Origin of the sequence: Stenotrophomonas sp. 704A1, assembly GCF_030549525.1 — a bacterium.
Classification (GTDB): domain Bacteria; phylum Pseudomonadota; class Gammaproteobacteria; order Xanthomonadales; family Xanthomonadaceae; genus Stenotrophomonas; species Stenotrophomonas tuberculopleuritidis.
This window is the reverse complement of record NZ_CP130831.1, coordinates 4,277,841-4,332,019: the sequence shown is the minus strand read 5'-3', so window position 1 is coordinate 4,332,019 and position 54,179 is coordinate 4,277,841. Positions and strand designations below refer to the sequence as shown.

Genomic DNA, 54,179 nt, shown 5'->3' with positions numbered 1-54,179 from the left:
CACCGACGGGTCGTGCTCCAGCTCCCAGGCCAATGCCTGGGTGATGGCTTCGATGAGGGTGATCGGGGTGGCGGTCATGTTCTGTTCTCCGCGCGCGACGGCAGCGCTGTCGGCGGCGTTGGTGTGCGCGCCGGGCGCGCCGTTCTTGATCTCATCCATGGCGCTGCTCCAGGGCGATCGCCTGGGCACGCTGGGCCAGCAGGTCCTGCGGCGGGTCGGCATAGAGGAAATCGAACATCGCCTCGACCGGCTGCACCGGTGTGTTGAGGTACAGGTTCACTTCCTCGTCCACGCGCTTGCCACATTCGGCGGTCCAGGCGGCTTCCTCTTCCTCGCTCCACACCCCGGCGTTGGTCAGGTACTTGCGCAGGCGCAGCATCGGCTCGCGCAGCCAGGCATCCTTCACTTCGGCGTCGTCGCGGTAGCGGCGCGCGTCATCGGCGGTGGTGTGGTCGGACAGGCGGTAGGTCATCAGTTCCAGCACGGTGCCGCCGTCGCCGGCCAGCGCGCGTTCGCGGGCCTGCAGCATGGCCGCCATCACCGCGATCAGGTCGTTGCCGTCCACCTGCAGGCAGTGCAGGCCGCCGGCCAGGCCCTTCTGTGCCAGCGTCTCGGCACCGGTCTGGGCCGAACGCGGAACCGAGATGGCCCAACCGTTGTTGACGATGCACAGGATCAGCGGCAGCTTGTAGGCGCCGGCCGAATTCAGTGCCGCGTAGAAGTCGGTCTTGGAGCTGCCGCCATCGCCGCACACGGCCACCGCGATCTGCGGCTCCTTGTTGAGCTTGAACTTCAGCGCGGCGCCCGCGGCATGCAGGCACTGGGTGGAAATCGGCACGCAGAACGGGAAGTCCTTGGCCGCATTGCCGCCGTAGTCGTTGCCGCGCTCGTCGCCGCCCCAGTACATCAGCACGTCGTGCGGGCGCACGCCGCGCATGAACATCGCGCCGTATTCGCGGTAGGACGGTGCGAACACGTCGTCCTTCTGCATCGCAGCGCCGATGCCCACGTGCGCGGCTTCATGGCCGAGGCAGGCAGCATAGGTACCCAGCTTGCCGGTGCGCTGCAACGCGATCGACTTGCCGTCGAACACGCGCACGAACAGCATCTGCTTGAACATCGGCAGCAGCGCGCGCGGATCGCGCAGGGCATCGGGCAGGTCATCGCGGACGAGCGTGCCGTCCGTGTCCAGGTACTGCAGGTATTCGATCTTGAACTCAGCGGCAACCGTCATTGCGTACTGCACCTTCGACAGAGAAGTTACAAATGATATGAATCGCCATGTTAAGGAATGCGTACGGGAAAGCCGTCCTGCGGCGCAGCACGGCCAGCCCCCCTTGTACCCCGTTTCCCGTGCCGGGCGCCAATAACTTCAACGTATTCAGCGGTTGCTGCAAAGCATCACAAAGGCCCCGGTCCTGAGCGCCAGTGCAACGGCGCAGACGGTTCCACGCGCAAGCCACGTTCCACAAGGGGTTCCGCACGCCCCGGTACGGTCGCTGCGGCTGCCAGCGGGGCGGCAACGCGCTACCCTTGCCGCCCCCGATCTGGTCCCGCCCATGTCCGTCGACAACAACCAACGCGATCTCGAAGCCGGCATCCACACCGATCTGCAGGGGCGGCTGACCTACGGCGGCTACCTGCGGCTGGACCAGCTGCTCAGCGCGCAGCAGCCGCTGTCCAACCCGCCGCACCACGATGAGATGCTCTTCATCATCCAGCACCAGACCTCGGAGCTGTGGCTGAAGCTGCTGGGCCACGAACTGGGCGCGGCGATCGGTTTCCTGCAGCGCGACGAAGTCTGGCAGTGCCGCAAGGTGCTGGCGCGCAGCAAGCAGGTGCTGCGCCAGTTGACCGAGCAGTGGTCGGTGCTGGAAACGCTGACCCCGTCCGAGTACATGGGCTTCCGCGACGTGCTGGGCCCGTCCTCCGGCTTCCAGTCGCTGCAGTACCGCTACATCGAGTTCCTGCTGGGCAACAAGAACGCGCAGATGCTGCAGGTGTTCGAGCACGACCCGGCCGGCCAGGCGCAGCTGCGCGTGGTGCTGGAGGCGCCCAGCCTGTACGAGGAGTTCCTGAAGTACCTGGCCCGTTTCGGCCACGCCGTGCCGGCGGTGTACGAGGCCCACGACTGGACCCAGCCGCATGTGGCCGACGACGCACTGCAGCCGGTGTTCGAGCGCATCTACCAGGACACTGACCGCTACTGGCGCGAGTACGCGCTGTGCGAAGACCTGGTGGACCTGGAGACCGCCTTCCAGCTGTGGCGCTTCCGCCACATGCGCACGGTGATGCGGGTGATCGGCTTCAAACGCGGCACCGGTGGCTCGTCCGGCGTCGGCTTCCTGGCCAAGGCGCTGGAACTGACCTTCTTCCCCGAACTGTTCCAGGTACGCACCAGCCTGCAGGCCGCCCCCCCGGCAGATCAGGCCTGACTCCCATTCAGCTTGGCCGCCGACGGCCGTCTGGATCGTTTCAGATGCAAGTTCAGCGAGCAGGCCGGCACCTGCCTCAGACGGCGTGTATTTGACGTGAACGCCACAAGTCGGTGATCCTCGCGCGTTGCTTCAACTGCACATCGGACGTGCTCGTCATCCACCGAACCAGGAAACCCGCATGAGCGTAAACGCCACTGCGAACACCCCGGAGCCGGCGCTGCCGGACTTCAAGACCACGCTGGGCCACCCGCGCCCGCTGTGGATGCTGTTCATGACCGAGTTCTGGGAGCGCTTTGCGTTCTACGGCATCCGTTGGGCGCTGGTGCTGTACATCGTTGCCCAGTTCTACAACGGCAGCGCGGCCGGTGAAGGCGACGCCAGCCGCATCTACGGTGCCTATCTGGCCCTGGTCTACGCCGCGGCGATCTTCGGCGGCTACGTGGCCGACCGCGTGCTGGGCTACCAGCGCTCGATCCTGACCGGCGCGATCATCATGGCCGCCGGCCTGTTCATGATCTCGCTGCCGCAGGAGCACATCTTCAAGCTCGGCCTGGCCACGATCATCGTCGGCAACGGCCTGTTCAAGCCCAACATCTCGACCATGGTCGGCAAGCTGTACGGCCTGAAGGATGAGCGCCGCGACTCGGGCTTCACCATCTTCTACATGGGCATCAACATCGGCGCGATGATCGCCCCGGTGCTGACCGAGTACCTGGCCCGCAAGGTCTTCGGGACCCCGGAGATGCCGTCGTACAAGGTCGTGTTCATCGCCTCCGGCGTGGGCATGCTGATCTCGCTGGTGTGGTTCTACATCGGCCGTGCCGGCCTGAAGGGCATCGGTGCACCGCCGGCCGGCGCTGAAGGTTTCGGCCGCATCATCATGGTGCTGGTCGGTGCCGTGGTCGCCATCCCGGTGGCCTACTTCCTGCTGGCCACCGGCGCCACCGCGCTGGCCTGGATCCTGGGGGCGATGTTCACCGCCCTGGCCATCCTGCTGCTGGTCGAAGGCATCCGCGAGGGCAAGGTGCAGCGCGACCGCGTGATCGCGATGCTGATCATCTTCGCCTTCAACGTGATGTTCTGGATGTTCTTCGAACAGGCCGGCAGCTCGTTCACCTTCCTGGCCGAGAACATCGTCAACCGCCAGTTCGGTGACTGGACCTTCCCGACCGCGTGGTTCCAGTCGGTCAACTCGGTGGCCATCATCACCCTGGCACCGATCATCGCCTGGATCTGGGTGGCCATGGGCCGCGCCAATCCGTCCATCCCGCGCAAGTTCGGCCTGGGCCTGCTGTTCAACGGCGCCGCCTTCGCGCTGTTGATGTTCGCCCTGTCGCAGATGGTCGTGGACGGCAAGATTCCGTTCTGGACCCTGTTCATGGTCTACGTCATCCAGTCGGTGGGTGAGCTGTGCCTGTCGCCGATCGGCCTGTCGATGGTGACCAAGCTGGCTCCGGTGCGCCTGGTCGGCTTCGGCATGGGCGGCTGGTTCCTGTCCACCGGCATCGGCAACAACCTGTCGGGCATCTTCGCCGGCGTGGTCAGTGGTGAAGGCGGCATGACGGTCGAGTCGGCCCTGAAGGGGTATACCTTCGGGTTCTGGGCCCTGATCGGCTCCGGCGTGGTGCTGTTCCTGATCGCCCCGCTGATCAACAAGCTGATGCACGGCGTCAAATGATGAAGAGAGGGTAGCTGGCATGCGCAACAAGCTCGGTGGTGCAGTGGTGGTGGTCTGTGCGGCGCTGATCGGCGCCTGTTCCCAACCGCAACCGCCTGCCGCGGCCGAGCCGACGCAGCCTCTGGATACCCGACCCACCGAGCCACCGGTCGCTGACCCCAGCGAACCGGTGGCCTCGGGCAACACCCCGGTGGCGGCGGACATCGCCGCCATCGCCGGCCTCGGCGCACAGTTCGACCCGGCCCGCGATGCCGCTGCCGACCTGGAAACCGCCAAGGTCGAAGCCCAGCGCGGCAAGAAGCGCATCCTGCTGGAGGTGGGCCACGCCGCCTGCGAGCCCTGCCATGCGCTGGACGAGACCGTCGAAGGCGACGGTGACCTGCGCCGCTTCCGCGATGCGCACTACGTCTGGGTGAAGGTCAACGCCAGCCCCGACAATCCCAACGCCGCCTTCCTTGGCCAGTTCCCGCCGCTTGCCGGCGAGCCCCCGCACCTGCTGGTGCTGGATGCCGATGGCACCCTGCTGGCCCCACAGGCCGGCGCGGACCTGCGCAAGGGCACCACCGTGCAGCGCACGCGCGTGCTCGCCTTCCTCAAGCAGTGGGCACCGGACAAGCCGGAATAGGGTGCTGCCAGGCGCTGGCCGGCACTGATCACAGGTGGCATCCACGTGTGGCGCGGATCTACTGCGCGGACCGTCACATTCTCTGCATCTGCGTCTCAACTTCAGCGTGGGCGCGCCGCTACCGGCAAGGACCTGAGTCGACGCCTCGTCGATGCAACCTACCGGAACGCCCATGCACAGCGACCATGCCGAACGATTGCCTGAACCTGCCAGCGACCTGGCCGAGGGCGGGGCAGGCGATGGCGTGACCCTGCCGCCGCAGGAGGCCCTGCTGGATGACGCCGGCACCGGCGAGGACACGGTTGAACTGGCACCGCCGCGCCACCGCCTGCCGCAGATCGCACTGCCGGACAACGTCGTGCTGAAGGGCGCGGTGCAGAAGCTGGTGGAGCAGAAGGCGAGGCTGGACCACCTCGCCGCCGAGGGCCAGCTGAGCGGCCTGCTGCCGCCGGAGTGGCAAGGCAACGGCGTGCGCGCGATCGATCTGCCTGCTTTCGTCCAGGGCGTGCTGCCGTTCCTGCAGCCGGGCGAGCGCGGCGAAACCGCACCGGCGCGGCTGCCGGTGCGCCACGTGCTGGGCGATGACAGCCGTTGGGGCGCCAAGGACGTGGGCGAGCCCAAATCACTGGCGTGGTACCTGGCCAGCGATGACCGTGCCAGCGCGGGCAGCAAGGATGTCGCCGAGGCCTACCTGGTCGGAGCACTGGGCCTGGCCTGGATGCAGGAAGGGCGCAGCCGCCCCGGCTTCCTGCGCGCGATGGCGCAGGACAGTCTGGCCGCCCGGGTCACCATGCTGGGGTATCCGCCAGCGGCGGAACTGGCGCTGTACAGCGTCACTGCGCATGGCCAGCCGCAGATCTGGTGCGTGCACGGCCGCCGCAGGCTGCGCCCGCTGGTGGCGCCGTGGCTGAGCGTGCCGCTGCTGACCGCCTATGGCGTCCCCGCGCCGGTGGCGTGGCCGGGCGGTTTCCCGCCGGTGGAGGCGGTGGCCGAGGCGATCGCCGCCGCGCGGCCGGGCAGGCTGTTGCCGGAAGTGGACCTGGGCAAGGTCGTGGCGAAGATCGCCGAAGAGGCGTCGTCCGAAGTCTGGCAGCCGGTCAGCCTGCTGCAGCTCAACACCTGGTCGCCGCGCTGGACGTTCTTCCTTGGCACCTTTGTCGGCCTGCCGTCGCTGCTGCTGGTGACCGCGGCGCTGGCACTGCCGGGCGCGGTCGAAGCCGCCACCGTTGCCGCCTCGCTCGGCTTCGCCGGCGGAGCCATCGCCGCGCTGGCGGTGCCGTGGATCCATGCACGGCGAAAGCACCTGAGTTGACGCCGGAGCGCCATCCACGCCACGCGTGGATAACCCCTCACACCCCTTCGCCCATCCGTTCCAGACCATCGCCGGCCAGGCGCAGGATCAGCTTCTCCAGCACCTGCTCCTCTTCCTCGCTCAGCACCGACATCAGCTTGCGGGTGATCTCGATCACCATCGGCGCGATGGTCTCGTAGACCTCGAAGCCGGCCGCCGACAGCGCCAGCACCGAGCGACGGCGGTCGTCGCCATGGGTCTCGCGCTTGATGAAGCCCCGCTCCAGCAGGCGGGCCACGGCGCGGCTGACCGCCACCTTGTCCATCGCCGTGCGGTCGGACACCTCGCTGGCCGATGAGCCCGGGTACAGCGCCAGGATGGTGATCACCCGCCATTCCGGAATGGCCAGGCCATAGCGGTCGCCGTACAGCTTGGCGATGTTGCCGCTGACCCGGTTGGACAGCACGCTCAGCCGGTACGGCAGGAACTGTTCCAGGTCGAGCAGGACGTGCGAGGCACGCAGGCGGGTGGAAACGGGATCGGCGGGGCTCATGTTGCGGTGCACCTTGCTGGTGGTTTCAAGTGTAACTATAAGTATGGGGGCCGGACCCCGCATTCTCGCGTGGTCCCTTACCGCCCGCACCTGGTTCGTGCCGATGCGGCACCGATTCGGAGCCATGCCATGAATACCGCAGTCCCGTCCGCCGCGCATCCCAACCCCGGCATGCAGGTCACCACCTTTGAGAACCCGATGGGCATCGACGGCTTCGAGTTCGTCGAATTCGCTGCCCCGGCCGGCCGTGGCCAGGAGCTGCACGAGTACTTCCGCAAGATGGGCTTCAGCGCGGTGCTCAGGCACAAGCAGCGTCCGATTACCGTCTATCGCCAGGGCGACGTCAACTTCCTGGTCAATGAAGACCCCGATTCGTTCGCCGCCGACTTCGCCGAGAAGCACGGCCCGTGTGCCTGCGGCTTCGCCATCCGCTTCCAGAAGCCGGGCCAGGAGGTCTTCCAGACCGCGCTGGGCAACGGTGCCGAAGCCATCGCCTTCAAGCCGGACAGCAAGGCCGTGGACGCCCCGGTCATCAAGGGCATCGGCGACTGCATGCTGTACCTGGTCGATCGCTACGGCGCCTCGGGCAGCATCTACGACGGCGACTACGAACTGATCGCCGGCGCCGAGCGCCACCCGAAGGGCTTCGGCCTGACCTTCATCGACCACCTGACCCACAACCTGTACTTCGGCAACATGCAGCAGTGGTCGGATTACTACGAGCGCCTGTTCAACTTCCGCGAGATCCGCTACTTCGACATCAAGGGCCTGAAGACCGGCCTGGTGTCCAAGGCGATGACCGCGCCGGACGGCATCGTGCGCATCCCGCTGAACGAATCGTCGGACCCGAAGAGCCAGATCAACGAGTACCTGGATGCGTACAAGGGCGAGGGCATCCAGCACATCGCCTGCTTCACCGAGAACATCTACGAGACCGTCGAAGCCATGCGGGCGCAGGGCGTGGATTTCCTCGATACGCCGGACACCTATTTCGACGTGATCGACCAGCGCGTGCCGAACCACGGCGAGGACGTGCCGCGCCTGGCGAAGAACAAGATCCTGATCGACGCCGACCCGGAAACCCACCAGCGCAAGCTGCTGCAGATCTTCACCCAGAACTGCATCGGCCCGATCTTCTTCGAGATCATCCAGCGCAAGGGCAACGAAGGCTTCGGCGAGGGCAACTTCACTGCACTGTTCGAAAGCATCGAGCGCGACCAGATCCGCCGCGGCGTGCTGTAAGGTCACCACACGCACCACCTTCGGTAGCGCCGGGCCATGCCCGGCGGCTTTCCGTTCCGGCATCGCTGTTCTCTGGAGCTCCCCATGTCCACCGCCATCACCGCCCGCGGCTACCAGTCCGGCTTCGGCAACGAATTCGCCACCGAGGCCGTCGCCGGCGCGCTGCCGGTCGGGCAGAACTCGCCACAGAAGGTGGCCCATGGCCTCTACGCCGAACAGCTGACCGGCACCGCGTTCACCGCGCCGCGTGGCAGCAACCGCCGCAGCTGGCTGTACCGGATCCGTCCGGCGGTGACCCATGGCGAATTCACCCCGTTCGCGCAGTCCCGGCTGCAGTGCGATTTCGGCGCACAGCCGGCTTCGCCCAACCAGCTGCGCTGGAGCCCGCTGCCGCTGCCCGAACTGCCGACCGACTTCGTCGAAGGTCTGTACACGATGGGCGGCAACGGCTCGCCCGATGCGCATGCCGGCGTTGGCATCCATCTGTACGCGGCCAACCGGGACATGACCGGCCGCTACTTCTACAACGCCGATGGCGAACTGCTGATCGTGCCGCAGCTGGGCGCGCTGCGCCTGCTGACCGAACTGGGCGTGATCGAGATCGAGCCGCAGCAGATCGCGGTGATTCCGCGCGGCGTGCGCTTCCGCGTCGAGCTGCCCGACGGCCCGAGCCGCGGTTACCTCTGCGAAAACTACGGCGCGCTGCTGAAGCTGCCCGACCTGGGCCCGATCGGCTCCAACGGCCTGGCCAATCCGCGCGACTTCGAGACCCCGCATGCCGCCTTCGAGGACATCGACGGTGACTTCGAACTGATCGCCAAGTTCGAGGGCCGCCTGTGGCGCGCGCCGATCGACCATTCGCCGCTGGACGTGGTGGCCTGGCATGGCAACTACGCGCCGTACCGTTACGACCTGCGCCGCTTCAACACCATCGGCTCGATCAGCTACGACCACCCGGACCCGTCGATCTTCCTCGTGCTGCATTCGCCCAGCGACACACCGGGCACCAGCAACATGGATTTCGCGATCTTCCCGCCGCGCTGGCTGGTGGCGCAGAACACCTTCCGCCCGCCGTGGTTCCACCGCAACATCGCCAGCGAGTTCATGGGCCTGGTGCACGGTGCCTACGATGCCAAGGCCGAAGGCTTCGTGCCGGGCGGGGCGTCGCTGCACAACTGCATGAGCGGCCACGGCCCGGACGCGCCGACCTTCGACAAGGCTTCCAGTGCCGATCTGTCCAGGGCCGATGTGATCAAGGACACCATGGCCTTCATGTTCGAGACCCGCGCGGTGATCCGCCCGAGCGCGCAGGCGTTGGCCGCCGGCCATCGGCAGGGCGACTACCAGCAGTGCTGGAACGGCCTGCGCAACAACTTCCGTTGATCGTCCGCAGCGGTTGGCGCGGTTACGCCACTTCGGCGAACGCCTCGCAATGCTCCACCGGCAGCGCCTCCACCAGCCGCTGCCGTACGCGCTGGCAGTAACCCTCCGAGGTCAGGCCCGGCAGCGCCTGCAGCGCGCGCTGCATCACCTGCAGCACATCGGCGTCGGCACGTGCCTGCTGCAGGTCGCGGAACAGCGCCGCAGCCGTGGGATGCCGCTGCATCTCCAGGATGCCCAGCACATAGATACGCGCGGCCACCAGTGAGCGTCGGCGTTCGACCGGCGCGCCACTGGCCGCCGGGGGCGCCGCCGGCAGTGCGGCCGCGGCGGGGGCCGGCGCCGCCGCAGGCGCCGGGGCGGCGTCCTGTGCGGTGGTCACCAGGTAACCGGCCTGGATCAGCTGGATCACCATGGGCGCCGCCTCCTGCCCCAGCAGGCCGATCAGGTCAGTGACGCTGCGCTGGCCATCGCACAGGATCAACAGCCGCCGCTGCCGCATGTCCAGCGGCGCGCGGTGGGCCTGCAGCGCGGTTCGGGCGAGATCGGTCTTGCGCGGTTGCATGGGTAGGACAGCCAGGTCGGTGCTCGCCGAGCCTGAACGAGTGCGATGAAACCGCGATGACAATGCAGCGCCTGCACGCGCGCTGCGCTAGCGTGCAGCCACCCCGAGCCAAGGATCCGCGCCCATGAAATCACTCCCGATGGCTGGCCTGCTGCTGTTGTCGCTGGCCGCCTGCAACCGTAGTGCCGACGCCGATGCACCCGACGCAGCGCCCGCCGCTACGGCACCGGCCAAGGACGCGTCGGTACCCGCCGACGCCGATCTGTCGACCGCGTCGCCGGTGGACCCGCGCCGCGACAGCCCGGCGCGCCTGGACGGCTTCGGCGGCGTGGCGCTGGGTGCGGGCATCGCCGAGGTCCGCAGTGGCTTCGGTGCACCGCTGCAGGGCCTGGGAACCGACGCCTCCGGCAAGCCGCTGCCAGCCGATGACAGCAATGACGGCTGCTACTTCCTGCGGCCGCAGGACGCCGAGGACCCCCGGCTGATGATCGAGGGCCGCAAGCTGGTGCGCTACGACGTGCGCAGCCCGGCGATCGTCGCGCCCGGAGGGGGCCGGGTCGGCATGACCCTGGGGGAACTGCAGGTGCTGTATCCCGAGCGCGGCGATGTCGGCCCGGACAAGTACGACGACAAGGCCCAGCATCTGCGCGTGCGCCCGGCACAGGAAGGCGCGGCGATCGTGGATTTCACCCTCGGCGCTGACGGCAAGGTCAGTACCTGGCGGGTCGGCCGGACCCCGCAGGTGGACTACGCCGAAGGCTGCGGCTGATCGCCCCGGGCCCGGCCCCCCACAACGGGTGGCCGGGCGTAGAATCGCGCCACGACCGCTGGGGAGTGCTCGATGATCGCTATTGCCATTGCCTGGTTCCTGCTTGGCCTGCTGCTGCTGGCGCTGGGCGGGGACTCCATCGTCAAGGCCGTCGCCGGCCTTGCCCAGCGCTTCGGCGCCAGTGCCTTCACGGCCGGCCTGCTGCTGCTCGGCATCACCACGTCGCTGCCGGAACTGGCGGTCAACGCCCGCGCCCTGTGGGTCGGCCAGCCCGAGCTGGCCCTGGGCAACGCGATCGGCAGCAGCGTGGTCAACCTGGGTCTGACCCTGGCCATGGCCGCAGTGGTGACGCCACTGCTGCTGCGTGCCCGCCTGCAGCGGGTGCTGTGGTGGGCGCTGCTGGGCGCCGGCCTGCTGCTGATCGTGTTCGGCCTCGACGGCCGGTTGCTGCGCTGGGAAGCCGGCGTGCTGGTGGTGGGGTTCGTCGTGGTGCAGTGCGTACTGCTGCGGCGCGGGCGCCACGAGAACACCGAGGTACAGGCGCAGATCGCCGAGTCGGCGTTGAGCCGCACCAGCCTGCCGCTGAACGTGTTGCGCGTGCTCATCGCCGCGCTGGCCCTGTACTGGGGCGCGCGCCTGGTGGTGGGCGCGGCAGCGGATTTCGGCGCCGCGCTGGGCTGGACCCCGTTGCTGGTCGGCCTGCTGCCGGTGGCGATCGGCACCGCGCTGCCGGAAGTGGCCGCCGCGGTTGCCGCCGCGCGTCGCGGTCACGGCGATATGGTGCTCGGCCATGTCCTGGGCTCCAGCGTGGTCAACCTGATGCTGGTGATCGGCGCAATGGGCCTGCTGCAACCGCTGGCGCTGCCGGCGTCGTTCGTGCGGCTGGAACTGCCGGCCCTGCTGGCCTTCGCGCTGGTGCTCTACCCGATGCTGCGCGGCGACCTGCGCATCAGCCGTGGCGAAGGCGCGATCCTGCTGGTCGCGTTCGTGGCCTGGCTGGGGCTGGAGCTCGCGCTGCTGGTGTAGGGCCGGCCACGGGTCGGCACCCGGTTTCAACGCGCGGTGGTGTCCTCTTCCCGCTCCGGTTCCGGCGGCGGCAGCTGCTCGTCTTCGGCCCGCTCGTTGCCCGGCAGGCTGGGGCGGGTTTCCATCAGCAGCGACAGTGCCGCCTTGGCCATCAGGTGCGCACTGATCGGCGCGGTGATGAACAGGAACACCGTGATCAGCAGCTCGCGTGGCTGCGGGTCCTGGCCCAGGAAGATGTGGTAGCAGACCGAGCACACCAGCACGCAGCCGACCCCCAGGGTGCTGGCCTTGGTGGGCGCATGCAGGCGCTTGAAGAAGGTCGACAGCTTCACCAGCCCCAGTGCACCGACCAGGATGAAGAAGCAGCCGAACAGCAGCAGCAGCGACAGGCCGATCTGGAGGGCGGTGATCATTCGACGATATCCCGGCGCAGCACGAACTTGCTGAGCACCACCGTGCTGCCGAAGCCCAGCATGGCGATGACCAGCGCCGCCTCGAAGTAGATCGCCGAATTGAGGTACATGCCGAACAGCATCAGCTCGGCGATCGCGGTTACCGACAGCGTATCCAGTGCCAGGATGCGGTCGGGCACGGTCGGTCCGCGCAGCAGGCGCCAGGTGGCCAGCAGCATGGCCAGGCCGACCACGTGCATGCATACCACCAGGGTGGTCTGGATGATCTGGAATCCAGTCATGGGAAGATCTCCATCAACGGGGCTTCATAACGTCGCTTGATCGTATCGATCAGCGCCTGCGGATCCTCCAGGTGCAGCACATGCACCAGCAGGAACCTGCGGTCGTCGCTGAGCGCGGCCGAGACCGTGCCCGGGGTCAGCGTGATCATGCTGGTCAGTGCCGCGATGCCGTGGATGTTGGCGATGTCCAGCGGCAGCCAGATGAAACCGGGGTGGATGTTCTTCTCCGGGCCGAGCACCTGGATGGCCACGCGGATGTTGGAGACCAGGATGTCCCACAGGGTCACCAGCACCAGCTTGGGCAGCGGGCGCAGCGTGCCGATGCGGGCGAACTCGCGGTCCAGGCGCGCGGCGAACAGCGGAATCACCAGGCCCAGCAGCAGGCCCAGCAGGAACTGGCCGACGCTGAAGCTGTCGGACATCAGCAGCCAGAACGCCAGCACCATCAGGCTCAGCGCGGGCGAGGGAATCAGGCGGCGGAACGCAGAACGCTTGGCGGTCATGGCTGACGGATCTCCGGCGTGGTCGCACGCAGCTGCTGCACGTACTCGCCCGGCTGCAGCAGCTGGGCAGCGATGCCATCGGTGTGGCGCATCAGCGGCGCGGCGGCAAGGGTCATGCCGATGCCGTAGGCAAGCAGGATGCAGGCCGCAAACAGCTCCACCCGGCGCAGCTTGGCCTTGCGCGGGGGCGGAGCGTCCGCGTCCACCGGCGGCACGCGCCAGAACAGGCGGATGCCGCCGCGGGTCAGGCCCATGATCACCAGCAGGCTGCTGACCAGGACTGCGGTCCACACCGCGCCGGTGTACTGCGCCGGCATGCCGGCCAGCAGCGCCGCCTTGGCCAGGAAGCCGGACAACGGCGGCAGGCCGGCCACCGAGACCGCCGCGATCAGGAACAGCAGCGCAGGCGTTTCCTTGCCCGGCATCGGCGCGATCACTTCCTTGCGGTCGCTGGCACCGCCACGGCGGCGGCGGATCAGGTCGGCCACCAGGAACAGCGCGGCCGCGACGAAACTGCTGTGTGGCAGGTAGTACAGGCCCGCGGACAGCACCGCCGGCGTGCCCACCGCGAAAGCGATGAACAGCGTGGCGGCCGAGACGATCACCAGGTAGGAGATCAGCACGCGCAGGCGCGCGGCAGCCAGCGCGCCCAGGCCGCCCAGCACCAGCGTGGCCACACCGGCCCACAGCAGCCAGTCGCGGCCGTAACCGGCCATCGCGCCGGCGTCATCACCGAACCACAGCATCTGGATGCGCAGCACCGCGTACAGGCCGACCTTGGTCATGATCGCGAACAGCGCGGCCACCGCCGCTGGGGCGCGCGCATACGATTCGGGCAGCCACAGGTACAGCGGCATCAGCGCGGCCTTGGCGCAGAACACCAGCAGCAGCAGGCCCATCGTGGCCTTTACCAGGGTCAGCTGCGCCGGCGGCACCTCGGCCACGCGCTGCGACAGCTCGGCCATGTTCAACGACCCCAGCGAGGCGTACAGCAGGCCCAGGGCGATCAGGAACAGGGTCGAGGCGGTGACGTTGAACACCACGTAGTGCAGGCCGATGCGCATGCGCAGGCCGCGGCCGCCGCTGAGCAGCAGGCCGTAGGAGGCGATCAGCATCACCTCGAAGAACACGAACAGGTTGAAGATGTCGCCGGTCAGGAAGGCGCCGTTGAGCCCCACCAGCTGGAACTGGAACAGCGCATGGAAGTGCGGTGCGCGCCGGTCCCAGCCCGAGCAGGCATGCAGCAGGCACGGAATGGCCAGCAGCAGGGTGGTCAGCAGCATCCACGCCGACAACCGGTCGGCCACCAGTGCGATGCCCAGCCGTGACGGCCAGTCGCCCAGCAGGTAGACGCGGACGTCACCGCCGGCGGTATCGGCGAACAGCAGGCCGACCACCACCGCCAACGCCCCCAGCGCGGTCCAGGCGACCGCGCGCTGCACCTTCGGGCCATAGCGACGATGCTCGACGAACAGCGACAGCGCGGCGCCAAGCAGCGGAACCAGGATCGGCAGGATCACCAGATGGTTCATGCCTGGTCCTCGCCACGGCGCGGCGCTGCATCGTCATCCAGCTCGTGCGCGTCCACATGGTCGCTGTGGTTGTCGCTGCGGCTGCGTATGGCCAGCACGATGCTGACCGCAGTCATCGCAAAGGCAATGACGATGGCGGTCAGCACCAGCGCCTGCGGCAGCGGATCGGTGTAGTTGCCGAGGTTGCTGTCCACGCCCTCCTGCAGCACCGGTGCCTTGCCCAGCACCACGCGGCCACCGGCGAAGATCAGCAGGTTGGTGGCATAGGACAGGAAAGTCATGCCCAGGATCACATCGAAGCTGCGTGCGCGCAGCAGCAGGTAGATACCGATGGCGGTCAGCACGCCGATCGCAGAGGCCAGGGCCAGTTCCATCAGTGCATCTCCCCGGTGCGTGCCGAGCGGCGTTGCAGGTCGATCTCGCCCTTGCGCGCGGTGCGGGTGCGAGAGGGTTTCACGGTCGCCATCATCGACAGCATCAGCATCGCGCCACCGAACACCACCAGGTACACGCCGATGTCAAAACCAATCGCGCTGGCCAGCGGCACCTCGCCGATCAACGGCAGGTGCAGGTCCAGGTGGCCGCTGGTCAGGAACGGCACGCCGAACAGCATCGAGGCGCTGCCGCTGAGGATGGCGATCAGCAGGCCCGCACCGATGCAGCGGATGTAGTCGAAGCCGAAGCGGGATTCCACCGAGGCCGTGCCCTGGATGACGTACTGGATCAGCAGCGGCACCGCCAGCACCAGGCCGGCAATGAAGCCGCCACCGGGCGCGTTGTGGCCGCGCAGGAACAGGAAGATCGACACGGTCAGGGTCAGCGGGAACATGATCTGGGCCAGATCGGCCGGCACCGGCAGCTTGATCGGCGGGCCGGGCATGATCTGTTCCGGCGCCATCCGCGTGCGCCGCAGCAGCGCGTGCACCACCAGCGCGGCGATGCCGAACACGGTGATCTCGCCGAAGGTATCGAAGCCGCGGAAGTCGACCAGGATCACGTTGACCACGTTCTGACCGTACGCTTCGGGCAGGGCACGGGCGAGCAGTTCGCCGGCCATGGTGTTGGGCGGCAGGGTCATCGCGCTGTATGCCAGCGCGCCGAGCCCGGCGCCGGCAATGATCGCGATCAGCGCGTCACGGCGCTTGCGCCAGCGCGGGCGCTCCGGTCCGGACTGGGCGGGCAGGTAGTTCATGCCCAGCAGCATCAGCACCAGGGTGACCATCTCCACCAGCAGCTGGGTCAGCGCCAGGTCGGGCGCGGACAGGAACACGAAGGTCAGCGCCACCATCAGGCCGACACCACCGACCAGCAGCACCGCCAGCAGGCGCTGCTTGTACATGCGCAGCGTGGCCACCGCACAGGCCATCATCACCAGCCACAGCGCCCAGCCCAGCAGCGGGATCGGCTGCGGTGCGGTCCAGTTCGGCGAGGCCGGGTTGGCCACGAACGGCGCGGCGGCCACCACGATCGCCACCAGCACCAGGCCCAGCAGCATCCGCTGCAGGCTGCCGTTGGCGATCGCCGCAGTCAGGCGCTGCGCCGCCGCCGACAGCAGATCCAGCTGGCGGTGGAAGGCGTTGCGGCCCGGGCTGGTGTTGGTCACCCCGTGCAGATTGATCAGCTTGCGCAGGCCGAAATACAGCGCCACGCCACCGACCACGCCGATCGCACTCATCGCCAGCGGCAGGTTGAAGCCATGCCACACCGACAGGCTGTACTCGGGCATCGCGCTGCCCAGGATCGAGGCGGCTGCCGCGTGCAGCACCGGCGCCACGGTCAGTGCCGGCGCAATGCCGACGGCCACGCAGATCACCACCAGGATTTCCACCGGCACCTTCATCCAGCGCGGCGGCTCATGCGGTACCCGGTCCAGGTCGTGCGGGCCGGGTCCGAAGAAGGTGTCGTGCACGAAGCGCAGGCTGTAGGCCACGCCGAACACACCGGCCAGCAGGGCGGCGATCGATACCGCCGTGCGCATGGTGTCGGGGCCGCCGGCACTGAGTGCCTCGGCGAACAGCATTTCCTTGGACAGGAAGCCATTGAGCAGCGGGATGCCGGCCATCGCCAGCGACGCGATGATCGCCAGCGCGCTGGTGAACGGCATCAGCCGGCGCAGCCCCCCCAGCTTGCGCATGTCGCGGGTGCCGGTCTCGTGGTCGATGATGCCCGCGGCCATGAACAGCGAGGCCTTGAAGGTGGCGTGATTGAGGATGTGGAACACGCCGGCGACCACCGCCATCGGCGTGGACAGGCCGAACAGCAGGGTGATCAGGCCCAGGTGCGAGATCGTCGAATAGGCCAGCAGGCCCTTCAGGTCGTGCTGGAAGATCGCGTTCCAGGCACCGATCAGCAGGGTGATCGCGCCGATGCCGCTGACCGTATAGAAGAACAGGTCGCTGCCGGCCAGTGCCGGGTGCAGGCGCGCCAGCAGGAACACGCCGGCCTTCACCATGGTGGCCGAGTGCAGGTAGGCCGACACCGGGGTCGGCGCGGCCATTGCGTGCGGCAGCCAGAAATGGAACGGGAACTGCGCGCTCTTGGTGAAGATGCCGGCCAGCACCAGGAACAGGGCGTACGGGTACAGCGTGCTGGCACGGATCTGTTCGCCCGCGGCCAGCACCACGTCCAGATCGAAGCTGCCGACGATGCGGCCGATCAGCAGCACGCCGCCGAGCAGCGCCAGGCCGCCACCGCCGGTGATCACCAGCGCCATCCGCGCGCCCTCCCGGGCATCCTGGCGATGCGACCAGAAACCGATCAGCAGGAACGAGCTGATGCTGGTCATTTCCCAGAAGATCATCAGCAGCAACAGGTTGCCGGACAGCACCATGCCCAGCATGGCGCCCATGAACAGCAGCAGGTAGGTGTAGAAGCGGTGCGCGTTGTCCTGGCCGCTCAGGTAGTAGCGGGCATACAGCACCACCAGCGCGCCGATGCCCAGCACCAGCCCGGCGAACATCCAGGCAAGCCCGTCCAGGCGCAGGGTGAAGTCCAGCCCGATCTGCGGCAGCCACGGAACCAGCGTCCGTACGACCTGGCCATCGAGTACCGCCGGTGTCAGCCAGGCGAGGATCGCCAGCCCGCCCAACGGCGCCAGTGCCGCCAGCCAGGCAGCAGTCGAGCGCGAACTACGGGGGAAGGCCGCAACAGCCACTGCCATCAGGAACGGCAGGGCCAGCAGCAGGGGCAGGCTGGGGAGCATGCAGGGAATCCATGATTCACGAGCAGGTCAGGGAGGATAACAGGCCGTCAAATGTCGCCGAAACCCATCGAACAGCGATCAATTGCATGTAACGTTCGCTGATTCATTTTTTCTGCGGCGCACCATCCGGTTCCTGCGATCTCTCTCCGGCTGCCCTGGGGATCACCCTACGCCCACGCAGGGAGACCGCAGGCCCTGTCGCACAGGGGCTGCCGTCAACGGGGGACGATGGGGGACGGGTCACGGGCGCAGGCTGGCAGGGCCACCGTGGACTACGGGTGACGGAATCTGCCCGTTCAGGAAACAACGGCCCGGGACAGACCGCGCGGGGTCAGTAGCGCCAATCGAGCTTGCGGTAGGCCTTGGCCATCACCCAGGCCGGCCCGATCAGCAGATAGGTCAGGTCGGTCAGGAAGCTGGGCTTGCGGCCCTCGTACTTGTGGCCGATGAACTGTGCGATCCAGGCCACCACGAACACGCCGACCGCCAGCCAGAACAGGTTGTGCAGGCCGATTTCGGCTTCCAGCAGCCGGCACAGGCAGCCGAACACGAAAAACTGGATGAGCATGCCGATGCCCAGCGGGCGCGACAGCTTGTTGTAGAAGCACCAGGCGCTGAACATCGCGAAGGCCGACCAGATGCCGTACTGGAACCAGGTGATCAGCGGCGGTACGCACCACAGCAGGGCCACCACCGACCACAGGATCGCCGGCACCGCCACCACGTGGATGCGCTGGTTGATCACGTTGCGGTGGTCGTCGGAATAGCTGGCGAAATAGCGGTCGATCGGCCGCGCAAGCTGGGTCGTGGTCTGCATGCGGCCAGCATACTCCGGCAAGGGCCGTCAGGAGAGCCAGGCCAGTGCCTGGCTGCGGGTTCGCCGGGACGGCCGGCCAACGGCCGGCACGACCCCTCCACAACGCCCCCGGCCAAGCCGGGGGCGCAGGGAATCAGTCGACGCTGATCCCGGCCAGGCGCTGCAGGGCCTCGGCGTACTTGGCACGGGTGCGCTCGATGATCTCCGCCGGAATGCTCGGGCCCGGGGCGGTCTTGCCCCAGTCCAGCGTCTCCAGGTAGTCGCGGACGAACTGCTTGTCGTAGCTCGGCGGGCTGGTGCCCACTTCGTACTGGTCGGCCGGCCAGTAGCGCGAGGAATCCGGGGTCAGCATCTCGTCCATGATGTACAGACGGCCATCGGCATCGGTGCCGAACTCGAACTTGGTGTCGGCCAGGATGATGCCGCGCTCGCGCGCGTAGTCGGCGGCGAACTTGTAGATGCGCAGCGTGGCGTCGCGCACGCGCTCGGCCATCTCGGCGCCAACGGCCTTCACCATCGCATCGAAATCGATGTTTTCGTCATGGTCGCCGACGGCGGCCTTGGTCGAAGGGGTGAAGATCGGCTCGGGCAGCTGCTCGGCCTGGCGCAGGCCATCGGGCAGGTCGATGCCGCTGACCTTGCCGGTGCGCTGGTAGTCCTTCCAGCCGCTGCCGATCAGGTAGCCACGGGCGATCGCTTCCACCGGTACCGGCTTCAGCTTGCGGGTGACCACCGCGCGCCTGGCGTACAGGGCCGGGTCCACGCCCTCGGGCAGCACGCTGGCCACGTCGATGCCGGTCAGGTGGTTGGGCATCAGGTGCGCGGTCTTGGCGAACCAGAAGTTGGACACCTGGCACAGCATCTCGCCCTTGCCCGGGATCGGGTCGGGCAGGACCACATCGAACGCCGACAGGCGGTCGGTGGCGACCATCAACAGGTAATCGCCCGGCGGGGTCCCTGCAGGCAGCCGCTCGCGCGGGATATCGAACACATCACGCACCTTGCCGCGATGGCGCAAGGGCAGGCCGGGGAGATCGGATTGCAACAGCGTGGTTGGCACGGGCACTCCTGGGGCGTTGTCGATACGGCTGCCCAACGGACCCGGCGGGCCCGCTGACCAGCGGGCGGCCTAGTGTAAAGCCGTCCGGGCCCGCTGTGACGTAAAATGAGCGTCCATTTCGTCGGTCGACCCCGGAGCGCCATGCGCTGGTACGGAAAACTGCTCGGATTCATCGCCGGCGCCCTGCTGTTCCGGCCCAATCCGCTGTTCGGTGCGGTGGTCGGCCTGCTGCTGGGCCATGCCTTCGACAGCGACTGGTTCCGCCTGAACAAGGAAAACCCCTACCGCGAGCTGGGGCTGACCTCCGAGGCCACCGATGCCGAGATCGAGCGCGCCTACCGCCGGCTGATCTCCCAGTACCACCCCGACAAGCTGGGCGGCGCTGCCCCCGAGCTGCAGCAGCAGGCCGAGCAGAAGTCGCGGCGGATCAACGCCGCCTACGACCGCATCAAGACCCTGCGCAAGCGCTGACCCCGCGTCCCGCCTGCGGGCGGGAGACCCCTTTCCCCGTTCCCAAGGCCCCGGCCATGTCCAACTGCCTCATCGCTCCCTCCATCCTCTCGGCCAACTTCGCCCGCCTGGGCGAGGAAGTCGACAACGTCCTCGCCGCGGGTGCCGACTGGGTCCATTTCGACGTGATGGACAACCACTACGTGCCCAACCTGACCATCGGCCCGATGGTCTGCCAGGCGCTGCGCAAGCACGGCGTCACCGCGCCGATCGACGTGCACCTGATGGTGGAGCCGGTGGACCGCATCATTCCGGACTTCGCCGAGGCCGGTGCCACCTACATCAGCTTCCACCCGGAGGCGAGCCGCCACGTGCACCGCACCATCCAGCTGATCCGCTCGCTGGGCTGCAAGCCGGGCCTCGTGCTCAACCCGGCCACGCCGGTCGACATCCTCGACTGGGTGCTGGATGACCTGGACCTGGTGCTGCTGATGTCGGTCAATCCGGGGTTCGGTGGCCAGGCCTTCATTCCCTCGGCATTGGACAAGCTGCGCGTGGTGCGCCAGAAGATCGATGCCAGCGGTCGTGACATCCGGCTGGAAATCGATGGCGGAGTGAAGGCCGACAACATCGGCGAGATCGCTGCCGCAGGCGCCGACACCTTCGTCGCCGGTTCGGCCATCTTCAACGCCAAGAGCAGCTACCAGGACGTGATCGCGCAGATGCGCGCCAACGTCGCTGCGGCGCGGGGCTGAGCCATGAGCACGGTGGCCGTTCTCACCATCCGCCCGGCCACCGTCGCCGATGCCGGCCTGATCCTGCGCTTCATCCGCGAACTGGCGATCTACGAGAAGGCCGAGCATTCGGTGCAGACCGATGAGATCGGCATTGCCGAGAGTCTGTTCGGCGCCGATGCCACCGCCCGCGCGCTGATCTGCGAGGCCAATGGCGATGCGATCGGCTATGCGGTGTATTTCTACAACTACTCCACCTGGCTGGGCCGCAAGGGCATCTACCTGGAAGACCTGTACGTGAGCCCGCACAAGCGCGGCGCCGGCGCAGGCAAGGCGCTGTTGAAGTACATCGCGCGGCAGGCGGTGGCCGAAGGTTGCGGCCGTTTCGAATGGTCGGTGCTGGACTGGAACACCCCGGCCATCGCGTTCTACACCGCTGCCGGTGCCAAGCCGCAGGACGAGTGGACCGTGTACCGGCTGGAAGGCCAGGCGCTGCACGATTTCGCCAACGGCTGAGGCAAAAAAAAAGGCCACGCCAAACACCGGCGCGGCCCTGCTGCATGCGTGGGAGGCTGATCCTGCCTCCATCCATCGTCCCTGCTATGGCCTTCCATTCTCCGGCAGCTGAATGACACCTGCGTGACATTCACCGCTGGCAAACAGCGTGTTGCTAGCCTGAGCGCCCTTTCACCGGAAGCTCTGCATGACCACCCCGCGCTGGCGCCTGATCCTCAACGGAAAATCCGCAGGCAACGAGGAGCTGCGCGACGCCGTCGGTCACTGGCGCGAGCGGGGCGTGCAGTTGGAAGTGCGGGTGACCTGGGAGGACGGCGACGCCGAGCGCTATGTCGCCGAAGCCATCGACCACGGTATCGATGTGATCGTGGCTGCCGGGGGCGATGGCACGCTCAGTGCAGTGGCCGAAACCCTGGCCCATCGCGATGAGCCGGCCGACGCGCTGCCCTCGCTGGCGCTGGTGCCGATGGGCACCGCCAACGACTTCGCCACCTCGGCCGGCATTCCCGCCGAGCCGGGCGCGGCGTTCGGACTGATCGGGCAGGTGCCGACACGGCCCATCGACCTGCTGCGCGTAGAGGCCGATGGCACGCCCTGGTGGTGCGCCAACCTGGCCAGTGGTGGCTTCGGTACCCAGGTGACCGTGGAAACCGATGCTGGCCTGAAGAAGATGCTCGGGGGGCTGGCCTATGTCATCACCGGCATCGCCAAGCTCGGTCGCATCGAACCGATCATCGCGCGCCTGAGCGGGCCCGACTTCCAGTGGGAAGGTGGCTTCATCGCGTTGGGCATCGGCAACGGCCGCCAGGCCGGTGGCGGCCAGCAGCTGTGCCCGCAGGCGCTGATTGATGACGGCCTGCTGGATGTCACCGTGGTGCCGGAACTGGAAGGCGAGGTGGCCGCCACGCTCGGCCAGATGCTGACCGGCGGCAAGGAGGCGGCCCTGGAACGCGTCGCCACCCGCGCGCAGCTGCCATGGCTGCAGATCGACGCACCGCAGGCGCTGACGTTGAACCTGGACGGCGAGCCGGTGCAGGCGCGCACCTTCCGCATCGCCTGCGTGGCAGGCAGGGTGCGCATGCATCTGCCGGTCGGCTGCCCACTGCTGGCGGGGCAGGGGTAGCGTCCACGGGGTAGAGTCGACTGTTAGTCGACTTGCGCGCGCAGCGCGGGGGTTTCAGCGGTCCCGCCAACAGCAGTCGACTAACAGTCGACTCTACCGGCGATGCCCCAGGCCCCCGAGCCATCCCGAACTCCTCAGCCCCCCACGGCCGGTTCAGTTTCTCAGGGTTTCCCTCCCGCCCCGGCTGCGTTACAGTCATCGGGTGTCCAGCCTGACGACCCCGCATACCCTTTCTTCCGCACGCCGTTGGTGGCGATGGTGGCCCGTTGCCGTCGTCCGCCCCCATAACGCTGTGTCCCGGAAGGAAAGTCGTCTTGAACTCGCACGCCCAGTTTCTGCAGCAGGCCGCTGAAGGCCACACCCATATCCCCGTTGTCCGCGAAGTGCTGTCCGACCTGGACACGCCGCTTTCGGTCTATCTGAAGCTCGCCGACGGCCCCAATACCTACCTGTTTGAATCCGTCGAAGGCGGCGAGCGCTTTGGTCGATACTCGATCATCGGCCTGCCGGCACGTCGCGTGTACGCCTTCCACGGCCACACCCTGACCGTGCGCGAGGATGGGCAGGTGGTGGACACCCGCGAGGTGGCCGATCCCTTCGCCGAGGTCGAGGCGCTGCGCAGCGCGCATTCGGTGCCCAAGCTGGATGGCCTGCCGGGCTTCACCGGTGGCCTGGTCGGCTGGTTCGGCTTTGAATGCATCGGCTACATCGAACCGCGCCTGGCTCCGCCGGCCGGCCGTGATGAGCTGGGCACGCCGGACATCCTGCTGCTGCATTCGGACGAGCTGGCGGTGTTCGACAACCTGAAGGGCCGGTTGTACCTGATCGTGCACGCTGACCCGCGCGCGGCTGGCGCCTTCGAACAGGCGCAGGCGCGCCTGGACGCGCTGACCGCCAAGCTGCGGGCGCCCGGCGCGGGGTACCCGGCAGCGCTGACCAGCGATGTGCTGGACGAATCCGATTTCATCTCCGGCTTCACCCGCGAAGGCTTCGTCGATGCGGTCCAGCGCAGCAAGGAGTACATCCGTGCCGGCGATATCTTCCAGGTGGTGCTCAGCCAGCGCCTGAGCGTGCCGTTCAAGGCACGCCCGGTGGATGTGTACCGCGCGCTGCGTGCATTGAACCCGTCGCCGTACATGTATTTCCTGGATGTCGGCGACCTGCAGGTGGTCGGCTCCTCACCGGAGATCCTGGTGCGCCTTCAACATACTGATGACGGCGTGGGCGAAGTCACCGTGCGTCCGATCGCCGGCACCCGTCCGCGCGGGGCCACCGTCGAGCAGGATCTGGCGCTGGAAGCCGAGCTGCTGGCCGATCCGAAGGAGCGCGCCGAGCACCTGATGCTGATCGACCTCGGCCGCAACGACGCCGGCCGCGTCTCGCAGCCCGGCACCGTGGAAGTGGGCGAGCAGTTCGTGATCGAACGCTACAGCCACGTCATGCACATCGTCAGCGAAGTGACCGGGCAGCTGCAGCCTGGCCTGAGTTACGCCGACGTGCTGCGCGCCACGTTCCCGGCCGGTACGGTCAGCGGCGCGCCGAAGATCCGTGCGCTGGAAGTGATCCGCGAGCTGGAGCCGATCAAGCGCAATGTCTACGCCGGCAGCATCGGCTACATCGGCTGGCACGGCGATGCCGATACCGCGATCGCGATCCGCACTGCGGTCATCAAGGATGGCCGCCTGTACGTGCAGGCCGGCGCCGGCATCGTCTACGACTCGGACCCGGACAAGGAATGGGACGAGACGATGAACAAGGGCCGCGCGTTGTTCCGTGCCGTCGCCCAGGCTGCCAAGGGCCTGTAAGCCTTCCCGTGCCGTGGCCCGCGCCGCGGCACCTTCCGCTGTTCCCACTGAAGACAAGGAGTACCGCATGAAGCTGCTGAGCGCATTGCTGTGGTCGTCACTGCTGGCCACGATGGCCCCGTCTGCGTGGGCGCAGGCCAATACCATTCCCTCGCAGCCGCACCTGCTGGTGAAGGGCGAGGCGCGGCGCATGGTGATGCCGGACCGGTTCGGCCTGCAGTTGAACATCGAAGAGACCGACATGGACGCAGATGCGGCACGCCGCCGCGTGCAGGACAACGTCGCCCGCGTGCTGGCGCTGTTCAAGCAGCACAAGGCGGTGGAGGGCAGCGTGCGTGCGGACAACCTGCGGATCGGCCCGGCAACCCGCTATGAGCAGAACCGGCAGGTTTTCATCGGCACCCGCGTGTCGCGCCAGCTGCGCGCCAGCTTCGCCAGCGTGAAGGCGATGCAGGACGTGCTGGGCGCGCTGAAGGCCAACGAGAACGTACAGGTCAGCAGCATGGCCCCGACCTACTCGGGCGAAGTCGCGCTGCGCCGTGAACTCAAGGGCGAGGCGGCGGCCAAGACCCGCGAGTCCGCACAGGGCCTGGCCAAGGCCTATGGAACCCGCGTGCGCGGCCTGTACAGCATCTCCGATGTGGCGCCGGACTTCGCCTATGGCATCCAGGCCGGGCAATGGCCGCAGCCGGGCGAAGATGGCGAGCATCTCGATCGTGTCTTGGTGACCGGAAGTTACGCACCGGCCTCGCCACCGGCGCCCGCTGCACCGGAGTCCATCGAAGCCGGCCCCATCACCTACACCGAAAACGTGTACGCCATTTTCCTGATAAGCGACGGAACCTGACCATGTTGTGGATGATCGACAACTACGACAGCTTCACCTACAACCTCGTGCAGTACCTGCAGACGCTGGGCGCCGAGGTGAAGGTGGTGCGCAACGATGCGATGAGCGTGGACGAGATCGCCGCGCAGAAACCCGAGCGCATCGTCATCTCGCCCGGCCCGTGCACGCCCAACGAAGCAGGCGTGTCGCTGGAACTGATCCAGCGCCTTGGCCCGACCACGCCCATCCTCGGCGTGTGCCTGGGCCACCAGGGCATCGGCCAGGTCTACGGCGGCACGGTGATCCGTGCCGGCAACATCATGCACGGCAAGACCTCGCCGATCCGGCATGAAGGCAAGGGCGTGTTCGCCGGCCTGCCGGACCGTTACCAGGCCACCCGCTACCACTCGCTGGTGGTGGACAAGCACAGCCTGCCCGACGCGCTGGAAGTGACCGCCTGGACCGAGAACGAGGATGGCTCGATCGAAGAGATCATGGGCCTGCGCCACCGCCAGTTCCCGGTGGAGGGCGTGCAGTTCCACCCCGAATCCATCCTCACCGAACACGGCCACGCCCTGCTGCGCAATTTCCTGCAGCGCCCGGCGGCCTGATCCAAGGAGCATTCCGATGAGCTTCTCCCCCCAGGAAGCCCTGCAACGCACCATCGAGCACCGCGAAATCTTCTTCGACGAAATGGTCGACCTGATGCGGCAGATCATGCGCGGCGACGTCTCGCCGATGATGACCGCGGCCATCCTCACCGGCCTGCGCGTAAAGAAGGAGACCGTGGACGAGATCGCCGCGGCGGCCACCGTGATGCGTGAATTCGCCCGGCCGGTGCCGGTGGCCGATACCTCGAACCTGGTCGATATCGTCGGCACGGGTGGCGATGGCTCGCACACCTTCAACATCTCCACCTGTGCGATGTTCGTTGCCGCCGCCGCCGGCGCGCGCGTGGCCAAGCACGGCAACCGCAGCGTGTCGTCCAAGTCCGGCAGCGCCGATGCGCTGGAAGCGCTGGGCGCGGTGATCGAACTGCAGCCGGACCAGGTCGCGCAGGCCATCGAGCAGACCGGCATCGGGTTCATGTTCGCGCCGATCCATCACCCGTCGATGAAAGTGGTGGCGCCGGTGCGCCGCGAGATGGGCGTGCGCACCATCTTCAACATCCTCGGGCCGCTGACCAACCCGGCCAGCGCGCCGTCGGTGCTGATGGGCGTATTCCATCCCGACCTGGTGGGCATCCAGGCACGCGTGCTGCGCGAGCTGGGCACCGAGCGTGCGATGGTGGTCTGGGGCCGCGACAACATGGACGAGATCTCGCTCGGCGCCGGCACCCTGGTCGGCGAGCTGCGCGATGGCAAGGTGCGCGAGTACGAGATCCATCCGGAAGACTTCGGAATCGCCATGTCGGCCAGCCGCAACCTGCGCGTGGAGGGCCCGGAGCAGTCCATCCAGATGCTGCGCGCGGTGCTGGACAGCGCGCCCGGCCCGGCGCTGGAGATCGTCGCCCTGAACGCCGGCGCGGCCCTGTACGTGGCCGGGGTGGCCAGCGACATCGGCGATGGCCTGGCCCGTGCCCGCGCCGCCATCGCCGACGGCAGCGCCCGTGCCCGGCTGCAGCAGTACGTCGACATCACCCGCGTGCTGGCTGCCTGAGCACGCGGTTCAGCCTGACCCATCCGATGGCCGATAATGGCCCTCCTCACCGCCCCAGCACCGAACCGACGACGATGAGTGACATCCTGCAGACGATCCTGGCCCGCAAGGCCGAAGAAGTGGCCCAGCGCCGCGCCCAGCGCCCGCTCGAGGCGCTGCAGGCCGCACTGGCCAGCGCCCCCCCGGTCCGTGGCTTCGTGCGTGCGCTGCAGGCGGCGATCGCCAATGGCGATCCGGCGGTGATCGCCGAGGTGAAGAAGGCCAGTCCGTCCAAGGGCGTGATCCGCCCCGACTTCCGCCCGGCCGACATCGCCGTGAGCTACGAGTTCGGTGGTGCCAGCTGCCTGTCGGTGCTGACCGATGTCGATTTCTTCCAGGGGGCCGACGCCTACCTGCAGCAGGCCCGCGACGCCTGCACGCTGCCGGTGCTGCGCAAGGACTTCGTGATCGACCCCTATCAGGTGGTCGAGGCGCGCGTGCTGGGCGCCGACTGCATCCTGCTGATCGTCGCCGCGCTGGATGACACCCAGCTGGCCACCCTGTCCGAACTGGCGATGTCGCTGGGCATGGACGTGCTGGTGGAAGTGCACGACATCGACGAGCTGGAGCGCGCGCTGCAGGTGCCGGCGCCGATGATCGGCATCAACAACCGCAACCTGCGCACCTTCGAAGTCTCGCTGCAGACCACGCTGGACATGCGCAACGCCGTGCCACGCGACCGCCTGCTGGTCACCGAGAGCGGCATCCTCGGCCCGCAGGACGTGGCCCTGATGCGCGATGCCGGCATCCACGGGTTCCTGGTCGGCGAGGCCTTCATGCGCGTGGAAGAGCCGGGCGAGGGCCTGCGTCAGCTATTCTTCGCGGCATGAAAACGCACTATCCAACGCCGCGCGAGGATGCGCCGCTGGTGGTCTTCGACTTCGACCACACGCTGTACGACGGCGATTCGGGCACCCATCTGTTTGCCTCGCTGATCAAGCGCAACCCGCTGCGGATGCTGGCGGCGCTGCTGGTCACCCCGATCGCCGGACCGATGGTGGCGATGCTGCCCACCCGCCGCGCCGGCATTTCGATCTATGTGTGGATCGGCAGTTTCGGCCTGCACCGGGCGCGGGAGTTCAACCGGGTGATCGATGCCTACGTGATCCGGCATGAGGCGCAGATGCGGGCCAAGCTGCTGCCGCAGGCGCTGGAGGTCTTTGCCGCGCACCGGGCCAGGGGCGATCGCGTGGTGGTGGCCACCGGCGCGCCGCCGGAACTGGCGCGCGCGATCCTGGCGTTCGTCGCCCACCAGGACGTGCCGGTGATCGGCACCGAAGTCGGCCCGCGCCTGGGCGGCGTCGGCCCGACCCGGCACTGCCACAACGAGGAAAAGATGCGCATGCTGCGCGAGCGCGGCTACGGCGACATCGATATCGCCTACTCCGACAGCACGGCCGATCTGCCCCTGCTGCTGGCGGCCAAGGCCCCGGTGGTGGTCAATCCGAAGCCGGCCAAGGTGGCCTTCTTCCGCAGCGTGCTGCCGGCCGGAACCCGCATCCTCAACTGGGGCTGCGTCGACCGCGGCGGCGAGAAGGCGTAGACGGATCCCCCGGCGTTACCGGAAGCGGCGGGGGTAGCGCCGGGCCATGCCCGGCGGACGGTCAGCGGTACAGGTGGCCGTACACCGCATGGCCGATCTGGAACAGGCTGATGCCCAGCACCAGCACACCCACGGCGACCAGCACCCAGCGCTCCTTCACCCGTTTGACCAGCATCGCCGCCACCGGTGCGGCCATCATGCCGCCGACCAGCAGGCCGGCGACGATCTGCAGGTGCTGCAGGCCCATCGACAGCAGGAACGTGGCGGAAATGGTCACGGTGACCACGAATTCAGCGGCATTGACCGTGCCGATGGTGGTCCGCGCCTGGCCGCCACGGGCGAGCAGGGTGGAGGTGGCCACCGGGCCCCAGCCGCCACCGCCGCTGGCATCCAGCAGGCCGGCGAAGAAGCCCAGCACCGGCACCCGGCGGATCTCGCCCTTGGGCATCCAGCGGCCGGCGGCGCGGGCCAGGATGATGATGGCCAGCACCAGCAGATACAGATAGATCAGCGGCCGGATCAGGTCGCCGGGGATCTGGGTCAGGACGTACGCACCCAGCGCGCCGCCCACTGCGCCGGGCACAGCCAGACGCAGGAACAGGCGTTTGTCGACATTGCCGGCCACCAGATGCGACACACCGGAGGCGCCGGTGGTGAACACTTCGGCCGTGTGGATGCTGGCGCTGACCTGCGCCGGGGGCAGCCCCATGCTCAGCAGCACCGACGAGGACACCAGCCCGAATGCCATGCCCAGCGCGCCATCCACCAGCTGCGCGCCGAGGCCGATCAGGATGAACCACCAGAATTCGCTGCCAAGCTCCATGACCCCAGCCTAGCGGATGTGGGTGTGCGGGACATGCGATGGTGGGTCGCATGTGCCTGGATCGGCCGGGCATGGCCCGGCGCTACCGTGATGGAGACGGCGGGGTGGCGCCGGGCGGTGCCCGGCGGACAACAGGTTGCTCAACGCGTGCCGTACAGCACCACGGTCTTGCCGCGGGCGTGCAGCAGGCCATCGGTCTGGAGCTTCTTCAGGACCCGGCCGGCCATTTCACGCGAGCAGCCGACCAGTCGGGCCAGCTCCTGGCGCGAAACGCGCAGCTGGCTGCCCTGTGGGTGGCTCATCGACTCCGGTTCCTGGGCCAGATCGTGCAGGGTGCGCACGATGCGGTCGGTGACATCCAGGAACGCCAGGCGGCTGGCCTTGCGGCTGGTGTCGAGCAGGCGCTTGGAGATCTGCTGGCCCAGCGCATACAGCAGGCGCGGGGCATCGGCCGACAGCGGGCCGAGGAACAGCTGATGCAGGCGCTCGTAGCTGATTTCGGCCAGCTCGCAGGCGGTCCGGGTGCGCAGGATCACCTCGCGGCGGTCCGACTCCACGAACAGGCCCATCTCGCCGACGAACTCGCCAGCGCCGAAATAGCCCAGCACCAGCTCACGGTCGTCATCTTCCTCGGCCATGATCGAGACCGAGCCGCTGATGACGTAATACAGGGTGCCCGCCGGGTCGCCGGGTCGGAAGACGTCGGTCCGGGTGGGGTAGCGCCGCCGATGGCTATGCGCCAGGAAGCGATCGATAGTTGCGATGTCCAAGGCCAATGGGCTGCTAGCTAGGCGCACGGTTGACACGATAGGGGCGCTCCCTCTGCGCATGAACGGATTCACGGGGTCGATAGCGGAGCTTAACCAGCGCAATTGTTAAGGGCAAACAGTGTGCCAGAACCTGGGCGTCTTCACGTTCCCCCCGGGGGCAGTTTGCCTCATAATTCCTCCTTTCCCTTCTTACACAGGAATCGACCGCCGTGGTCAAGCCGTTGCCTCGCCTGAGGCTGCAGGGTTTCAACAACCTCACCAAGGCGCTGAGCTTCAACATCTATGACGTGTGTTACGCGCGCACCGAAGAGGAGCGTCAGCGTTACATTGAATACATCGATGAAGAGTACAACGCCGACAGGCTGACTCAGATCTTGACCGATGTCGCTGAGATCATCGGCGCCAACATCCTCAACGTGGCCCGCCAGGACTATGATCCGCAGGGCGCCTCGGTGACGATCCTGATCTCCGAAGAACCGGTGATCGACAAGAAGCAGGCCGGCAAGGAGCTCATTCCCGACGCCGTGGTCGCGCATATGGACAAGTCGCACATCACCGTGCACACCTATCCGGAAACGCACCCGCAGGAAGGCATTGCCACCTTCCGCGCCGATATCGACGTTGCCACCTGCGGCGTGATCTCGCCGTTGAAGGCGTTGAACTACCTGATCGAGAGCCTGGAATCGGACATCGTGATCATGGACTACCGTGTCCGTGGCTTCACCCGTGATGTGAAGGGCAAGAAGCACTACATCGATCACAAGATCAACTCGATCCAGAACTTCCTGGCCAAGAACATCAAGTCGCGTTACGAGATGTTCGACGTCAATGTCTACCAGGAGAACATCTTCCACACGAAGATGCACCTGAAGGACTTCGACCTGGACCAGTACCTGTTCGAGGAAAAGGCCAAGAACCTGTCGTTCAAGGAGCGCATGAAGATCGAGGCGCTGCTCAAGCGCGAGATCGAAGAGCTGTTCCACGGCCGCAACCTGTCCGAGTAAGACCCGTGCGCGGTGCCGGCAGGCATCGCCACCCAGGCGGGACGACCCGCCCCGTGGAACCTGCGCCCTGCGCAATCTTCAGTTCCACGGCGATGTACCGACCTACGGCCCGGTGTGAAAACACCGGGCCGTTTCTTTTCCCCACAAGGTAAGGAGCCCCCACCCATGCCCTGGATCTATCTGCTGCTGGCCGGTCTGTTCGAGATCGGATTCGCCCTTGGAATGAAGTACTCCGAAGGCTTCAGCAAACCCCTGCCGACCGCTGCCACGGTGGTGTCGGCGCTGATCAGCCTGTACCTGATGAGCCAGGCGATGAAGAGCATCCCGGTCGGCACCGCCTATGCGATCTGGACCGGCATCGGCGCCATGGGCGTGGCGGTGCTGGGCATCTACCTGTTCAATGACAGTGCCTCACCGGCGCGCCTGGCCTGCGTGGGCCTGATCGTGGCCGGCGTGATCGGGCTGAAGCTGGTATCGCCGAACTGAAAGGTGGCCCGGGCAACAGCCGGGCCCCGGCGTGCCCGGGCAGGCCCCCTCCGTGGCTGGGGGCCGCCATTCAGATGCGGTAGGCGATGGTCTTCATGACCTTGGACGCCAGCGCCATCGCGCCCGGAATCGGGAACGGCAGGCGGCGCGCGCCGGCCTGTTCGGCGTGTTCGGCATGCCGGGCCTCGTCTTCCTTCATCACCTGGATGACGGCACGGCTGCGCAGGTCGGCCGCTGGAAGGTCGACCAGGTGCTCGTCCAGGTGGGCCTCCACCTGGCGCTCGGTTTCCACCACGAAGCCCAGGTTCCAGCCGTCGCCGCGCAGCCCGGCCAGGGTGCCGATGGTGTAGCTGCCGGCATACCACAACGGGTTGAACAGGCTCGGCCGGCTGTCCAGTTCGCCCAGCCGGGTGGCGCACCAGGCCAGGTGGTCGGTCTCTTCCTGCGCCGCTTCCAGCAGGTGTTCGCGGGTGGCCGGGTCGCGGGCCACGGCGGCCTGGCCGAAGTACAGGCCCTGGGCGCAGACCTCGCCGACGTGGTTGATCCGCATCAGGCCTGCGGCGTGGCGGCGCTGGGCGCTGTCCATGCCGGGCTCCGCGGTGTCCGTGGCCGGGTAGGGGCGGGCCGCCGGCGGATTGCCGAACACCGTGTCCAGCGCGCGCTGCGCCTCGGTCAGCAGGTGGTCCAGTGGGGTGTTCTGGCGGAGCACGGTCATGGCGGCACGGGGTGGGGCGGGGACCTGAGATTCTCGCCCGGCCCCGGCGCCCTGCCAACCCGGTGCTGGGGGCGGCTTGCACCCGCCGACCAGGGTGAGTACAATCCCGCCTCTTACGCTTCACCTTTCACAACGCGTGGCAGAGTTCCGGCGAGTCCTTCGCCGCAATGAGCCCGACCTAACCAGAGTTCTTCATGAGCACTTTCACTGCCAAGAACGAGACCGTCCAGCGCGACTGGTACCTCGTCGACGCCGAGGGCAAGACCCTGGGCCGTCTCGCCACCGAGCTGGCCCGCCGTCTGCGTGGCAAGCACAAGCCGGTCTACACCCCGCACGTTGATACCGGCGACTACCTGGTCGTCATCAATGCAGAAAAGATTGCCGTCACCGGCAAGAAGCTGCAGGACAAGATGTATCACCGTTTCACCGGTTACATCGGCAACCTGAAGACCGAATCCCTGGCCCAGGCGCTGGAGCGCCACCCGGAGCGCGTGATCGAGATCGCCGTGAAGGGCATGCTGCCGAAGGGCCCGCTGGGTCGCCAGATGTACCGCAAGCTCAAGGTCTACGCCGGCACTGAGCATCCGCACGCCGCACAGCAGCCGCAGGTTCTGGATATCTAATCATGGCTATCACTCAAAACTACGGCACTGGCCGCCGCAAGTCCTCCACCGCTCGCGTGTTCCTGCGCAAGGGTTCGGGCAACATCACCGTCAATGGCCGTCCGCTGGACGAGTTCTTCGGCCGTGAGACCGCGCGCATGATCGTGCGCCAGCCGCTCGAGCTGACCAAGAACACCGAAAGCTTCGACATCCTGGTCACCGCCGCTGGCGGCGGCACCACCGGCCAGGCCGGTGCGATCCGTCTGGGCATCGCCCGTGCTCTGGTCGAGTACGACGAAACCCTGAAGTCCGAGCTGCGCAAGGCTGGCTTCATGACCCGCGACGCCCGCGAAGTCGAACGTAAGAAGGTCGGTCTGCACAAGGCCCGCCGCGCCACCCAGTTCTCCAAGCGCTGATTTGCCGCGCCTGGTTGGGCTCCTTCGGGAGCCCGCTGGCTGGAAACGCAAAAGCCCGGCTTCGGCCGGGCTTTTGTCGTTCTGGGGGTAAAGCATTTCCAGGTTGCCGGCCAGCGACCGGCACTACCCGTGGCTTCGCATATCGACCCCGGACCTCTCTCTGGAGAAGAGCCCCCTTGTTGTTCAAGGGGGCGCGCCGACAGGCGCGGGGATAAGGTGGAATGCGTGACCAAATCAAACGCAAAAGGCCAGATCTTTCGATCTGGCCTTTTGCGTTTAATTTGGCTGCCCCGGATGGATTCGAACCACCGAATGCCTGAGTCAGAGTCAGGTGCCTTACCGCTTGGCGACGGGGCAATGTCGCGTGTAACTATTTTCTCACTTTTCACATTGAAAGACAACTTCAACGTGGTGGCTATGGGTGGACTCGAACCACCGACCCCAGCATTATGAGTGCTGTGCTCTAACCGGCTGAGCTACATAGCCTTGGTGAGCCCGCTATTCTGCTGATGTGTACTGGGCCTGTCAACAGTTTTGTGCCGTGCTTGTGGGCCGACAGACGGCATGGGATAGTCCCGACCAGTAGATTTTCTTAGGAGTCCGCATCGTGATCGATCCGGACGGCTATCGACCGAACGTCGGCATCGTGCTGATGCGGCAGGACGGGCAGGTGTTCTGGGCACGACGTGTGCGCCGGGATGGCTGGCAGTTCCCGCAGGGCGGCATGAACACCGATGAGACGCCTGTCGAGGCCATGTATCGTGAATTGCAGGAAGAGACCGGCCTGCTGCCCGAGCACGTGGAAGTGCTGGGGGCGACACCGGGCTGGCTGCGTTACAAGCTGCCGGCACGGGCCATCCGTCGCAACGAGCGGCAGGTCTGCATCGGCCAGAAGCAGGTCTGGTTCCTGCTGCGCCTGACCGGCGACGAGGCCCACGTGCGCCTGGACCATACCGATTCGCCTGAATTCGACCACTGGCGCTGGGTGGATTTCTGGTACCCGGTCGAGCACGTGGTGGTGTTCAAGCGAGGGGTCTACGCGCGTGCCCTGCGGCACCTGGCGCCGCTGGCCCAGGGAGTGGCGGGGCAGGGCATCAGTGCCATGCCCAAGAGCGCCGCCGAGGCCTGGATGCCCGGCCACACTGCCGGCCATGACCGCCCGCGCAAGCGCCCGCGCAGCCGGGGCTACTGGCCCAAGAAGGCGCAGAGCGACGGACCGGCCACCTGACCGTCTGAACGGTATCGAGAATGGTTCAGGTCTTTGATTGACAACCATTCTCGTTTCCATTGGAATAGTGACCAGGCCGCTACTGGCCTGCTGCCCTGGTTTCCGCCCGTGTACGTCTGCATCTGCAATGGTGTCACCGACCACCAGATCCGCGAAGCCGCCAGCCATGGCGTCACGTCGGTGGCCGAGCTGACCATGCGTACCGGTTGTGGTGCCACCTGCGGCTCCTGCCTGGACATGGCCGGCGATCTGCTGGCCAAGGCGCGCGCGACCCACGACCTGGCGCTGCCGGTGCTGGGCCTGGCCCAGGTCGCCTGAGTCCGCCTGCAGCGCCTTGACGCTGCGTTGCTTCAACCTTCACTTCCGCCCCTGCCGGCCAATGCGCACGATTCGCGTTCCTTCATCGGCGCGCGCGAGGCGTTACAGTGCCCGCGATTTCAGCGTGCAGGAGCATCCCCATGAAGGGCGACACCAAGGTCATCGAATTCCTCAACAAGGTCCTCTACAACGAGTTGACCGCGATCAACCAGTACTTCCTGCACGCCAAGATGCTGAAGAACTGGGGCATCAAGGAGCTCGCCGAGCACGAGTACAAGGAATCGATCGACGAGATGAAGCATGCCGACATGCTCGCCGACCGCATCCTGTTCCTCGAAGGCCTGCCGAATTTCCAGGCGCTGGGCAAGCTGCGCATCGGCGAGAACCCGACCGAGATCCTGCAGTGCGACCTGTCGCTCGAGCGCGATGGCGTGGTCACCCTGCGCGACGCCGTGGCCTATGCCGACTCGGTTGGCGACTATGTCAGCCGCCAGCTGTTCGTGAAGATCCTCGATTCGGAGGAAGAGCACATCGACTGGCTGGAAACCCAGCTGGACCTGATCGAGCGTATCGGCGAGCCGAAGTACCTGCTGAGCAAGCTCGAGGAGTGAGTCAGCCGGCCGCGCCGCTGCGCTGCTGCGCCAGGTAACCGGTCAAGGCCACCCGCGCGCGCGCGAATTCGGCCACCAGCAGCGCCACTGCCACCGCAGGGCGCTGCAGGCTGCCGTTGCGCGCTTCGTGTTCGATCCGGCGCGCCACCGCTGACAGCGACACGGCGCCGACATTGGCACTGGAGGATTTCAGGCTGTGCGCCAGCGCCTGCAGGCGCTCGATGTCATTGCCCTGTGCCGCCTGCTGCAGTGCTTGCACCAGAGGCGGGGCGTCTTCCAGGAAGACCGCCACGATCTGCATGGCCACCTCACCGATCACCGCGTGCAGTTCGTCCAGCACGCTGCGGTCGAGCACGGGCTGCGGCGGCGTTGTCGCCTCCGCCGGCGCGCCACCCGCTGCCTCGCCGGCCTGCAACGGCGCTGGCCCCGGCTCCGCCATGGCCAACTCCGGCGGCGGGCGGTCGTCCATGTCCATGGCCGGCGCAGGCCGCGCCCAGCGTCGCAGCAGCGCATGCAGCGCCTCGCGCGTGATCGGTTTGGACAGATAGTCGTCCATGCCGGCCTGCAGGCAGCGTTCGCGATCGCCGGCCATGGCATTGGCGGTCATGGCGATGATCGGCAACCGCGCCTGCCCGGCCGCGCGCTCTTCGTCACGCCAGCGCCGGGTGGCGCTGTAGCCATCGAGCACCGGCATCTGGCAATCCATCAGCACTACGTCGATGGCGCCCTCGCGCATCGCCGCCAGCGCGTGTTCACCATCGGCGGCAGTGCGCACCTGACAGTGGAAGCTGCGCAGCAGGTGCTCGGCGACCATCCGGTTGACCGTGTTGTCCTCCACCAGCAGAACGCGCAGCTGCAGTGCAGGCAAGGCCGCAGCGGGCGTGGCCGCAGCCGCATCGGCCAGCAGCGCGGCCGGCCGCGCGGTGGCGGCAGGGGGGGCCAGCAGCGCGTGCAGCTCGGCATCGCTGAAGGTGCTGCACAGCTGCTGCTGGCGCGGCCGTGGCGCCAGCGCGGTGTCCTGCAGCCACAGCACCTGCAGCGCATCGTCGTCGCCACGTTCGGCCAGTGCCCGTTGCAGCGCCGCCTCGCCGCTGCGGCGCTGGCGTGCATCGACCAGCAGCCATGCCGCCGCATTCCGGCCCGGACGCGGCGCCGTGCGCAGATGCTCGATCACGTCTTCCAGGCGGTGCAGCGGCTGCACCTGCAGGGTGTGGTGCGCGGCGATACGTTCAAGGCGCGCCTGCAGGTGCGCATCGCTGCTGAACAACAGCAGGGACGCCGGTGAACGCGCCAGTGCCGGCAGATCGCCGGGCACCTTCAACAACGGCACTTCGAACCAGAACGTGGCGCCGTGGCCCGGCGTGGACTGCACGCCGATCCGGCCCTGCATCAGGTCGGTGATGCGCTTGCAGATGGCCAGGCCGAGCCCGGTGCCGCCGTAGAGGCGGGTGGTGGACGCGTCGGCCTGGCTGAAGGACTGGAACAGCCGCGCCTGCAGCGCCTCGTCGATGCCGATGCCGGTATCCACGACCTCGAAGCGCAGCAGATGCTGCGCGGGGCCTTCGCCCAGCCGCTGCACGCGCAGCTGCACGTGGCCGCGCGCGGTGAATTTGATCGCGTTGGCCAGCAGGTTGCCCAGCACCTGGCGCAGCCGCACCGGGTCGCCCCGCACAGGCAGGCGCACGCCCGGGTCCAGCTGCAGGCTCAGCGCCAGGCCCTTGGCTTCGGCGGCGCGCTGCAGCAGCTGCACGACGCCGTCGAGCAGTTCGCGCAGGTTGAACGTGGTGATCTCCAGTTCCAGCGCCTGCGCTTCCAGCCGCGAGTAGTCGAGGATGTCATCGACGATGCGCAGCAGCTGCTGCGAGCTGGCCGAGGCCGTGGCCAGCATCTGCCGCTGATCCTCGCCGAGCGGGCCGCGTGCGATCAGTTCCAGCATCGGCAGGATGCCGTTGAGCGGGGTGCGGATCTCATGGCTCATGGTGGCCAGGAACTCGCCCTTGGCCAGTACCGCCGCCTCGGCCGCCTGCTTGGCCTGCAGCAGCTGCTGCTCCAGCTGGCCCTGGCGTTCGGTGGTCCGCCGCAGCTGGTCGCGTTCGCTGGTCAGGGTGATGCGCTCGCGCTGCAGCAGCGCCAGCGACCGGTTGCGCGCCCGCAGCCGCAGGCCCAGTACCAGCAGCGCGACGATGGCCAGTGCCAGCGCGGCCAGCAGGGCGGCCGTCAGCGGCACTCAGAGCACCGCGTTGTGGAAGTCGAAGTTCAGGTCGCTGCCGGCCGACTGCACCATGTTGCCCTGGATGTAATCGACGCCGCCGACCCACATCGCGGCAGCCGCCTGCGGATCTTCGATCTGCTGGCCGATGATCTGCAGGCCGGCCGCGTGCGCCTGTGCGATCGCCTGGCGCAGCTCCTCCCGGGTCTCGGGATTGGAGTGGCTGCTGGAGAAGCGCGCGCCCAGCCGGACGAACGACAACGGCAGCTGGGCAAGCAGCGCACTGGCCTCGCTGCCCGGCTCGAACTGGCTCAGGCAGAAGCGCACGCCGACGCCGACCATGCGCTGGCAGAACTGCTGCAATGGCACGGTGTGGATGAGGGCATCGGGCAGGCGCACATCGATCACCAGCGCGGAGCCGGGCAGGTCGCGCTGCTGCAGCGACTCCAGCAGCCAATCGGCGAAGGCATCGCGCTGCAGCGTGCGCAGCGACTGCGAGACGAACAGGTTCAATGGCTGGGTGGCATGCCGGTACAGGTCGAGCAGGCCCATCGCGTGCTCCAGCACCTGCTGGTCGAGATCGGCGATGCGGCCGGCGGCCTCGGCGGCCGGAATCACCTGGCCCGCGGTCAGCACGGTGCCATCGTTCTGGCGCAGGCGCAGCAACAGCTGGTACTGCGCGCTGCTGCCGCCGGCGACCGCGACGATCGGCTGGTAGGCCAGCTCCAGCTGCCCTTCGAGCAGTGCCAGGTGCTCCTGCTCGGTGATTTCCTCGCGGTGCACGTGCCCGGCCACGCCGGCACTCAGCAGGCGCGCCTGCAGGGTGGTGCGTTCCACCGCCTCCAGCGCACTGCTGGCATCGCTGAAGCCCGACGACAGCGGCGCGTAACCCACCACGCCGCGCAGGTGAACCGATTCGTCATCGCGGATCACGAAGGCACGCGCCGACAGCTGTTCGCGCAGGGTGCCGGCGAGTGTTTCCAGGCTGTCCTCGTCGGCAGTGCGTGCCAGCAGCAGGAAGCTGTTGTCGTTCAGGCGCGCCAGCAGGTGCGGGTGGCCGGCCTCGGCCAGGCGCTGGCCGGCCTGCACCATCAACCGTTCGAAGGCGGCGTAGCCGTAGCGCTCGCGCAGCCCCAGCGCGCTGGAGACCTCGACGAAGAACACCCCGCCACGGTCGTGCTGGGCGAGCGAGGTGGTGAGCTGCTGCAGGACGTGGTGGCGCGTGGGCAGCCCGGTTTCCGGATTGCTGGTGGCCGGAGCGCCAGTGGCGCCGGGCAGGGTCGCGGCCTGTGCACGGGCCCGGCGGATGCGGTTGGCCACGGCGGCGATCAGATGGCGCGGCCGGATCGGCTTGCTCAGGTAGTCGTCGGCGCCGCAGTCGAGGACCTCGAACTGGCGCTCGGGATCGGGATCGCCGCTGAGGAACACGATCGGCAGCAGCTGCATGCCCGGCTGCTGGCGGATCATCGCGGTCAGCCGCATGCCATCCAGGCCCGGCAGGTGCAGGTCCATCAGGATCAGGTCGGGCCGCTGCTCGCGGATGGCCTGCTGCACGCCATCAGCATCGCCGAGCACGGTCGCCTGCATGCCGGCGCCGTGCAGCACGCTCTGTGCGAACAGCGCCTGGGCGCGATCGTCCTCGACGATCAGCACGCGGTACGGGGAATCGGCCTCGGTGGGCGGCAGGTCACTGTTGCCGGCCTCGGGCACGGCCACGGCGGCAGGCAACGGCGGTGGCGCCGCCAGCGGAGCATCACCGCCGGTGGTCGGCCGCGGCGGCGCTTCCAGCACCACACGTACCGGCTCGGTGACCGCGGGCACGACTGCAGTGGCTGCAGGCGTCGTCCAGCGCTGCCAATGATCGGCCGGAGGGGTTTCAGCGCGTCCCGGGCGGGCAGGCGCGGCGGATTCGTTGACGGCCATCGATGCTCCTGGTGTTCGCCGCCATTATGCGGCAAGGCAGGGGGTCAACCGGTCCGCGGCTGCCCCGGGCCATCACCGGTGCCGCTGCGTGCCAGCCAGCGCACGCCCCTCCACAGGGCGCGCCAGACCAGCCATACCAGCAACGCGCCGGCCAGGCTGCAGGCGAGCACCACGATCAGGGCGATCCACGGATGCGCCAGGGCAAGCGCCAGGCCACCGACCACCACGGTGTCTTCGGCAGCCGAAGCGACCCAGTTGCTGGCCGGTTCCGGCGAGGTATTGAGCAGCGCGCGGGTACCGGCCTTCAGGCCATGGCTGGCCAGCGCGACGCCGGCACCGGCGACCAGTGCGCCGGTGCCCAGATCCCCATCGGGCGACAGGGTTGCCGCCGCCAGGAAGGCGCCTGCGGGCACGCGCGCCAGGGTCTGGACCAGATCCCAGGCCGAGTCCACGCCGGGAATCTTGTCGGCGAAGAATTCAGCGACGGCCAGCGCCGCAGAGGTGCCCAGCACCCACCACGACTCGGTGGCCTGCAGGGCAGGCGGCAGCTCGACCCAGCCCAGCAGGCCGGCCAGGCCGACACCGAACACGGTCAGGTAGACACGGATGCCGGCCAGCCAGGCCAGCAGGATGCCGATCACGAACAGGTGGGCTTCGGTCATGGCGGGCTCCGGCGGCGGAACTGTGCGGGGTGCCACACTATCGACGATGACGTCGCTGAACACCACAACCGGGGTCCGGCCGTCACAACGGAATCCCGCCGTTCCTGTCATACACTAGCCCGTCGTCTGCTACAGGGGCCGTGCTGGCGTCGCCGCTGCGATGCCACGGAGACCACCCATGAACAATCGCCCTCCCATGCGCGTGCAGGTCCGCCTGCCCGGCGCGCCGCAACCGCCGGCCGACCGCCGCCGCCTGCTGGTGATCGGCGGCATCTGGCTGCTCAGCCTGGTGCTGGCCGTGCTGGGGGGCTGCTGGCTGGGCGCGCCGCGCGGCGAACAGGGCCAGCGACTGCAGGCGGCCGAGAAGCGCGCCGCGACGCTGCAGGCGCAGTTGACCGAACTGCGCCAGAAGCAGGCCACGCTGGAAGCCTCCGACCGCATCAGCCGCGCCGCCAACAACGAAGTGCAGTCCTCGCTGGCCGAACGGGACGAGGAGATCGCCGGGTTGCGTGCCGACGTCGCCTTCTACGAGCGCCTGGTCGGCTCGACCAGCCAGCGCAAGGGCCTGAACACCCATTCGATCGAGTTCAGCCCCGAATCGGCCGGCACCTGGCAGTACAGCGTGGTGTTGACCCAGAACCTCAACCGCGGCGCGATCAGCCAGGGCCAGATGCGTTTCACCGTGGAAGGCGTGAAGAACGGCAAGCTGGCCACCATCAGCTGGGACGAGCTGCACCAGCGCAGCAAGGTGCCGGGACAGGACTATTCCTTCCGGTACTTCCAGCAGCTCACCGGCAGCGTGATGCTGCCGGCTGACTTCACCCCGCAACGGGTGAGGGTGACATTGGGAGGTGGTGCGGGGGGCGCCACGCAGGTATTCGACTGGAAACAGGCCGGCGCACCGGCCAGCAAAGGGGAGTAGGCAGATGTTCGGAAGCAGCAAGTCCAGCCGTGATGGCCAGCTGGTGGTGGATGCCCTGATCGGCAACCAGGTGGTGATCCGCGGCGATGTGGAATTCAGTGGTGGCCTGTACGTGGAAGGCCGCATCCACGGCAAGGTGATCGCCCAGGAAGGCGCCAGTGGCGCGACCCTGACCGTCGCCGAGCATGGCGTGATCGAAGGTGAGATCCGCGCCCAGGTGGTGGTCATCAGTGGCCGGCTCGACGGTGACGTGCATGCCAGCGAGAAGGTCGAGCTGACCCCGAGCGCGCGGGTCAACGGCAATGTCCACTACCAGGTGGTGGAAATGAACGCCGGTGCCCAGCTGAATGGGCGGCTGATCCACGCCAGCGCGCCGATGCAGGCGCTGCCGGCACCGGAGGAGGACGCGGCCGACGGCAAGGACACCGCTGCGCGCCGCAAGCTGGCCGAGGCGATGGCTTGAAAGCCATCGCTGGCGCCCCCATGCTGGAGCCATGAGCACGCTAGTTTCCCTGCCCGGCACCGCGCCGGTTGCCGCGCCCGATTACCAGTCGCTGGACCGGCCGCTGAACTTCACCGAAGCCGCTGCGGCCAAGGTCAAGGACCTGATCCAGGACGAGGGCAACCCCGGCCTGGCGCTGCGCGTGTACATCGAAGGCGGCGGCTGCTCGGGGTTCCAGTATGGGTTCGAGTTCGATGAGAACCGTGCCGAGGATGACCTCGCCGTGCAGACCAGCGGGGTCACCCTGCTGGTCGATCCGCTCAGCCTGCAGTACCTGATGGGCGCTGAAGTGGACTACACCGAAAGCCTGACCGGTGCGCAGTTCGTGATCCGCAATCCGAACGCCAAGACCACCTGCGGCTGCGGCAGCAGTTTCAGCATGTAAGCGCGTGCCGCGGGCATCCGGTACAGCCACGCCACGCCACGCGTGGCTGTGCTGCGCCTGCGGACGACACCGGCAGACTGCGCACAGCGCCGACCTTGCCACCTGCGGCGTTTGGCGGCAGGCTTGTCGGATGCCCAACACCCTTTCGACGCTTTCCGGTTTTGCCTTCGTGGGCGAACCGTTGGAGCGCGCCGATGCCCTGCGCGATGATGCCGATGCCCTGGCACGCCTGTGGCCGGATGCGCGCATTCTCGTGCTGGACCAGGATGGCACGGCCTTCACCGGCGACGACGACCAGCCGCTGCCGCTGACCGGCGCCGATATCGGTGGCGGCCCTGGCGCTGCGATCTTCCTCGGCCTGCGCGGCGAGCAGGCGTGGTTCTCGCTCGAGGCAGCGCATGTCACCACCACCGCGCCGCGCCGGCTCGACCTGCGCCAGGCGGCGCTGCTGTGGACGGTGGCCGATGCAACCGCCTTCAGCTATGCGCGCGGCATGTCGTACTGGCAGTCGCGCACCCGCTTCTGCGGCGTCTGCGCGACCGCCGTCACGTTCGCCCGTGGCGGCTTCGTCGGCCGCTGCGCGCAGTGCGGTACCGAGCACTACCCGCGTGTCGACCCCGCGGTGATCGTGGCGGTGGAAAACCAGGGCCGGCTGCTGCTGGGCCGCCAGTCCAACTGGGCGCCACGCCGCTACTCGGTACTGGCCGGCTTCGTCGAACCCGGCGAGACCTTCGAACAGACCGTGGTGCGCGAAGTGCACGAGGAGAGCAAGGTGCGGGTGACCGCCTGCCAATACCTCGGTTCGCAGCCGTGGCCGTTCCCCGGTGCCCTGATGATCGGCTTCCGCGCGCAGGCGCAGGACGACATGCCGACCGTGGATGGCGAACTGGAAGATGCGCGCTGGTTTACCGCCGACGAGGTCGGCGCGGCGTTGGCGCGCGATGTCGAGGACGACGGTGAGGGCATCCGGCTGTCCCCGCCGATCTCGATCTCGCGTGGCCTGATCGAGCACTGGTACCGCCAGCAGCAGGCCTGAGTGCGGTGCTGGGCGGGTCGGCAGCGGCCAGCATTGCCGCCACCTGAACACGCTGCGGGTTACAGTGCGGTTCACTGCTGAGGAGGCCGCTGCGACAGGTAAGGTAGCGGCGCCGAACGCTTGTTTTCCCCGGAGACCTGCCATGTTCACCACCCTGGTTGCCGTGCTGGTGGCACTGGCCTTGGGCCATGTCGCCCCGGCCGCTGCAGCATCGCTGCGCCGTTTCGACGGCTTCCGGCGTTGGCTGGGCTGGCTGGACGCGCACGGTGGCCGTGTCTGGCAGGGGCCCGCCGGCGTAGCGCTGGCGATCGTGCCGCCGCTGCTGGTGCTGGGCCTGCTGGCGTGGGCGCTGCGGGGGGTACTGTTCGGGCTGCCGGGTCTGCTGCTGGGCGTTGCGGTGCTGGCCTGGTGCTGGGGGCCGCGTGACCTCGACCGTGATATCGAAGCGGTCATCGACGCCGACGATGCAGCGACACGGCAGGCCGCCGTGCGCAACCTGCAGGCGGCCGGCGGCAGCCTGCGTGACGACATCCCCTCGCTGGTCGAGGCGACCGTGTTCAACGCGCTGCGCCGTTGGTTCGCGGTGCTGTTCTGGTTCCTGCTGCTGGGCCCGGTGGGTGCGCTGGGGTACCGGCTGCTGGCGCTGATGGCCGAGAGCCCGATGCGCGCGCGCGTGCCGGTGGAGCCGTTGGCGCTGGCGCAGCGGCTGCTGGGCTGGATCGAATGGCCGGTGGCGCAGCTGATGGCGTTCTCGATGGCGCTGGTCGGCAACTTCGACACGGCCTGGAAGGCGTGGCGGCAGGCCCACGGGGAACAGCTGGCCGGCGGCATCGGCTTCCTCGGCGCGGTGGCACGGGCCAGCGTCAACGCCGAGTTGCGCGAGGATGCGCATGACTACACCGAGGCAGGCCTGTTGCCGGTATGGCAGCGGCTGCCGGACCTGCGCGACGCGATGAGCCTGGTGTGGCGGATGCTGCTGCTGTGGCTGGCGGTGCTGGCGCTGCTGGTGATTGCCGGCTGGGTGACCTGAGCTTGCCGGCAGGGAGCGTGCCGCCCTGCAGCCTTGCAGTACTGCGGTGACGATCAGCAGATCAACCCCGTGCGTGGACGCAGCGTGCTCTGCGGCACCCGGTGACCAAGGCCGCTAGAGCGGCGCCAGCGACGTGAAGGGTGGCCATGGCAGGTTGCGGGCAATCCAGAACAGGGGCAGCAGGGTCAGCCAGAACGCCGGTTTCTGCAGCAGCTGCATCAGTGGCTGCAGCCAGCGCGGCCGATAGCCCATCCACCATGCCGCCACAAAGGGCAGCAGTGCGACCAGGATGACCAGCAGCGGATTCATCGACCACGCGGTTGCCAGGTCCCCGTGCAGCAGTGCATGCGCGCAGCGGGTACCGCCGCAGCCGACGCAGTAGAAACCGGTCACCGCGCGGAAGGCGCAGGGCGGGAACGGGCTGTCGGTGCCGTTCGGGTCGATCCGGTACAGCAACCACGCGCCGCCGCCGGCGATTGCAAGCGCCGGCGGCAACGCGAGCCAGCTCCAGCGGGGGAGCTGGAACGAGCGCATTACCTGCTGTTTTCCAGCTGCTGCTGGAACTGCTGCAGCTGCATCATGTAGCCGTCCACGCCCATGGTCGCCAGCGAGATGATCCAGACCAGCAGACCCAGGATGAGCAGGCCGGCGGTGACCCACATCCAGATCTTCGCGGTGCGCGATGCGGCCTGGGCTGCGGCGATGTCGCCCAGGGTCAGCGCCTTGCTGGTCTTGTTGGCGAAGACGATGGCCACGATGCCGGTGCCGATGCCGAGGATGCTGACGCACGACAGGCAGCAGACGATGAAGGAGGCGACCGTCAGGATGATCGACGGCGTCATGTAGGTCGGGATCGCGCCGCTATGGGCCTGCGGCGGTTGCGGGGTGCTCATGGGTCTTTCCTTGAATGAGGGTGCGCGCAATCTTGGCACCCCAGACACCGGTCGTCCATCGCACCCCCCCGCCAGCAGCGGCCGGGCAGGCGCCCGGCCGCTGGGGAATGACTCAGTTGGCTTCCTGCGGCCACAGCAGCAGGATCTGGAACAGCCCGATCACACCGTCGGACACGCCGGTCGGAGCGACAGTGGTCGGCAGGTCTTCGATTTCCAGCAGCAGTTCGTTGTTCATTCGCAGTCCTTTTGGATGAAAGCCTCTCGGGAAGAAAGACAGGCGCCGCCGAGAGGTATCGGCGCCCGGGGGCATGCGCTTCAATCGCGCTTGTAGAGGTCCGCAGCGCTGGCCAGGTCCAGGCCGGCATCCAGCGCGGCTCCGTCGTGAAGACTGCGCGCGGCCATCGCCATCAGCGGATCGCTGTCGTCGACGAAGCGCTCTGCAGTGTCGCAGCGCTGATTGGCCCGCTGTTGCAGCTGATGTATGGCCTGCAGCGCCGAGACCCTCACGCGCCGGTTGGAATGCTCGTCCAGCAGCCCATGCAGGGTGGGCAGCGCGTGTTCGTCGCCCACTGCGCCGAGCAGCGCAGCGAGGGACGCCCGGCGATACACGTAGGCGGCTTCCGGAATGCCGGAGATCACGCCCTGGGTGGTGTCGAAGAAGTACTGCTCGGTATGCTGGCTGCGCGGTGACAGCAGCATCAGGTTCAACGAAATCGACAGTTCCGCCGGCGCGTGCTGTATGTGGATGTCGCGACGTTCCCGGTAGAACATCACCTTGCCCTTGGGCAGCGTGGTTTCCTCGAGGGGGGTGAGTTCGACGCGTTCACCGACGTAGCCCACCACCTGGGTGGGGTCATAGTCGAAGATCTCGGTGCGGTAACCGGAACCGAAACAGCCCGCAGTAAGGAATGCGAAGTTGTGGTCGTGCGCCAGGTTGTAGGAGAAGATCCGCTCTTCCTGCTCGCGGATCGCGCCGGCCAGCCGGGGCGGTGTCCAGATGTTGGCACGGACGTAGAAGTGCTCGGTACCGCCGAGGATGATCGACTGCGGGGTGTAGCTGACCTGGCGGTTTCCCTGCAGGAAGGCGTTTACCTGTTTCTGGATCGCATCGCGCATCAGGTGTGGGTGCAGGGCCAGGCCGGCCAGCGCATCGGCCAGCTGCAGGGCGCTCTCCGGCTCGTTCACATCCACCTGCCTGCGCGCCAGGGCGATGAATTCCTCCAGGCCGAGCGGCGTGATGTCGGCAGAAAGCTGCGGTGTGATGGCCATCAGGAACGCGCCTGTGCATGGCGGGCCAGCACGCTGCTGGCGCTTTGCCGGATCTGTGGGTGCGCATCGGTGCGGGCGTGATCGAGCAGCTGCAGCGCTTGCTGTGCGTCGACACGGCCCATCGCCTGGATTGCGGACCAGCGCACGAAATGACTCTCATGGGTGGCAAGACTGGCCAGGGTGTCGGCGCCGCCGTCGCGCAGCGCGCCCAGCGTGCGGGCCATGATCTCCAGCTCGGAGTGCACCGGGCTGGATGAAATGGCCTGGATGACCTCGCCGCTCCCGCGGTCGATCATCCATTGCAGCGGCTCGCGTACCGCGCCGATCAGCTTGGCCACCAGCGTGGGCTGCTGGATGCGCAGATCGTGGACAGTGCCGGATGCACCGCAGAGCAGGGCAGTTCCCGGTTCAAGCACGCTGCGCCCCTGATGCTGGATCCGGCTCCCTTCGGCCAGTGCCGGAGGGCGGTCGATCTGATAGGCATCCACTGTCAGGGCGCCGTTCAACGGCATGACAATCAGTTCGAACGGCTGCGTGTACAGGAACCGCGTATTGATCGATTGCTGGACCACCTTCAACTGCCACGAAGGGCCCTGCGCCAGGGTGACGGCGAACGCTTCCTGACTGGGTTGCCCGTGGCCGCAGAGTTCTTCAAGGATGCAGCTGCGCATCCACGCGATCAGCTCCTCCCGCCGCAGCATGCCGATGCAGCCCGCCAGCGAGCCGCCAGGCGAGAGCAGGTGCTGTTCGATCCCCCGGGTGAAATCTACCCTGCAGTCCATTGATGCCGTCCCTGTGATGGATGCCAGGCCGCTTCCGTGGCCTCCGCCGAGTCTACGTGCACCTTTTGAACGCGCGCAAGGCCCTCAGGCGTGGTCGCCGCGCAGCGCCCGGACCTGTGCTTCCAGGCGCGCCGCGTCGGTGCTGCGGCCCTCCACGCCGGGGCCGGCGACCACCTCGATCGTGGCCCGGAAGCGCCGCGGCACGCGCATGCGGCCCAGCCGGGTGTCGCGCCGGCTCCACATGCTCGACCACATGCCGCGCAGTGCCATCGGCACCACCGGCACCGGGCGGCGCTCCAGGATCTTCTCGACCCCGGACTTGAACGGGGCGATCTGCCCATCGCGGGTAAGCGCGCCCTCGGGGAAGATGCATACCAGCTCGCCTTCGGCCAGCGCCGCATCGATCTCATCGAACGCGCGCTGCATCAACGCGGGGTCCTCGCGCGCACCCGCAATCGGAATCGCCTTGGCCGTGCGGAAGATCCAGCGCATCACCGGGATGTTGAAGATCTTGTAGTACATGACGAAGCGGACCGGGCGCGGGATCGTCGCCGACAGGATCAGCGCATCCATGTAGCTGACGTGGTTGCAGACCAGCAGCGCAGCGCCCTCGTCGGGCACGTTGTCTTCAATGCCCTGCGGTCGCAGGCGGTACAGCGTGCGCACCATCACCCAGCTGAGGAAGCGCATCAGGAATTCGGGGACGATGGTGAAGATGTAGATCGCCACCAGCGCATTGGCGATGGCCAACGCCAGGAACAGCTGCGGAATGCTCCAGCCCAGCAGGCGCTGCGCAAGCAGGCCCAGCACGGCAGCGGCAACGATGAAGCCGGAGTTCTGGATGTTGAGCGCGGCGAACACCCGCGACATCTCCGATTTCGGCGTGCGGCTCTGGATCAACGCGAACAGCGGCACCACGAAGAAGCCGGTGAACAGGCCGATGCCGAGCAGGTCGATGATGATGCGCACGCTGCCGGCCTGGTGCACGAACTGGCCGACCGACAGGCCCTGCGCGGTGGCTTCACCGGCGCGTGCGAAGTACAGGTCGAGCAGGAATGCGGTCATGCCGAACGCGCCCAGCGGCACCAGGCCGATCTCGACGGTGCGCGCCGACAGCTTCTCGCACAGCAGCGAACCGACGCCGGTGCCCACCGAGAACAGCGCCAGCGCGAAGATGTACAGGGTTGGTTCGCCGCCCAGATGGGTGACGGCATACGACGGCAGCTGCGCGGTCAGCACGGTGCCGACGAACCAGAACCAGGACACGCCGAGGATGGCATTGCGCACCGGCTTCTGCCGACGCGCCATGCGCAGCACGGCCAGCGATTCCGGGATCGGATTCCAGTTGATCTTCAGGTCCGGCGCGCCGGCATCGACCTTGGGAATCATGCGTGCGGCCAGGTTGCCGCAGACAGCCAGGGCAATGACCGCGGTGGCGGCGACGATCGGGCCGTGCGTGCCGGCCAGGGTGAACACCAGGCCGCCGACGATCATGCCGGTCAGGATCGACATCGAGGTGCCCATCTCGACCAGGCCGTTGCCACCGGTCAGTTCTTCCGGCCGCAGCACCGAGGGCAGCACCGAGTACTTCACCGGCCCGAACAGCGTGGATTGCAGGCCGGTGCAGAACAACGCGACCAGCAGCACCGGCAGGCTCTCGGTGAGGAACCCCACCGCCGCCAGCGACATGATCACGATCTCCATCGAGGTGGTGATGACGATCAGCCGTGATTTCTCCAGCTTCTCGGCCACCTGGCCGGCCAGCGCGGAGAACAGGAAGTACGGCAGGATGAACAGTGCCGGTGCCAGGTTGGTGTAGAGCGTGCGCTCGCTTTCAGCAACGCCGAGATAGAACAGCAGGCCGATGATCGCCTGCCGGTAGACGTTGTCGTTGAAGGCTCCCAGGCCCTGCACGATGAAGAACGGCAGGAAACGGCGCTGGCGCAGCAGGGCGAACTGGTTGTGACCGGACATGGAACCTCCTTGGACCGGCGCAGCCTAGCATTCCTGCCCATCCGCCGTGGGTGCGGACCGTGGCGGGTGCGGACCGTTGGTCCGCACACCTCCGCCTCAGACGATATCGTCGACCACGCCACCATCCACGCGCAGGGCGGCGCCGGAGGTGGCCGACGCCTGCGGCGAGGCGAGATAGACCACCATATTGGCCACTTCCTCGACCGTTGCCGCACGCTGGATGACCGAGGCCGGGCGATGGGCCATCACGAACTCGCGGCCGATCTGTTCCAGCGGCTTTCCGGAGCGCGCGCGTTCCTCCTCGAACATCGCGGCAAAGCCATCGGACAGGGTAGGGCCGGGCAGCACCGCATTGACAGTGACCCCGCTGCCGGCCACGCGCTTGGCCAGGCCGCGCGACAACGACAGCTGCGCGGTCTTGCTGACCCCGTAGTGGATCATGTCGGCCGGAATGTTGCGTGCCGATTCGGAGGAGATGAACAGCACCCGGCCCCAGCCGGCGTCGACCATCGCCGGCAGCAGCGCGCGCGACAGCCGCACGCCGGACATCACGTTGGTCTGCCAGTACTGTTCCCAGGTGGCGTCGTCGGTGTCGAAGAAATCCTCCGGGCCGAAGATGCCGGCATTGTTGACCAGGATGTCGACCCTGGGCAGGCCGGCCAGCAGCGTATCGACACCGGCGGCATCCGAGAGGTCGGCGGCGATGCCGAGCACGTCGGCACCCGGTACGGAGGCGAGCAGGTGCTGGCGTGCGCGCTCGACGCTGCCGGTGCTGCGGTCGTTGAGGATGACGCGTGCGCCGGCGACCGCGAGGCCCTGGGCAATGGCCAGGCCGATGCCGGCGGTGGAGGCGGTGACCAGCGCGGTGCGACCGCTGAGTTCGATCTTCATGGGGGACATCCGGGGCATGGGATGTTCCAGTATTGATCCGCCGGTGTGATCGGGATGCAGCGCGTGGCGCAACGCGCTGTTGCGTTGCCGGTAGCGCCAGGCCATGCCCGGCGGTGGTTCCGCGCGACGGAACGGCGCACTCGCCGGGCGTGGCCCGGCGCCACCGGGGTCAGGTCAGGCCCTGCACCGCCCCATTGGCCGCCGCTCGAATCTTCGGCAACAGCCGCAGCACCAGCGCCATCTGTGTGCGGATCAGCTGCAGCTTGGGCGGCATGCTGTCATCGAGCTGTTCCAGTTCCGCAGCGACCGCACGGTCGGCATCGTTGTGGTCCTCCGCCACCGGCTGCTGCGCGGCAAGGGCGGCAGCCAGCTGCTGCAGGGCGCTGCGCACGCGCTCGCCGGCGGCCAGCGCCAGCGGGTCACCGGCGTAGCTGTCCACCTGGTCACGGTGTGCCCCAAGCGCAGACAGGTGGCCGAGCAGGGTGTTGGACAGCGCCAGGAAGTGGAAACCGGCATCGAGGTTGCGGCGCACGTGCCCGGGCTCGCGCAGCATGTTCGACAGCGCGGTGGACAGCGCCGCGTCGGCGTTGTGCATGTCGCGGCGTGCGATGCGGTAGGCCAGATCATCGCGCATGCCGCTGCGGTACTGGCCCAGCACCGATTCCAGGTAGCGCGCGGCGGTCTCCAGCACCCGCGCCAGCACCCGGTGCAGCTGCCGCCCCTGCCAGTCCGGCAGGATCAGGAAGGCGGCCGCCGCGGCGATCGCGCAGCCCAGGACCGTATCGACCATGCGCGGCACGATCAGCACGAAGCCGTCGCCGATCAGGTTGAAGCAGGTCAGTGCCATCACCGTGATCGCCGCCGATGCCACCAGGTAGCGGTCGGTGCGGGTGAAGAAGAACAGCAGGGCCGACAGCAGCGCGATCAGCAGCTGTACTTCCAGCCGCGGGAACAGCTGCAGCAGCGCCCAGGTCAGCACCAGGCCGGCCAGCGTGCCGACGATGCGCTGGGCCAGACGCTGGCGGGTGGCGCCGAAATTTGGCCGGCACACGAACACGATGGTCAGCAGGACCCAGGAGCCGTTCTGTGCATCGAACAGGCGGATCGCAACAAAGCCGGCGATCAGCGCCAGTGCCATGCGCAGGCCGTGGCGGAACAGCACCGAGCCCGGGGTGAGCTGCTGGCGCAGGCGCACGCCCATCTCGCGCAGCGTGTGCGGGTTGCTGTCGCGCAGGCGGGTGTCGACGTTGTCCAGGCTGGCGTCGGAACGTTCGGCGTCCAGCAGGCGGCGCTCGATGCTGCGCAGGTTGTGCACCAGCAGGTCCAGCGAGCCGAGCAGGCGCTGCCACTGCGGCCGCTGCTGGCCACGCAGATAGCCCAGCGCATCGGCCAGGTCGCGGCCGGCCTGCTGGTTGGCCTCGCCGTAGACGAACGGGCGGCGCAGGCGGATCGCTTCGCCCAGTCGTGCGCAGGCCTGCCCCTGCAGGTCGAGCAGGCGCTGGCAGCGGTACAGGACGTCGCTGTGGAAGAACGCATCGACCAGCGCGCCGTACGGATAGTGGGAGGAACTGGCGCGTTCGTGGAAATCCTGTGCCATGTAGTACAGGCGCAGGTACAGGCCGGAATTCACCCCGGGCCGGCCGGAGCGGCCGAAACGGGCCAGGATCGCCGCCTTTGCTTCGTTCAGTGCGCCGACCACGCGGCGGTTCTGCTCGGCCAGGTCCAGCTGGCGGCGCTGCAGGTCGGCTTCACGCACCGGCTCAAACAGCGCGGCCTTCAGCTGCAGGTAGCGGCCCAGCTCCACGTACAGGCGGGCGACCCGTTCGCGCACCGGCCGGTTGGCAAACAGTGCGGTCCACAGGATCGACAGCAGTCCGTACCAGACGGCACCGGCCAGCAGGTGGCTGACCGCATCCAGCGCGCTGTGGAGATCGCGCGCGCCGTGCTGCTCCAGGCCGATCATGGTGTAGATGGCCAGCGTCACCGTGGCCTGGGCGATCGAGGCATAGCGCTCGCCCAGCGCGCCCAGCAGGGTCAGGCCGAAGGTGGACAGCGCCAGCGCGGCGATGAAGATCCACGGCCAGGGGAACAGCCAGATCACCGAGGCCGCTGCGATGCAGAAGCACAGCAGTGACAGCAGGACCGCCTTGGTACGGCCCCACGCGTTGTCGTCGGTCTCGGCGATGGCGCTGGCGATGATGCCGAGGAACACGCCGGGCAATGCGGTCAGCGCATCCAGATGCCAGCACACGGCCAGCGCCGCGGTCAGGGCGATGAACACCCGCAGGCCATAGCTGGCCTTTTCGTGCGCCCACAGGCGGCTGAGGCGGGATTCGCGTGCGGACATGCAGGCTCGGCGAAAGGATCGGCCACCATTATTACGGGCCACGGGTGAAATCCGGTAGCGCCGCGCCATGCAGCCGCCGGGCATGGCCCGGCGCTGCCGAGGCCGTTACATGTCGAAACGCACGCTGAGCGCGAAGGTGCGTGGCAGGCCGACACCGGCGTTGGACCAGTACCTGCGGTTGGCCAGGTTCTCCACGCTGGCACGCAGGGTCACCGGGTGCCCGGAGGCCAGCAGGCGATAGCCGATGCCCGCATTCACCAGCGTGTAGTCGGGCAGCTTGAGGGTGTTGTCGGCGTCGTACCAGACATCGCCGTAGTAGCGCACGGCGGCATAGGTTTCCAGGCCATCCACCCACGGCAGCTGGTAGGTGGCATGCAGCACACCGCTCCAGCGCGCCGCGCCGGCGGTGCGGTTGCCTTCCTGCGCCGCACTGGCCGGGGACAGCTTGTCGTAGGTCGGGTCCAGCCAGGTGACGCCGCCGCCGACGCTCAGCGCGTCACTCAGATGCAGCTCGGCACTGGCCTCGACACCTTCATACAGGGTGATGCCATCCTGCACCAGGCGCCTGCCGGCGTCGGTCAGCTCATCGATGTTGGCGCCGCGCTCCAGCCGGAAGGCAGCCAGGTTCGCGTTCCAGCGCGCCGCCTCGACCTTGGCACCGATTTCGTACTGCTTGCTGATGGTCGGGTCCAGCACGTCGCCGGCATTGATGTAGCTGTTGCCGACGCGGCTGCCGGCTTCCAGCGATTCGATGTAGCTGGCGTAAAGGGTGACCGCCTCGCTGGGCTTGAACATCAGCGCATAGGTCGGGGTGACCGGGTAGGTGTGGTAGCGGCCCTTGGTTTCGAAGTCGTTGTAGCGCCAGCCGGCCAGCACCGACCAGCCGCTGCCGAGATCGACGGTATCGCTGGCGAACACCGCCTGCTGCACGGTTTCATCGCCGCGGGTCATCACCCGCGAGCCGACCGCATCGTGGCGGATCGCATGGCGCTGGTAGAGGTTGGCGCGACCGATCAGGTTCCACTCGTACGGGCGGTCCCAGCCGAGCCCGGTCTGGTGGCTGACCCCGGCCACCAGCTGGTGCCGCAGCGGGCCGGTGCGGAAGCTGCCCTGCAGCAGGGCCTGGGCCAGCTTCCATTCGCTCTTGCCGCCCAGCTCGTAGACGTTGACGTCATAGTCGCCGTTGGGATCGTCGATATAGGCGAAGATCTTGTTGACGTCGTTCCACGAGGTGGTGACGCCATAGCTCAGGCTGGCTTTCCAGTCACTGTTGATCTGCCAGTCCAGCGTGGTCGACAGCAGGCTGGAGCGGGTGTCGTAGTAGGTCCCCGGCACACTGTTGTCGATATCGCCGGCGATCGGCCGGGGGGGCGAGGTCAGGTCGCGGAAGTAGTACTGCGGCGATTCCTCGCGCAGGTCGCGCGACTGGAACACGCCATCGACGCTCCAGGTGAGTGCATCGCTGAGGCGCGCATCCAGCGACAGTGCACCGACCTTGCGGTCGATGTGCCCGCCATTGAAGGTTTCGCCCTTTTCCTGGAAGGCATTGAAGCGGTAGCCGAACATCTGTTCGTTGCCGAAACGACCGCCGGCATCGACCCCGCCGCTGACGATGCCCTGTTCGCGCCAGCCGAGCTGCGCGGAGAACAGCGGCGTTTCGGTGGGCTTCTTGGTGATGTAGTTGACGATGCCGCCGGGAGCGCCGAAGCCGTACAGGAAGCCACCCGGGCCCTTCAGCAGATCGACCTGTTCCATCACTTCCAGCGGCCACTCGGTGCCCCACGATGACACCTGCAGGCCGTTGACCCGGTAACTGTCGTAGTTCAGGTCGATGCCGCGGTTGCGGATCGGCGAGCTCCAGCCGCTGGCATAGGCGCTGACCTGGGTGGTCACCGACGGGTCCAGCAGGAACGCTTCACCCAGCGAGACCACCTGGCGCTGCTCGATCTGTTCGCGGCCCACCGCGGTGATGGCGAACGGTGTATCGCGCAGGGCGCGATCACCCAGCGCGCCAGCGGCGGTATGGGTGCGTTCGGCGATGACCTTGACTGCATCCAGGTCGGTGGCGCTGCGGGTATCGGCCGGGGCTTCGGCGTGTGCGGTGCACGCCGCGGACAGGGCAATGGCCAGCGCGGCCAGGCGGGGGGAACGGGTGGGCAGCATCGATCGGGATCCTCGGCGGACGGCCACGGGCCATCCACCCATGCAATGGGGGGAAAGGTCGGTGGCTGGGATCACGCAGGCGTGCCGGCAAGGGGCAGCGGGGCGCCGCAACGGGGCGCAGGACCATGGCTGGATGCGAATTGTTCTC

At 67.6% G+C, this 54,179-nt stretch carries 57 protein-coding genes and 2 tRNA genes (1 of these 59 only partly in view); 30 read left to right on the top strand and 29 right to left on the bottom strand.

Annotated elements, in window-relative coordinates:
• On the bottom strand, positions 1–159 hold the 5' end (the start) of the coding sequence (locus tag Q5Z10_RS19790) for an alpha-ketoacid dehydrogenase subunit beta (protein ID WP_303637045.1). It extends 909 nt beyond the left edge of the window; the window shows 159 of its 1,068 coding nt (coding positions 1–159); it begins with the start codon at positions 157–159; its stop codon lies off the left edge, out of view.
• Positions 152–1,234, bottom strand: coding sequence for a pyruvate dehydrogenase (acetyl-transferring) E1 component subunit alpha (pdhA, locus tag Q5Z10_RS19785; protein WP_303637044.1), 1,083 nt, complete (start codon positions 1,232–1,234; stop codon positions 152–154). Before pdhA ends, Q5Z10_RS19790 begins: the two co-directional genes overlap by 8 nt.
• 325 nt (positions 1,235–1,559) lie before the next feature.
• On the opposite strand from pdhA, the gene Q5Z10_RS19780 reads away from it, so the two are divergent.
• The 4 genes from Q5Z10_RS19780 (at position 1,560) to Q5Z10_RS19765 (ending at position 6,053) form a co-directional block, all read left to right on the top strand.
• On the top strand, positions 1,560–2,435 hold the full coding sequence (locus tag Q5Z10_RS19780) for a tryptophan 2,3-dioxygenase (protein WP_303637043.1): 876 nt from the start codon (positions 1,560–1,562) through the stop codon (positions 2,433–2,435).
• Positions 2,436–2,616: 181 nt separating this feature from the next.
• Positions 2,617–4,116 (top strand): peptide MFS transporter, encoded by a 1,500-nt coding sequence (locus Q5Z10_RS19775; protein WP_303637042.1) that lies wholly within the window; start codon positions 2,617–2,619, stop codon positions 4,114–4,116.
• Between the two features lie 19 nt (positions 4,117–4,135).
• A complete protein-coding gene (locus tag Q5Z10_RS19770) occupies positions 4,136–4,741 on the top strand; it encodes a thioredoxin family protein (RefSeq protein WP_303637041.1) in 606 nt (201 codons plus the stop codon).
• Positions 4,742–4,913: 172 nt separating this feature from the next.
• A complete protein-coding gene (locus Q5Z10_RS19765; RefSeq protein ID WP_303637040.1) occupies positions 4,914–6,053 on the top strand; it encodes a hypothetical protein in 1,140 nt (379 codons plus the stop codon).
• A gap of 37 nt (positions 6,054–6,090) precedes the next feature.
• Here the strand turns inward: Q5Z10_RS19765 and Q5Z10_RS19760 are convergent, their stop codons facing one another.
• A complete protein-coding gene (locus tag Q5Z10_RS19760; RefSeq protein ID WP_049467584.1) occupies positions 6,091–6,585 on the bottom strand; it encodes a MarR family winged helix-turn-helix transcriptional regulator in 495 nt (164 codons plus the stop codon).
• A gap of 129 nt (positions 6,586–6,714) precedes the next feature.
• On the opposite strand from Q5Z10_RS19760, the gene hppD reads away from it, so the two are divergent.
• Positions 6,715–7,827: a 4-hydroxyphenylpyruvate dioxygenase gene (gene hppD / locus Q5Z10_RS19755; protein ID WP_303637039.1), complete on the top strand. Its 1,113-nt coding sequence runs from the start codon at positions 6,715–6,717 to the stop codon at positions 7,825–7,827.
• A gap of 84 nt (positions 7,828–7,911) precedes the next feature.
• On the top strand, positions 7,912–9,210 hold the full coding sequence (gene hmgA, locus Q5Z10_RS19750; protein ID WP_303637038.1) for a homogentisate 1,2-dioxygenase: 1,299 nt from the start codon (positions 7,912–7,914) through the stop codon (positions 9,208–9,210).
• A gap of 22 nt (positions 9,211–9,232) precedes the next feature.
• On the opposite strand, the gene Q5Z10_RS19745 is transcribed toward hmgA, so the two are convergent.
• Complete coding sequence (locus Q5Z10_RS19745) at positions 9,233–9,772, bottom strand: hypothetical protein (protein ID WP_303637037.1); 540 nt, start codon at positions 9,770–9,772, stop codon at positions 9,233–9,235.
• Between the two features lie 124 nt (positions 9,773–9,896).
• On the opposite strand from Q5Z10_RS19745, the gene Q5Z10_RS19740 reads away from it, so the two are divergent.
• Together Q5Z10_RS19740 and Q5Z10_RS19735 are read left to right on the top strand one after the other, a co-directional pair.
• Positions 9,897–10,541: a hypothetical protein gene (locus tag Q5Z10_RS19740; RefSeq protein WP_303637036.1), complete on the top strand. Its 645-nt coding sequence runs from the start codon at positions 9,897–9,899 to the stop codon at positions 10,539–10,541.
• A 72-nt stretch (positions 10,542–10,613) separates the two neighbouring features.
• Complete coding sequence (locus tag Q5Z10_RS19735) at positions 10,614–11,567, top strand: sodium:calcium antiporter (RefSeq protein ID WP_303637035.1); 954 nt, start codon at positions 10,614–10,616, stop codon at positions 11,565–11,567.
• A 26-nt stretch (positions 11,568–11,593) separates the two neighbouring features.
• Here the strand turns inward: Q5Z10_RS19735 and Q5Z10_RS19730 are convergent, their stop codons facing one another.
• From Q5Z10_RS19730 to Q5Z10_RS19695, 8 genes are all read right to left on the bottom strand, one after another.
• Positions 11,594–11,980 (bottom strand): Na+/H+ antiporter subunit G, encoded by a 387-nt coding sequence (locus tag Q5Z10_RS19730; RefSeq protein ID WP_303637034.1) that lies wholly within the window; start codon positions 11,978–11,980, stop codon positions 11,594–11,596.
• Positions 11,977–12,261, bottom strand: coding sequence for a K+/H+ antiporter subunit F (locus tag Q5Z10_RS19725; RefSeq protein WP_006399171.1), 285 nt, complete (start codon positions 12,259–12,261; stop codon positions 11,977–11,979). The genes Q5Z10_RS19730 and Q5Z10_RS19725 overlap by 4 nt, the downstream gene beginning before the upstream one ends.
• Positions 12,258–12,764, bottom strand: coding sequence for a Na+/H+ antiporter subunit E (locus Q5Z10_RS19720; protein ID WP_303637033.1), 507 nt, complete (start codon positions 12,762–12,764; stop codon positions 12,258–12,260). The genes Q5Z10_RS19725 and Q5Z10_RS19720 overlap by 4 nt, the downstream gene beginning before the upstream one ends.
• Positions 12,761–14,296, bottom strand: coding sequence for a monovalent cation/H+ antiporter subunit D (locus Q5Z10_RS19715; protein WP_303637032.1), 1,536 nt, complete (start codon positions 14,294–14,296; stop codon positions 12,761–12,763). The genes Q5Z10_RS19720 and Q5Z10_RS19715 overlap by 4 nt, the downstream gene beginning before the upstream one ends.
• Positions 14,293–14,670 carry a Na+/H+ antiporter subunit C gene (locus tag Q5Z10_RS19710; RefSeq protein ID WP_303637031.1) on the bottom strand — a complete coding sequence of 126 codons (378 nt, stop codon included), beginning with the start codon at positions 14,668–14,670 and terminating at the stop codon, positions 14,293–14,295. Before Q5Z10_RS19710 ends, Q5Z10_RS19715 begins: the two co-directional genes overlap by 4 nt.
• A complete protein-coding gene (locus Q5Z10_RS19705; protein WP_303637030.1) occupies positions 14,670–17,498 on the bottom strand; it encodes a monovalent cation/H+ antiporter subunit A in 2,829 nt (942 codons plus the stop codon). Before Q5Z10_RS19705 ends, Q5Z10_RS19710 begins: the two co-directional genes overlap by 1 nt.
• A 331-nt stretch (positions 17,499–17,829) precedes the next feature.
• Complete coding sequence (locus tag Q5Z10_RS19700; RefSeq protein WP_303637029.1) at positions 17,830–18,315, bottom strand: Mpo1 family 2-hydroxy fatty acid dioxygenase; 486 nt, start codon at positions 18,313–18,315, stop codon at positions 17,830–17,832.
• 133 nt (positions 18,316–18,448) lie between these two features.
• Positions 18,449–19,375, bottom strand: a complete 927-nt coding sequence (locus Q5Z10_RS19695) for a phosphoribosylaminoimidazolesuccinocarboxamide synthase (protein WP_303637028.1) — start codon at positions 19,373–19,375, stop codon at positions 18,449–18,451.
• Positions 19,376–19,516: 141 nt separating this feature from the next.
• On the opposite strand from Q5Z10_RS19695, the gene Q5Z10_RS19690 reads away from it, so the two are divergent.
• From Q5Z10_RS19690 to Q5Z10_RS19645, 10 genes are all read left to right on the top strand, one after another.
• Positions 19,517–19,846 carry a J domain-containing protein gene (locus Q5Z10_RS19690; protein ID WP_303637027.1) on the top strand — a complete coding sequence of 110 codons (330 nt, stop codon included), beginning with the start codon at positions 19,517–19,519 and terminating at the stop codon, positions 19,844–19,846.
• A gap of 56 nt (positions 19,847–19,902) precedes the next feature.
• Positions 19,903–20,580: a ribulose-phosphate 3-epimerase gene (rpe, locus tag Q5Z10_RS19685; protein ID WP_303637026.1), complete on the top strand. Its 678-nt coding sequence runs from the start codon at positions 19,903–19,905 to the stop codon at positions 20,578–20,580.
• 12 nt (positions 20,581–20,592) lie between these two features.
• Positions 20,593–21,075, top strand: coding sequence for a GNAT family N-acetyltransferase (locus tag Q5Z10_RS19680; protein ID WP_303639231.1), 483 nt, complete (start codon positions 20,593–20,595; stop codon positions 21,073–21,075).
• 187 nt (positions 21,076–21,262) lie between these two features.
• Positions 21,263–22,198 (top strand): lipid kinase YegS, encoded by a 936-nt coding sequence (gene yegS, locus Q5Z10_RS19675; protein WP_303637025.1) that lies wholly within the window; start codon positions 21,263–21,265, stop codon positions 22,196–22,198.
• A 314-nt stretch (positions 22,199–22,512) separates the two neighbouring features.
• Positions 22,513–24,003, top strand: coding sequence for an anthranilate synthase component I (gene trpE, locus Q5Z10_RS19670; protein ID WP_303637024.1), 1,491 nt, complete (start codon positions 22,513–22,515; stop codon positions 24,001–24,003).
• A 67-nt stretch (positions 24,004–24,070) separates the two neighbouring features.
• Positions 24,071–24,850, top strand: coding sequence for an SIMPL domain-containing protein (locus tag Q5Z10_RS19665; RefSeq protein WP_303637023.1), 780 nt, complete (start codon positions 24,071–24,073; stop codon positions 24,848–24,850).
• A 2-nt stretch (positions 24,851–24,852) separates the two neighbouring features.
• Positions 24,853–25,440: an anthranilate synthase component II gene (locus Q5Z10_RS19660; RefSeq protein ID WP_049448425.1), complete on the top strand. Its 588-nt coding sequence runs from the start codon at positions 24,853–24,855 to the stop codon at positions 25,438–25,440.
• Between the two features lie 16 nt (positions 25,441–25,456).
• The gene (gene trpD, locus Q5Z10_RS19655) at positions 25,457–26,488 is read left to right on the top strand and encodes an anthranilate phosphoribosyltransferase (protein WP_303637022.1); all 1,032 of its coding nucleotides are present in this window, start codon (positions 25,457–25,459) and stop codon (positions 26,486–26,488) included.
• A 74-nt stretch (positions 26,489–26,562) separates the two neighbouring features.
• Positions 26,563–27,357 (top strand): indole-3-glycerol phosphate synthase TrpC, encoded by a 795-nt coding sequence (trpC, locus tag Q5Z10_RS19650; RefSeq protein WP_303637021.1) that lies wholly within the window; start codon positions 26,563–26,565, stop codon positions 27,355–27,357.
• On the top strand, positions 27,354–28,070 hold the full coding sequence (locus Q5Z10_RS19645; protein WP_303637020.1) for a haloacid dehalogenase-like hydrolase: 717 nt from the start codon (positions 27,354–27,356) through the stop codon (positions 28,068–28,070). The genes trpC and Q5Z10_RS19645 overlap by 4 nt, the downstream gene beginning before the upstream one ends.
• 61 nt (positions 28,071–28,131) lie before the next feature.
• Here the strand turns inward: Q5Z10_RS19645 and Q5Z10_RS19640 are convergent, their stop codons facing one another.
• Together Q5Z10_RS19640 and crp are read right to left on the bottom strand one after the other, a co-directional pair.
• A complete protein-coding gene (locus tag Q5Z10_RS19640) occupies positions 28,132–28,893 on the bottom strand; it encodes a sulfite exporter TauE/SafE family protein (protein WP_303637019.1) in 762 nt (253 codons plus the stop codon).
• Positions 28,894–29,033: 140 nt separating this feature from the next.
• On the bottom strand, positions 29,034–29,723 hold the full coding sequence (gene crp / locus Q5Z10_RS19635; protein WP_079225401.1) for a cAMP-activated global transcriptional regulator CRP: 690 nt from the start codon (positions 29,721–29,723) through the stop codon (positions 29,034–29,036).
• A 149-nt stretch (positions 29,724–29,872) separates the two neighbouring features.
• On the opposite strand from crp, the gene speD reads away from it, so the two are divergent.
• Together speD and Q5Z10_RS19625 are read left to right on the top strand one after the other, a co-directional pair.
• The gene (gene speD, locus Q5Z10_RS19630) at positions 29,873–30,667 is read left to right on the top strand and encodes an adenosylmethionine decarboxylase (protein WP_014648662.1); all 795 of its coding nucleotides are present in this window, start codon (positions 29,873–29,875) and stop codon (positions 30,665–30,667) included.
• Between the two features lie 165 nt (positions 30,668–30,832).
• Complete coding sequence (locus tag Q5Z10_RS19625; protein ID WP_005411314.1) at positions 30,833–31,153, top strand: DMT family transporter; 321 nt, start codon at positions 30,833–30,835, stop codon at positions 31,151–31,153.
• Positions 31,154–31,223: 70 nt separating this feature from the next.
• On the opposite strand, the gene coq7 is transcribed toward Q5Z10_RS19625, so the two are convergent.
• On the bottom strand, positions 31,224–31,868 hold the full coding sequence (gene coq7 / locus Q5Z10_RS19620) for a 2-polyprenyl-3-methyl-6-methoxy-1,4-benzoquinone monooxygenase (protein ID WP_303637018.1): 645 nt from the start codon (positions 31,866–31,868) through the stop codon (positions 31,224–31,226).
• 194 nt (positions 31,869–32,062) lie between these two features.
• Between coq7 and rplM the strand changes: the two genes are divergently transcribed.
• Complete coding sequence (rplM, locus tag Q5Z10_RS19615) at positions 32,063–32,491, top strand: 50S ribosomal protein L13 (RefSeq protein ID WP_005414692.1); 429 nt, start codon at positions 32,063–32,065, stop codon at positions 32,489–32,491.
• A gap of 2 nt (positions 32,492–32,493) precedes the next feature.
• Complete coding sequence (rpsI, locus tag Q5Z10_RS19610) at positions 32,494–32,886, top strand: 30S ribosomal protein S9 (protein ID WP_005411311.1); 393 nt, start codon at positions 32,494–32,496, stop codon at positions 32,884–32,886.
• Between the two features lie 282 nt (positions 32,887–33,168).
• Here the strand turns inward: rpsI and Q5Z10_RS19605 are convergent.
• A tRNA-Gln gene (locus Q5Z10_RS19605) sits at positions 33,169–33,243 on the bottom strand.
• Between the two features lie 52 nt (positions 33,244–33,295).
• Positions 33,296–33,372: transfer RNA gene (locus Q5Z10_RS19600), tRNA-Met, on the bottom strand.
• 121 nt (positions 33,373–33,493) lie between these two features.
• Here Q5Z10_RS19600 and Q5Z10_RS19595 point away from each other — a divergent pair.
• The 3 genes from Q5Z10_RS19595 (at position 33,494) to bfr (ending at position 35,043) form a co-directional block, all read left to right on the top strand.
• On the top strand, positions 33,494–34,114 hold the full coding sequence (locus Q5Z10_RS19595) for an RNA pyrophosphohydrolase (protein ID WP_303637017.1): 621 nt from the start codon (positions 33,494–33,496) through the stop codon (positions 34,112–34,114).
• A 108-nt stretch (positions 34,115–34,222) separates the two neighbouring features.
• Positions 34,223–34,432 (top strand): (2Fe-2S)-binding protein, encoded by a 210-nt coding sequence (locus Q5Z10_RS19590; protein ID WP_303637016.1) that lies wholly within the window; start codon positions 34,223–34,225, stop codon positions 34,430–34,432.
• Positions 34,433–34,572: 140 nt separating this feature from the next.
• Positions 34,573–35,043, top strand: coding sequence for a bacterioferritin (bfr, locus tag Q5Z10_RS19585; protein WP_108754386.1), 471 nt, complete (start codon positions 34,573–34,575; stop codon positions 35,041–35,043).
• Between the two features lies 1 nt (position 35,044).
• Here the strand turns inward: bfr and Q5Z10_RS19580 are convergent, their stop codons facing one another.
• From Q5Z10_RS19580 to Q5Z10_RS19570, 3 genes are read right to left on the bottom strand one after another with little or no spacing between them, the layout of a single operon-like run.
• Complete coding sequence (locus Q5Z10_RS19580; RefSeq protein ID WP_303637015.1) at positions 35,045–37,270, bottom strand: ATP-binding protein; 2,226 nt, start codon at positions 37,268–37,270, stop codon at positions 35,045–35,047.
• The gene (locus Q5Z10_RS19575; RefSeq protein ID WP_303637014.1) at positions 37,271–39,175 is read right to left on the bottom strand and encodes an EAL domain-containing protein; all 1,905 of its coding nucleotides are present in this window, start codon (positions 39,173–39,175) and stop codon (positions 37,271–37,273) included. It lies immediately after the preceding gene.
• A 44-nt stretch (positions 39,176–39,219) separates the two neighbouring features.
• Positions 39,220–39,837 carry a DUF4126 domain-containing protein gene (locus Q5Z10_RS19570; RefSeq protein WP_303637013.1) on the bottom strand — a complete coding sequence of 206 codons (618 nt, stop codon included), beginning with the start codon at positions 39,835–39,837 and terminating at the stop codon, positions 39,220–39,222.
• A 178-nt stretch (positions 39,838–40,015) separates the two neighbouring features.
• Here Q5Z10_RS19570 and Q5Z10_RS19565 point away from each other — a divergent pair, with 178 nt between their 5' ends.
• The 5 genes from Q5Z10_RS19565 to ampE all read left to right on the top strand — a co-directional run bounded on the left by Q5Z10_RS19565 (position 40,016) and on the right by ampE (position 43,712).
• Positions 40,016–40,759 carry a DUF6776 family protein gene (locus Q5Z10_RS19565; protein ID WP_303637012.1) on the top strand — a complete coding sequence of 248 codons (744 nt, stop codon included), beginning with the start codon at positions 40,016–40,018 and terminating at the stop codon, positions 40,757–40,759.
• Positions 40,760–40,763: 4 nt separating this feature from the next.
• Complete coding sequence (locus Q5Z10_RS19560) at positions 40,764–41,222, top strand: bactofilin family protein (RefSeq protein ID WP_303637011.1); 459 nt, start codon at positions 40,764–40,766, stop codon at positions 41,220–41,222.
• Positions 41,223–41,253: 31 nt separating this feature from the next.
• A complete protein-coding gene (gene erpA / locus Q5Z10_RS19555) occupies positions 41,254–41,646 on the top strand; it encodes an iron-sulfur cluster insertion protein ErpA (RefSeq protein WP_303637010.1) in 393 nt (130 codons plus the stop codon).
• A gap of 130 nt (positions 41,647–41,776) precedes the next feature.
• Positions 41,777–42,682, top strand: a complete 906-nt coding sequence (gene nudC, locus Q5Z10_RS19550) for an NAD(+) diphosphatase (RefSeq protein ID WP_303637009.1) — start codon at positions 41,777–41,779, stop codon at positions 42,680–42,682.
• A gap of 142 nt (positions 42,683–42,824) precedes the next feature.
• Positions 42,825–43,712 (top strand): regulatory signaling modulator protein AmpE, encoded by an 888-nt coding sequence (gene ampE / locus Q5Z10_RS19545; RefSeq protein ID WP_303637008.1) that lies wholly within the window; start codon positions 42,825–42,827, stop codon positions 43,710–43,712.
• Between the two features lie 114 nt (positions 43,713–43,826).
• Here ampE and Q5Z10_RS19540 read toward each other — a convergent pair whose 3' ends face one another.
• From Q5Z10_RS19540 to Q5Z10_RS19500, 9 genes are all read right to left on the bottom strand, one after another.
• Positions 43,827–44,246, bottom strand: coding sequence for a DUF2752 domain-containing protein (locus Q5Z10_RS19540; RefSeq protein WP_303637007.1), 420 nt, complete (start codon positions 44,244–44,246; stop codon positions 43,827–43,829).
• Complete coding sequence (locus tag Q5Z10_RS19535; protein ID WP_303637006.1) at positions 44,246–44,605, bottom strand: CD225/dispanin family protein; 360 nt, start codon at positions 44,603–44,605, stop codon at positions 44,246–44,248. The genes Q5Z10_RS19540 and Q5Z10_RS19535 overlap by 1 nt, the downstream gene beginning before the upstream one ends.
• 112 nt (positions 44,606–44,717) lie before the next feature.
• Entirely contained in the window at positions 44,718–44,840 is a 123-nt protein-coding gene (locus Q5Z10_RS19530; RefSeq protein ID WP_303637005.1) for a hypothetical protein, read from the bottom strand.
• Positions 44,841–44,920: 80 nt separating this feature from the next.
• The gene (locus Q5Z10_RS19525) at positions 44,921–45,874 is read right to left on the bottom strand and encodes a HEAT repeat domain-containing protein (RefSeq protein ID WP_303637004.1); all 954 of its coding nucleotides are present in this window, start codon (positions 45,872–45,874) and stop codon (positions 44,921–44,923) included.
• The gene (locus tag Q5Z10_RS19520) at positions 45,874–46,656 is read right to left on the bottom strand and encodes a HEAT repeat domain-containing protein (protein ID WP_303637003.1); all 783 of its coding nucleotides are present in this window, start codon (positions 46,654–46,656) and stop codon (positions 45,874–45,876) included. The genes Q5Z10_RS19525 and Q5Z10_RS19520 overlap by 1 nt, the downstream gene beginning before the upstream one ends.
• Before the next feature lie 84 nt (positions 46,657–46,740).
• Complete coding sequence (locus Q5Z10_RS19515) at positions 46,741–48,630, bottom strand: MFS transporter (RefSeq protein ID WP_303637002.1); 1,890 nt, start codon at positions 48,628–48,630, stop codon at positions 46,741–46,743.
• Between the two features lie 96 nt (positions 48,631–48,726).
• Positions 48,727–49,521 carry an SDR family NAD(P)-dependent oxidoreductase gene (locus tag Q5Z10_RS19510; protein ID WP_303637001.1) on the bottom strand — a complete coding sequence of 265 codons (795 nt, stop codon included), beginning with the start codon at positions 49,519–49,521 and terminating at the stop codon, positions 48,727–48,729.
• Between the two features lie 169 nt (positions 49,522–49,690).
• Positions 49,691–51,868, bottom strand: a complete 2,178-nt coding sequence (yccS, locus tag Q5Z10_RS19505) for a YccS family putative transporter (RefSeq protein WP_303637000.1) — start codon at positions 51,866–51,868, stop codon at positions 49,691–49,693.
• Positions 51,869–51,973: 105 nt separating this feature from the next.
• Positions 51,974–54,031 carry a TonB-dependent siderophore receptor gene (locus Q5Z10_RS19500; RefSeq protein ID WP_303636999.1) on the bottom strand — a complete coding sequence of 686 codons (2,058 nt, stop codon included), beginning with the start codon at positions 54,029–54,031 and terminating at the stop codon, positions 51,974–51,976.
• Positions 54,032–54,179: the final 148 nt, after the last annotated feature.

What these genes read in the sequence shown, in the direction of transcription:
- Q5Z10_RS19735 (WP_303637035.1), top strand. Translation starts at nt 10,614, where the DNA reads ATGATCGCTATTGCCATTGCCTGGTTCCTGCTTGGCCTGCTGCTGCTG.
- Q5Z10_RS19535 (WP_303637006.1), bottom strand. Translation starts at nt 44,605, where the DNA reads ATGAGCACCCCGCAACCGCCGCAGGCCCATAGCGGCGCGATCCCGACC.
- pdhA (WP_303637044.1), bottom strand. Translation starts at nt 1,234, where the DNA reads ATGACGGTTGCCGCTGAGTTCAAGATCGAATACCTGCAGTACCTGGAC.
- nudC (WP_303637009.1), top strand. Translation starts at nt 41,777, where the DNA reads ATGCCCAACACCCTTTCGACGCTTTCCGGTTTTGCCTTCGTGGGCGAA.
- bfr (WP_108754386.1), top strand. Translation starts at nt 34,573, where the DNA reads ATGAAGGGCGACACCAAGGTCATCGAATTCCTCAACAAGGTCCTCTAC.
- Q5Z10_RS19500 (WP_303636999.1), bottom strand. Translation starts at nt 54,031, where the DNA reads ATGCTGCCCACCCGTTCCCCCCGCCTGGCCGCGCTGGCCATTGCCCTG.
- Q5Z10_RS19775 (WP_303637042.1), top strand. Translation starts at nt 2,617, where the DNA reads ATGAGCGTAAACGCCACTGCGAACACCCCGGAGCCGGCGCTGCCGGAC.
- Q5Z10_RS19640 (WP_303637019.1), bottom strand. Translation starts at nt 28,893, where the DNA reads ATGGAGCTTGGCAGCGAATTCTGGTGGTTCATCCTGATCGGCCTCGGC.
- Q5Z10_RS19665 (WP_303637023.1), top strand. Translation starts at nt 24,071, where the DNA reads ATGAAGCTGCTGAGCGCATTGCTGTGGTCGTCACTGCTGGCCACGATG.
- Q5Z10_RS19700 (WP_303637029.1), bottom strand. Translation starts at nt 18,315, where the DNA reads ATGCAGACCACGACCCAGCTTGCGCGGCCGATCGACCGCTATTTCGCC.
- Q5Z10_RS19715 (WP_303637032.1), bottom strand. Translation starts at nt 14,296, where the DNA reads ATGAACCATCTGGTGATCCTGCCGATCCTGGTTCCGCTGCTTGGCGCC.
- Q5Z10_RS19570 (WP_303637013.1), bottom strand. Translation starts at nt 39,837, where the DNA reads ATGACCGAAGCCCACCTGTTCGTGATCGGCATCCTGCTGGCCTGGCTG.
- hppD (WP_303637039.1), top strand. Translation starts at nt 6,715, where the DNA reads ATGAATACCGCAGTCCCGTCCGCCGCGCATCCCAACCCCGGCATGCAG.
- Q5Z10_RS19725 (WP_006399171.1), bottom strand. Translation starts at nt 12,261, where the DNA reads ATGACTGGATTCCAGATCATCCAGACCACCCTGGTGGTATGCATGCAC.
- Q5Z10_RS19645 (WP_303637020.1), top strand. Translation starts at nt 27,354, where the DNA reads ATGAAAACGCACTATCCAACGCCGCGCGAGGATGCGCCGCTGGTGGTC.
- Q5Z10_RS19745 (WP_303637037.1), bottom strand. Translation starts at nt 9,772, where the DNA reads ATGCAACCGCGCAAGACCGATCTCGCCCGAACCGCGCTGCAGGCCCAC.
- Q5Z10_RS19690 (WP_303637027.1), top strand. Translation starts at nt 19,517, where the DNA reads ATGCGCTGGTACGGAAAACTGCTCGGATTCATCGCCGGCGCCCTGCTG.
- coq7 (WP_303637018.1), bottom strand. Translation starts at nt 31,868, where the DNA reads ATGACCGTGCTCCGCCAGAACACCCCACTGGACCACCTGCTGACCGAG.
- yccS (WP_303637000.1), bottom strand. Translation starts at nt 51,868, where the DNA reads ATGTCCGCACGCGAATCCCGCCTCAGCCGCCTGTGGGCGCACGAAAAG.
- ampE (WP_303637008.1), top strand. Translation starts at nt 42,825, where the DNA reads ATGTTCACCACCCTGGTTGCCGTGCTGGTGGCACTGGCCTTGGGCCAT.
- Q5Z10_RS19770 (WP_303637041.1), top strand. Translation starts at nt 4,136, where the DNA reads ATGCGCAACAAGCTCGGTGGTGCAGTGGTGGTGGTCTGTGCGGCGCTG.
- Q5Z10_RS19565 (WP_303637012.1), top strand. Translation starts at nt 40,016, where the DNA reads ATGAACAATCGCCCTCCCATGCGCGTGCAGGTCCGCCTGCCCGGCGCG.
- Q5Z10_RS19740 (WP_303637036.1), top strand. Translation starts at nt 9,897, where the DNA reads ATGAAATCACTCCCGATGGCTGGCCTGCTGCTGTTGTCGCTGGCCGCC.
- trpC (WP_303637021.1), top strand. Translation starts at nt 26,563, where the DNA reads ATGAGTGACATCCTGCAGACGATCCTGGCCCGCAAGGCCGAAGAAGTG.
- Q5Z10_RS19720 (WP_303637033.1), bottom strand. Translation starts at nt 12,764, where the DNA reads ATGACCGCCAAGCGTTCTGCGTTCCGCCGCCTGATTCCCTCGCCCGCG.
- Q5Z10_RS19515 (WP_303637002.1), bottom strand. Translation starts at nt 48,630, where the DNA reads ATGTCCGGTCACAACCAGTTCGCCCTGCTGCGCCAGCGCCGTTTCCTG.
- Q5Z10_RS19510 (WP_303637001.1), bottom strand. Translation starts at nt 49,521, where the DNA reads ATGAAGATCGAACTCAGCGGTCGCACCGCGCTGGTCACCGCCTCCACC.
- Q5Z10_RS19780 (WP_303637043.1), top strand. Translation starts at nt 1,560, where the DNA reads ATGTCCGTCGACAACAACCAACGCGATCTCGAAGCCGGCATCCACACC.
- Q5Z10_RS19730 (WP_303637034.1), bottom strand. Translation starts at nt 11,980, where the DNA reads ATGATCACCGCCCTCCAGATCGGCCTGTCGCTGCTGCTGCTGTTCGGC.
- Q5Z10_RS19660 (WP_049448425.1), top strand. Translation starts at nt 24,853, where the DNA reads ATGTTGTGGATGATCGACAACTACGACAGCTTCACCTACAACCTCGTG.
- Q5Z10_RS19520 (WP_303637003.1), bottom strand. Translation starts at nt 46,656, where the DNA reads ATGGACTGCAGGGTAGATTTCACCCGGGGGATCGAACAGCACCTGCTC.
- erpA (WP_303637010.1), top strand. Translation starts at nt 41,254, where the DNA reads ATGAGCACGCTAGTTTCCCTGCCCGGCACCGCGCCGGTTGCCGCGCCC.
- trpD (WP_303637022.1), top strand. Translation starts at nt 25,457, where the DNA reads ATGAGCTTCTCCCCCCAGGAAGCCCTGCAACGCACCATCGAGCACCGC.
- Q5Z10_RS19765 (WP_303637040.1), top strand. Translation starts at nt 4,914, where the DNA reads ATGCACAGCGACCATGCCGAACGATTGCCTGAACCTGCCAGCGACCTG.
- Q5Z10_RS19625 (WP_005411314.1), top strand. Translation starts at nt 30,833, where the DNA reads ATGCCCTGGATCTATCTGCTGCTGGCCGGTCTGTTCGAGATCGGATTC.
- Q5Z10_RS19705 (WP_303637030.1), bottom strand. Translation starts at nt 17,498, where the DNA reads ATGCTCCCCAGCCTGCCCCTGCTGCTGGCCCTGCCGTTCCTGATGGCA.
- Q5Z10_RS19575 (WP_303637014.1), bottom strand. Translation starts at nt 39,175, where the DNA reads ATGGCCGTCAACGAATCCGCCGCGCCTGCCCGCCCGGGACGCGCTGAA.
- rpsI (WP_005411311.1), top strand. Translation starts at nt 32,494, where the DNA reads ATGGCTATCACTCAAAACTACGGCACTGGCCGCCGCAAGTCCTCCACC.
- Q5Z10_RS19530 (WP_303637005.1), bottom strand. Translation starts at nt 44,840, where the DNA reads ATGAACAACGAACTGCTGCTGGAAATCGAAGACCTGCCGACCACTGTC.
- Q5Z10_RS19560 (WP_303637011.1), top strand. Translation starts at nt 40,764, where the DNA reads ATGTTCGGAAGCAGCAAGTCCAGCCGTGATGGCCAGCTGGTGGTGGAT.
- crp (WP_079225401.1), bottom strand. Translation starts at nt 29,723, where the DNA reads ATGCGCAGAGGGAGCGCCCCTATCGTGTCAACCGTGCGCCTAGCTAGC.
- rpe (WP_303637026.1), top strand. Translation starts at nt 19,903, where the DNA reads ATGTCCAACTGCCTCATCGCTCCCTCCATCCTCTCGGCCAACTTCGCC.
- Q5Z10_RS19525 (WP_303637004.1), bottom strand. Translation starts at nt 45,874, where the DNA reads ATGGCCATCACACCGCAGCTTTCTGCCGACATCACGCCGCTCGGCCTG.
- Q5Z10_RS19710 (WP_303637031.1), bottom strand. Translation starts at nt 14,670, where the DNA reads ATGGAACTGGCCCTGGCCTCTGCGATCGGCGTGCTGACCGCCATCGGT.
- hmgA (WP_303637038.1), top strand. Translation starts at nt 7,912, where the DNA reads ATGTCCACCGCCATCACCGCCCGCGGCTACCAGTCCGGCTTCGGCAAC.
- Q5Z10_RS19540 (WP_303637007.1), bottom strand. Translation starts at nt 44,246, where the DNA reads ATGCGCTCGTTCCAGCTCCCCCGCTGGAGCTGGCTCGCGTTGCCGCCG.
- yegS (WP_303637025.1), top strand. Translation starts at nt 21,263, where the DNA reads ATGACCACCCCGCGCTGGCGCCTGATCCTCAACGGAAAATCCGCAGGC.
- rplM (WP_005414692.1), top strand. Translation starts at nt 32,063, where the DNA reads ATGAGCACTTTCACTGCCAAGAACGAGACCGTCCAGCGCGACTGGTAC.
- Q5Z10_RS19760 (WP_049467584.1), bottom strand. Translation starts at nt 6,585, where the DNA reads ATGAGCCCCGCCGATCCCGTTTCCACCCGCCTGCGTGCCTCGCACGTC.